This window comes from Ideonella sp., from assembly GCF_036277275.1.
Lineage (GTDB): Bacteria > Pseudomonadota > Gammaproteobacteria > Burkholderiales > Burkholderiaceae_C > Ideonella.
In genome coordinates this window covers 55,315-96,429 of record NZ_DASUNH010000136.1, presented here as the reverse complement: position 1 = coordinate 96,429, position 41,115 = coordinate 55,315, and the positions used below count along the sequence as shown (strand labels likewise).

The following is a 41,115-nucleotide window of genomic DNA, read 5'->3' as shown; positions in this document are numbered from 1 at the left end:
TGAGGGGTGGCGCGCTCGGGCGGGCGGTGCTGGCCAGCGGCGCCGCGGCGCGCACGGCCGCGTTGCAGGGCGCCGGCGTGGCCGCGCTCGACGCGCTGAACCAGGGCTATCAACTCGCGTTCCTGCTCGGTGCGGCGTTTGCCGCGCTGGCCGGTGGGCTGGGCTTCGTGTGCATGCGCGCTGGCCGGCTTGCCAACAACCCCTCGTCTTCCCAACCCGAAGGAGAACCCGCATGAGCATGTATGTCGATGGTTTCGTGTTGCCGGTGCCCGAGGCCAACCTCGCGGCCTACAAGAAGATGTCGACCAAGGCCGGCAAGATCTGGATGGAGCACGGTGCGCTGCAGTACATCGAGTGCGTGGCCGACGATGTGAAGCCGGGCAAGTCGACGTCGTTTCCGCAGGCGGTGAAGCTGAAGGAGGGCGAAGTGGTGGTGTTCTCGTGGATCGTCTACAAGAACCGCCGCGAGCGCGACCGCATCAACAAGCTGGTGATGGCCGACCCGCGGCTGGCCGACATGATGGACCCGAAGCTGATGCCGTTCGATGGCAAGCGCATGTTCTGGGGTGGCTTCAAGAGCATCGTCGAACTGTGACCACGCCGCTGGCCGCGGCGCTGCAACGCGCGCTCGGCGGCCCGTGGACGGTGCAGGCGCTGGGCGCCAGCGGCTTTTGCAGCACGTGGCGTGCGACGGGCAATGCGCAGCTGTTCGTCAAGACCTTGCCGGCTGCCGATGCCGCGCGGCTGGACGCCGAGGCCGATGGCCTGCGCGCTTTGGCCGCGCAGGGCGGCGTGGCCGTGCCGGCGGTCGCGCACTGTGGTGTCGACGACGGCACGGGCATGTCACTACTCGCCATGCAATGGCTGGATCTGCGCCCGCCGGACGGCGGCTTCGGCCAGCGTCTGGGCGAGGCATTGGGGGCCTTGCATGTGGCTCGGCCCAAAGGCGACGGGTGCTTCGGCTGGGCGCGCGACAACTATCTCGGCGGCACGCTGCAGCGCAACCGGTGGAGCACGCGCGGCGGCCTCAGCGGCTGGCTGGCGTTCTACCGCAGCGAGCGGCTCGAGGCGCTGGTGCCACGCCTGCAGTCGGCCGGTGCGCCGGCCGAGCTGCTGCATGCGGTCGGGGCGGTCGCAGCGGCTTTGCCGCGGTTCTTCGAGGATGGCCACGTGCCGCGCGCGAGCCTGATCCATGGCGATCTGTGGAGCGGCAACTGGGGCATGCGCAAGGATGGCAAGCCGGTGGTCTTCGACCCGGCGGTGTCGGTGTCGGACGCCGAGGCCGAGCTGGCGATGGTGGAGCTGTTCGGCACACCGCCGGTCGGCTTCTGGCCGGCGTGGCAGGCGGTGATGGGCGCGCACGCCGGTTATGCGCGGCGGCGCGGGCTGTACCAGCTGTACCACCTGCTGAACCACGCGCTGCTGTTCGGCGGGGCGTATTTCGGGCAGGCAACGATGCTGGCCCAGCGGCTCTTGCGTTGAGGCCGAAAGGAGATCAACGGTGGGGCTGCGCGCCGCACCGGCGTGATCAGGCGGTAGCCACCCGCAGCGGCACGCGGCGCCGGCCGAAACCCCGCGTGAAGCGGCTGAAGCGGCCGGCGATGGCGGTGCCGCAGTGCGGGCAGCGGCCACGTTCGTCGAGCTCGCAGCGCAATACCTCGTACCAGTCGCGCTCGATCAGCGGCGCCTGGCAGCCTGGGCAGAAGGTGGTGCCCCCGGCGCGGTCGTGCACGTTGCCGGTGTAGACATGGTGCAGCCCCTGCGCCAGGGCGATCTCGCGGGCGCGGGTCAGCGTGGCGGGTGGGGTCGGCGCCACGTCGGTCATCTTGTAGTCGGGGTGGAAGGCGGTGAAGTGCAGCGGCACGTCGGGGCCGAGGTGTTCGGCGATCCACCGGCTCATCGCTTCGAGCTCCTCGCTCGAATCGTTCAGGCCGGGGATCAGCAGCGTCGTGATCTCGAACCAGCAGTCGGTCTCGTGCTTCAGGTACTCGAGCGTCTCGAGCACCGGCGCGAGGTGGGCGCCGGTCTGCTGGAAGTAGAAGGCCTCGGTGAAGCCCTTCAGGTCGACGTTGGCGGCGTCCATGTGGGCGTAGAACTCGTGCCGCGGCTCGGCGTGGATGTAGCCGGCGGTCACGGCCACGGTGTACAGGCCATGCGCATGGCAGGCCTGCGCCACGTCGATCGCGTACTCGGCAAAGATGACCGGGTCGTTGTAGGTGAAGGCGACGCTCTTGCAGCCTGACTCGGCGGCGACCTCGGCAATGCGCTCGGGCGACGCGGCGTCCATCAGCCGGTCCATCTCGCGGCTTTTCGAGATGTCCCAGTTCTGGCAGAACTTGCAGGCCAGGTTGCAGCCGGCGGTGCCGAACGAGAACACGCTGGAGCCAGGGTGGAAGTGGTTCAGCGGCTTCTTCTCGATCGGGTCGATGCAGAAGCCCGAACTGCGGCCATAGGTCGTCAGCACCATCGCATCACCGACCCGTTGGCGTACGAAGCACAGGCCACGCTGGCCCTCGTGCAGCCGGCAATCGCGCGGGCAGAGGTCGCACTGCACGCGGCCGTCGTCGAGCGTGTGCCACCAGCGGCCGGGGTAGGCCTGGCCCTGGTCGGGCGATGGGCTCATGCGCGCTCCCTTGGGCCTGCGGCCCGTCCCTCCAGGAGGGAATGAGCCCTTTCGGGCGACCGGGCAGGGCTCATGCGCTGCCCCCGTAGTGGCGCACCTCGAAGCGCTCCAGGCGCACGTCGTCGTCCCAGAAATGGCTGCGCAAGCCGGCCTTGTGCTTCAGCGCGGCGAGGAACGCGCCGGGCGCCGGCAACTGCTCCCAGACCTGCGGCAGCAGCACGGCGCGCTGGTCGCGCCAGCTCAGCACCAGGCCGTCCTCGCCCGGGCGCATGGCGGCCAATGCCTCAGCCTCGTCGCAGGCGGGCAGCGGCTGCAAGGGCCCGAGCAGCGAGACCTCGATTTGCAGGCCCTGCCATTCATCGGCGGCCAGTGGCGGGAAACGGCTGTCGCGGAAGGCCGCGGCGCAGGCGTTGACGCGCAGCGCATCGCGCAGCAGGTGTTCGGGCTCGAGCCGGCCGACGCAGCCGCGCAGCTCGCCGTCGGCGCTGTGCAGGCTGACGAAGCAGGCCAGCGGCGTGTCGAGCACTGGGTGCGGCGGCTCGTCCATCACGTTCTCGCCCAGGGCCTCGGCAATGGCATTGCGGGCGATGGCGAAGGCGGCGGCGCCAAGGGCGCGCTCGGCCGCGGCGATCGCCTCATCACACGTCTGCGCGCGTTCTGGTTCTGGCTCGGGCGGCGCGTCGAAGGCCAGTGCGGCGTAGCCGACGACGCGGCGGTGGTCGCCGGCGGTGTCGCCCGAGTTGCGCAAGTCGAGCAGGCGTGGGCGCAGGCCGCGCTGCCGGGCCATGAGCAGGGCGCCGTTGAGGGCGCGGGCGCCACAGGCGTCGTCGGGCGCCAGCCCGCCGTCCAGCGCCAGCAGCCGCTCGATGGTGGCTTGGTCGCTGCGCCGGGCTTCGTCGTAGCGCAGGTAGTGCGACAAGTCGCTGCTGATCAGCACCAGCGTCTCGTCGCCTCCCCACAGACGCTCCAGCACTTGCGCCACTTCGCCAGGGCGGGCGTCGCCGACGACCAAGGGCACCAGCGTGAAGCCATCGCCCAGCACCTGCTGGAGGAACGGCAGCTGGACCTCGAGCGAATGTTCCAGCGCGTGCGCGAAGTCGCTGCGCTCGACCTGGGGGAGGTCGTCCAGGCTGGCGAGTGCTTCGGCATCCAGCGGCACTTCGCCCAGCGGGCTGGCAAAGGCATCAACCGTGGGGGCGGCCAGGCCCCGCACCGGCACGCGGTGGGCTGGGCCGAGCAGCACGACGCGGCTGACCTGCCCGTGCCGCGCCGCGGCGGCCAGGGTGGCGTAACCGCTGGCTGCGATGGGACCCGAGTAGATGGTGCCGGCATGCGGGACCACCAGCAGCTTGGGCAGGCGCCCACCCGGCTCCGGCGGCGCGGAGCGGGCCAGGGCAAAGCAGCGCGCTATGTCGTCGCGCAGGGCCTGCGGCTCGGCGGGGTAGAACGAGCCGGCCACGGCAGGGGGGCGGATCGTGGGCATGGCAACAGCAACTCCAACCGGTGAGTGTGGCGCCGGCGCCAGAAGTTCAATCGGCGGGCGCGACAAGGCATCACGCCGCAATGGGTGATCGGCGCCGGTGGTGTCGGCGGCGCACGGTTCGGCTGCGTTAGTCCGGTTCAGTGACCTTCCGTGATCTTCAGCAATGACTCGGCCGGGCCGGCCCCGGCTCATGGGCCGGCCGACGGACACGCGATACTGCCCCCCAATTGACCACGTGCCAACGACCTTCACCGTGCACCGATGCCTGCCCCGCCTGATCCTGCCTGCCGTGCTGCTGGGGGCGACGAGCGCTCACGCCGCGGCCACGGAGGCCGACACGGTGTTCTTCAAACGCGCGGCCTCATGCGTGGCGGTGCTGGAGCGCGATGCGGCGGAGATGGCCGGCCGCTACAAGGCTGGTGAGCGCAGCGTCAAGTCGGGCCTGGTGCGGCTGACGGAGCAGGGCTTTGCGTTCGTTGGCAAGGCTTATCTGCGCGGCCTGCGCAAGCCCGAGGCGGACCGCCTGGTCGACGAGGCGAAGGCGACGCAGAAGACGATGCCGGCCGAAGCGCTGTTGCAGTTGTCCACCGGCTGCCGGGCCGAGGGCGCCAAGCTGTATGCCGACGCCAACGGCTTCGAGCAGATGCTGGTGTCGAACCGCGCCAAGGCTCGGGTCGACAAGCTCCTCGCGCCGAAAAAGTCTTGAGGGCTGCGCCGGGCTTCGGCACGCTCAGCCCGAACGGATAGGTAAGCGGCGTAGCCGACGGCGACTGGGCCTCAGCCCGTCCCCGTTCGGGCTGGGCTTGGTGGAGCCCAGCCCGTTCGCACCGGTCAATTCACGACGAAGACCACCGCCGTACGCGCCGGGATGCTGACCGTGCCGCTGGCCGCATCGAACTGCGCCTCGGCCGCCCGCTTGTCCCCCGCATTCGGCGCGAGGTGCACCGGGTGCAGCTGGAACGCCTGGCCCTTCAAGGCATCGGCCGAGATGCTGTGCGCGACTTTGTCGACGTTGACGAAGTACGCGAGCTTCTGGAAGTTCGCGCCGGGGTAGCCCACGCCGTTCAGCAAGCCGGCGAGCACGGTGGCCTCCTGGCCGGAGCCGGTGTTGAGGAAGGTGAGGCGCGCCTTGATGTCGTCGGCGGTGCGCAGGCGTAGCAGCGTCGAGCTGGCGCGGATCTTCAGCAGGTCGCGGAAGACGTCGCGCGTCCAGCCAATGTCGGTGGCGGTCGGCTTGATCAGCGGGTTCGCGAGGCGCGGCTGGATCATTCCCCACTCGTTGCCGTTGTCGCGCTGCATCGGCAGGCCGACGCCGAAGTTGTTGTCGGTGAACGTCCAGTCGAGCTTGTTGAACCAGTCGCCCGAGTCGTAGCTGTTGCGGTCCATCGACTTGCTTCGCAGCGTGTCCGCACCGGCGTGGAAGTAGGCCACGCCCTGCGAGAAGCTGTTCAGCGCCGCACCCAGCATCTGCACGCGGGCCCGGTCTTCCTTGCTCGTCGCCAGCGGCAGCCGGTAGGCGTTGAGGTCGAAGAAGGTCTGGTTGTCGTGGTTCTCGAAGTAGTTCACCACCTCGGCCGGGTCGATCACCCAGCCGGCCGGGATGCCGCCGACACTGATCTGCTCCAGCGGCAGCGTGGCGTCCCAGTGGGTCGTCAGCGTGTAGCTGCGGATCGAGCCGGCCAGGCCCGCCTTGATCACGTCGCCGAGCCACATCAGGTCGTTCTTCGTCTTGCCGCCGCCCAGGTCGTTCGGGTCGTACCAGAGCCCGTTGACGTAACCCTGGTTGGCGATCAACGCGTTGCCCGAATCGCAGCAGCCGCCGCCACGCACCGCGTCGCGGATCAGCGGGTTGAAGCTGCCGATGCCCGAGCCGTTGAGCGACAGCATCTCGGCCTGCACGAAGCGCTGGCCGTTGGCGACTTCACCGAAGTTCCAGCCTTCGCCGAGCAACTGCACGTCGCGGCCGACGGCCGTCTTGACCTTGGCCTTCAGCTCTTCCATCACCGCACGCGGCTGGTGGCCCATGATGTCGAAGCGGAACGAGCTGACGTGGTAGTCGCGGGCCCAGGTGATGACCGAGTCGATCATCAGCTTGCCCATCATGCGGTTCTCGGTCGCGGTGTTCTCGCAGCAGGTCGAGCGCTCGATGCCGCCCGCTGCGTTGAGCCGGTGGTAGTAGCCGGGCACGACCTTGTCGAGGACGGAGTGGTCGTTCTGGCCCGAGGCGCTGGTGTGGTTGTAGACCACGTCCATGCCGACACGCAGGCCGGCGGCGTTGAGCGCCTTGACCATGCGGCGGAACTCGATGATGCGCGTCGCGCCATTGCCCACCGAGCTGGCGAACGAGCCGTCGGGTGCGGTGAAGTGGTAGGGGTCGTAGCCCCAGTTGAAGCAGTCCTCGCCGGCCGTGGCGGCGACGGTGGCTTGCTGGTCGGGCGAGTCCGGTGCGCCGCTCGGGCTGGGCGTGACGCAGCCCTTCTCGGGCACGCTGGCCAGGTCGAACGCGGGCAGCAGGTGCACGTCGGTCAGGCCGGCCGCGGCGAGCGCCTTCAGGTGCTTCATGCCGTTCGAGTGGCTGTCGGTGAACGCGAGGTACTTGCCGCGGTGGGCCTCGGGCACGGTCAGGTCGTTGGCCGAGAAGTCACGCACGTGCAGCTCGTAGATCGACATGTCCGGCGACACGCTGACCGTCTGCGGCGGCTGGCTCGCGTCCCAGCCGGCGGGCTTGAAGCGCTCGCTGTTCAGGTCGGCCACGTAGCTGCGGCGGCCGTTGCCGGAGAGGCTCAGCGAGTACGGGTCGGTGACGAGGTTGCGCACGACGCCGACACCGCGGGCGAACACGCGCACGCCGAAGCGGTAGTAGGCGCCGGAGAGGTCGCCCGGCTTCGTGAGGCTCCAGATGCCGGTGGCGGCGTCGAAGCTCATCGCTTCGGCGCTGACCGCCGGATCGGCGCCGTTCGGGTACAGGTACAGCGCCGCCTGTTGGGCGGTCGGCGCCCACAGCTTGAAGGTGGTCGTGCCGTTCGCGACCGTCGCGCCGAGATCGGGCACGTCGTAGGCCGCGGCATACAGGTCATCGAGCGCGCCGGCGAGCTGGCCGGTGGTCGCGTTCTGCACCTTGCCGTCGCCGTCTTCCTGCACCAGCACCAGCTGCTTGGTGTGCAGCGAGGGCAGCAGCGCGAGGTCCGCGTCACGAACGGCGAACACCGAGCCGTTGCCGACGTACTTGAAGCGCAGCGCGGCATCCGGCGGCACCTGGCCGGTGAAGGCATCGAGCGTGATGAAGCCATCGGCGCCGCCGACCGGCTGATCCTTCGCCGCCGTGATCTGGCCGGTGGTCGAGTGGTAGAGCTTGACGACGCCACTCGTGTTGACGCGCGGCCACTTGATCAGCTGCTTGGTCAGCCACACGGCGCGTGCATCGGCCGTCGACACCGAGCGCAGATCGGGTGGGGCGATGTAGATCGTCGCGTCCTGCTCGATCAACCAGATCTGGCCGACCTGGTTGGCGATGTTCAGCCCCGCGTAGTCGACGTGGATGTTGTTCGGCCGGCCGTCCTTGTCGTTCTGGTTCGGGGCCATGCCGTGGATGATGAATTCCAACGACGTCTTGCTGGAGTCGTTCTTCGGGTTGACCACCGGGATGTCGAAGACGACCTCGCCGGTGCCGAGCGCGTAGCCCGGCATGTCGCTGAACGCGACCGGTGCGTTCCAGTTCTCGATCGCGACGCCCGGCAGGCGCGCGCTATCGAGCCCGCTGCCGTTCCACAGGTGCAGGCCCCAGGCGGCGTAGTCGTTCGCGTAGCGCAGGTAGTGCACGCGCACGGTCGTGATGTCCGGCGGGCCGCTGTCGAACGGGTTCTTCAGGTAGGTGGTGCCGTCGCCCTCGATGCGCCAGATCTCGTTGGCCTGGCCTTGGACGAGCTGGTAGCTCTGGTCGGCGCCGCCGTGGTCCTTGGTATCGCCCTTGTGGAACAGGTAGCCGACGGTGCCCGTGTCGGCGACCAGCGGCACGTCGTAGATGGCGCCGAAGCTGTCGGTGCCGCTGGCGTTCCAGCCGTTGTTCCAGCCCGGGTCCTGGCCCGCGCCCCAGGTGTGGATCTGCCAGCCGTCGTAGTCGGCTGCTGAGCGGTGGTAGTGCACCTTCAGCGTCGTCGCAGCGGTCTGCGCCTGGGTGTTGCGGCGCGCTTCGGGCACCGCGATGAGCACGGCTTGTGCGTCTTCGCTGTTGGCGGCCGCGAGGCTGGCGTCTTCGGCCGGCGCCTCGCTGGAGGAGCCGCCGCAAGCAGCGACCAACGCGACCAGACCGGCCGCCAACCCGTGCCGCGCCTTGCGCAGCCAACCCCGCCACATCGCATCCATGCCGGTCTCCAAAGACGAACGACGACCGGCCTGTGACATCCAGGCCGGTCCGAGCAGGCGCGATGCTAATGAAGCAAAACTACATTGACGAGTTGGGGCTAACCCGGCGAATTGTGTGTAGTTTTGTTGTAGTTGCTGGTGATATCAGTTGGTCGATGTAGTCGTAATACATACATCAAGGTGCGGTCGAGGGTGCCTTGGGGCGACGCGACTCGACAGAGTAGAAGATCAGGTTGGCTAAGCCGAAGGCCACCGGGATCAACGCCCAGGTGGCGCTTTCGGGGCTCTTGTTGATCGCCAGCGCAATGGCGACGCCCAGGCCGACCAGCAGCCAGATCAGGCCGCGGCGCAGGTAGTCGGCCGTGCCCAGCGTGCGGGCCTCGCGCGAGTCGCCGCCGAAGAAGCCCTCGGGCAGCGGCGGCACTTCCATGCCGCGTTCGATCGCGAGCAGCCGCTCCTTGTGGTGCAGTTCGAAGATGTCGCGCTTCTTGCGGTAGTCGATCCACAGCGCGAGCATGCCGATGCCGACGCCCATGACAATCGCGACGATCGGGATCAGGAAGGGCAGGACATGGCGGAGTTCGGCAACGTCGTTCATGGTGGAGTCTCGAGGTGTGCGTGGTGACGATGCTGTTGATACCGCCGGCTGCCGCGATCGGTTTCAGGCGGCCGTCGAAAAAATCTTGGCGCCCGCCTGAAACCGAACCGTCGGTGCGCGGGTATCAAGCCGGATGCCCCTGGATGCGCTGCCCGCCTTGACGCCGCTACCGACCGATGCGGCGCGGCGCGACGACGACCTGATCGCGCTGCTGGCCAGTGGGCAGCCCGAGCTGGCGTTCGCCCGCCTGGCGCAGCGTTATGCGCCGAAGGTCCACCGCTTGTGTCTGGCGATGCTGCGTGATGCGGCGCGTGCCGAAGACGCCGCCCAGGACAGCTTGCTGCGCGCCTGGCGGTCGCTGGGTGGCTACCAGCCGCAGGCTGGGGCGTTGTCGACCTGGCTGTATGCGATCACGCGCAACCGCTGCCTGACGCTGATCGAGCGCATCGGGCCGGCCACCGCTTCGTTGAGCGACGAGGTGACCGTAGCCGAGGCGATGGCGCTGGCCGCGCCGGACGGCGAATACGACGGTGCGGACGGCCACGCGCTGCTGCGCAGTCTGGTCGAGGCGCTGCCCGAAGCGCAGCGGCTGGCGTTGACGCTTTACTACTACGAAGAGCGCGCGGTCGCCGAGGTGGCGGCGATGCTGGGCCTTCCCGAAGCGACGGTGAAGACGCACCTGCATCGCGGCCGGCAGGCGCTGCGCGGCCGGCTCGCCGAGCGCGGCCTGGCCGACCCGGGGCTGTGGCTGTGAAGGAATGATGTGATGAACGAGCTGCCCCATGACCGACCGGACCACGACCTGGACCGCGCCCTGGACCAGGCGCTCGCCCATTCGCTGCCGGCGCCCGAGTTGCCGGCAGGTTTTCACGCCCGGCTGCAGGCGGCGCTGGCCGACGAAGCGGCCCACGACCTGGCGCGCCAGCGCCGTGAACTGGAGGCCGAGCACGCGCGCCAGCTGGCGCTGCTGCAGCGCGGCTACGTGCGCGTGAAGCGCGACACGCTGGCGATGGTGCTCGCGGTGGCGTTCAGCGCCGGGGCGGTCGTGCACTGGGCGCTGCCGTGGCTGCACGAGACGGCGGGGATCGACCTGTCGGAGCTGGTGCCGCTGATCGCGGTGGTCATTGGCCTGGTGGCTGGCGCGAGTGTCTGGGTTGAGCGCTTCGGCGTGCCGAGCGCGCAGATGCGGGGGTTGATGCGAGGTCTGCTGCGGCGGCGCTGACGGCCGTCAGTCCATCGGCCACGGCAGCTCGCGCGGCAGCTTCAGCGTCGGTGTCGACGCCGTCGGCGCCGCGGCCCCTTCGTCGACCGCCCGCCACCACGACGTGACGCCCTCGACACGGCTCGGCTCGACCGGTTCGCCCAGCCGCGGCATCACCAGCGGTACCTGCAGTGCCGGCGCTTGTGCGAGCAGAGCTTCGGCCGGCTCGTCCCACGGGTGCAGCGCGAGCGCGAAGGTGCCCCAGTGGATCGGCAGGAACGGCCCGCCGCCGAGCAGCTGCCAGGCCTTCAGCGCGTTTGCAGGGCCGAGGTGGATGTCGCCCCACGACGGGTGGAACGCGCCGACCTCGAGCATGATCAGGTCGAAGGGGCCGAGGCGGTCGCGGATGACGTCGTACTCGGTCGTCAGCCCGGTGTCGCCACTGAAGAACACGCGGTGCTTCGCACTGCGGATCACCATCGACGACCACAGCGTCGCGTTGCGGTCTTTCAGGCCGCGGCCGGAGAAGTGCTGCGACGGCGCGGCGGTGACCTGCAGCTCGCCACCGGGCAGCGTGAAGCTCTGCCACCAATCCAGCTCATGGATGCGTTCGGCTGGCACGCCCCAGGCCTCGAGGTGCGCGCCGACGCCAAGCGACGTAATGATCGGCACGCGCGTGTGGCGAGCGAGCGCAACGACTGTCGGGTAGTCGAGGTGGTCGTAGTGGTCGTGCGAGATCACAACGACATCGGGCACCGGCAGCTGCTTCAGCTTGATCGGCATCGGCTGGAAACGCTTCGGGCCGGCAAAGCGCAGCGGTGATGCACGCGGGCCCCACACCGGGTCCGTCAGCACGGTGTAGCCGTCGATCTCGACCAGCACCGTCGAGTGGCCGAGCCAGGTGGCGCGCAGTCCCGTGTCGGCCGGCTGCTGCCACAGTGGCAGCGGGTTGACGCTGGGCAGGTGCTGGCTCGGGGCGCGGCGGTCGCCGCCGCAGAGGAAATCGCCGAGCGAAGGGCGCGGGCCGCGCGTGTCGCGCAGGCCCGGCAACATCGGGTGGATGTTGCGGAAGCCGCCGCCGCGTTCGCCTTCCTGCCACAGCGGTGAGGCGCGCATGCGTTCGAGGCGCAGGCCGCCGCTGCGGTCTGCCCGTTGGCCGAATGTCTTCATGGGTGGCACCGCGAGGCGGAACGCTGGCGGTCGTGAAGCCGGGACCGAGGGATTGTGCGTGAGCAGCCCGTCAAACGCCGGTGCCATCATCGACCGCATGAACGCACCCGACGCCGCGACGCTGAAGCGCTGGCACGTGCACCGCGAGGTGGCGCGCGCCGAAACGCTGGACAAGGCCTTCTACCTCGACCCCGCCGTGCAGGTGCAACAGCGCGAGAGGCTGTTCGCGCGCAGCTGGCAATGGCTCGGTGACCTGGCCGACGTGGCGGAGCCGGGCGCGCTGGTGCCGCGCGAGTTGCTGGCCGGCTGCCTGGACGAGCCGCTACTGCTGGCGCGTGATGCGCAGGGTGCGCTGCGATGCCTCAGCAACGTCTGCACGCACCGCGGCAACCTGCTGGTGCACGAGCCGAAGCAGGGCGCGAAGCAGATCCGCTGCGGCTACCACTCGCGCCGTTTCGAGCTCGACGGCCGGATGGTCTTCATGCCGGAATTCCAGCAGGCGCTCGACTTCCCGCGGCCCTGTGACCACCTGCCGCAGCTGCCGCTGCACGACTGGGGCGGTCAGGCGTTCGTCGCGCTCGGCGAACCGCTGGCTTCGTTCGACGAGGTGTTCGGCCCGCTGCGTGAGCGGCTCGCGTGGCTGCCGCTGCAGGACTTCCAGCCCGACCCGTCGGCCAGCCGCGACTACGAGTTCGACGCGCACTGGGCGTTGTACTGCGAGAACTACCTCGAAGGCCTTCACATCCCGTTCGTGCACCCGGGGCTGACGCAGACGCTGGACCTGGCGCAGTACCGCTACGAGCTGCTACCTTGGGCCAATCTGCAGCTGGCAGTCGCCCGCGAAGACGAACTGGCGTTCGAGCTGCCACCCGAATCACCCGACCACGGCCAGCGTATCGCGGCCTACTACTACTGGGTGTTCCCGAACCTGATGCTGAACTTCTACCCCTGGGGGCTGTCGGTCAACCAGGTGGTGCCGGTCGGCGATCACCGCACCCGCGTGCGCTTCCGCTCGTATGTCTGGAAGCCCGAGCTCCAGGGCGGCGGCGCCGGCGGTGCGCTGGACCAGGTCGAGATGGAAGACGAGGCGGTGGTGATGACGGTGCAGCGTGGGCTGCGCTCTCGTTTCTACCAACGGGGTCGCTATTCGCCGACGCGTGAGCAAGGCGTGCACCATTTTCATCAGCTGATTGCGAAGGCGATGGACCCCGCCTGACACGTTGGGGAAGAGCGGCGGCGAAAGTCTTTCTTCCAGGCCAGGAACTTTCCGGGGGTCTCGTGCCCATCAGGTGAAGCGATTCGCTCTCACCCATGTTGCCCTTCGTGCCCTGGACCATCCGCCCCCGCCCGGCCAAGCCGGAACGCAGCGCCTTGGCCTGGCTCGACCAGGCCTATCGGCAGGAGAGTGACGCGGTCTACCGCTACGCGCTGGCGCTGTGTGGCGACCCGGCGCTCGCGGCTGACGTGACGCACGAAGCATTCGTCGCGCTGGCGCACGAGCCCGAGGCCTTCGACCCGTCGCGTGGCAGCCTGGGCGCCTACCTGGCCGGCATCGCCCGCCATGCACTGCTGGCGGCGTGGCGGCTGCGCGACCGGCATGTGGTGCTGGACGACCCGGCGGACGACGACGATGGTGATGCCGCGTTCCCGTTCGAAACGGCCCCTGACCGCGAAGCGACGCTGATCGGCGAGCAGCGCCTCGATGCGCTGTGGACGGCGGTGCGTGCGCTGCCGTGGCCGTTTCGCGAGGCGCTGGTGCTGGTCGACCTGCAGGAGCGCCCGTACGCCGAAGCGGCCCAGATCGCCGGCATCGAACTGAACACCTTGCGCACGCGGGTCCACCGCGCGCGCCAGCGCCTGGCCCAGGCCCTGCGGCCGGCGACGAGGAGTGAAGCATGAACCCGAACCGCCCATCGCCTGACGCGCCTGATGCACGTGGGCGCGATGCCGCACCGCCCGAGCTGGCCGGCGCGATCGCCCGGTTGCGCATCGACCTGGCTGGTGAACACGCGCCGCCGGCCGTCTGGAACAAGGTCCGCGCGGCGGCGACAGCGCCTGTGGTGCCGTCGCAGAAGACCGCGACCCCGCTGCGGCCGGTGCTGGCCTGGCCGACCGTGACCGCCGGTGCCGCGGTGCTGCTCGGGCTGCTGCTGGTCTGGTGGGTCGGGCCGGGCCGTTCGTCGGCACCCCGCGCACCGACACCGACACCCGAGATCGGCGCCGGGCCGGTCGGCCGCGTGCCGCGCGCCAGCGGCTTCGTGCCGGTCGCGTCGCCCGAACGTTTTGCCGAGCTGTGGCAGGGCGGGGCGCAAGCGGCGCCGGCCTGGGTCGTGCGCACCGAGGTGCCGCGCGAACGCCTGGCCGCGCTCGGCTTGCCCTACGACCCCGCGCGTGCCGGTGAGCCGGTGCACGCCGAACTGTTGATGCACCCGTCCGGCGACGTGCTGGCGGTGCGCCTGACCCGTTGATGACACCCCGCTGAAGGAGAGCTCGATGAACACATTGCCACGCCGCCGCTCGTCGGTGCTCACCGCGGCCTGCCTGCTGGCGCTGGCCGGCGCACCGCTCGCCTCGCAGGCGGCGCAAGAGATGGACATCGACCGCATCGTGCAGACCGCCATGGCCGATGTCGGCGACGCGCTGGACCACGTCGATTTCGACGCCGCCAGCGTCGCGTTCGCCTCCGACGAGATGGGCAGCGAGCGGGTCGTCAAGGGTGCGCCGTACTGCGCCGATGCGGTGCACGAATCAGTGCAGACGCTGACCGATGGCAACCGCATCGTGCGCAAGCAGCAGACGCGGTTGTGCCGCGATGGCGAGGGCCGCACGCGGCAGGAGGTCGACCGCGGCGGCCGCAAGCTCGTCTGGTTGCGCGACCCAGTGGCCAAGCAGGGCTGGTTGCTGGACCCGGAGCGCAAGACGGCGCGCCGGCTCGGCCACTTTGGGCATGTCGGCCATGCCGGCCAGCCGATGTGGTTCAACGACGCGGCGGTGGGTGCCGAGCATGCCGAGCAGTGGCGAGCCTACGCCGACAAGGCGCGCGAACAGGCCAAGGTGATGGCCGAACAGGCGCGCCAGCAGGTGCAGGAGGCGAGGGCGACGCAGGAGCGCCTGCGGGCGGAAGCCAAGTCGTCGCGCACGCCGCAGCCGGCGCAGGTTGCGCAACCTGCGCAGGCGCCGCAACCCGTGCTGATCGCCCGGCCGGCCACCGCGGCCGAAGCCATGGTGACCCCTGGGCAGCCGATGGACATCCAGGTGATGCGGCTGAACAGCAGCGGCCCGTTGCTGGCGCCGGCCCAGCCGGGGGCGGTGATGAACCTGATGCCGCCGCCGCCCCCGCCCGTCGTCCGCTGGCAGGCGCAGCGCGTGGCGCCGCGTGGCCAGGGCGTGCAGAGCTCGCTCGGCAGCAAGGACATCGAAGGTGTGCGCGCGAATGGTGAACGCACGACCTGGACCATCGAGGCCGGCAAGATCGGCAACGAGAAGCCGATCCAGATCGTGCACGAGGTATGGACCTCGCCGGACCTGCTGCTGACGGTGCAGTCGCGCGATGCCGATCCGCGCAGCGCCGAGCGGATCTACCGCCTGACGAACCTGAAGCGCGGCGAGCCGGATGCGGCGCTGATGAAGGTGCCGGCTGACTACGCGGTCAGCAGCGCCATGCCGTCCACACCAGCGATGCCGGTCCCGCGCAAGCCGGGCGGGGCGGGCAGCGCGCCCCGAGGGTGAAGCAGGTGAACTGCCGCCGGGTTCGGCCAGCCAGGTGTTGAGCTTGGTGCCGGCGTTGCAGGGCGCGAGGCCCTCTTCGCGTCAGCGCGGGATGGGCCTCGCGCCGTACAACTGTTCGGCGCGGTTGAGCAAGATCCAGCTGGTCAGGATGTATTTGTCGCCCGAGATCGGCGTGCAGCCACGGTGGGTGTGGGTGAAGTACGCCGGCGCGATCACCATGCGGCCCGCCTTGGGCTGAATCGCGCGCTGCTGGTAGAAGAACTCGGTATGTCCGCCTTCTGCCACGTCGTTCAGGTAGAACATGAACAGCAGCGTGCGGTGCAGTGCTTCGTTGGCCGGGGCCTCGGGAAAGACCTCGCAGTGCCAATAGTTGTAGTTGCCACTGCCGCGGTCGTATTTCTGCGCCTGCACGCCGCCCAGGCGGTACAGCGCGCGCATCAGGTCCTGCGCCTGCGGCTCGGCGACCTTGGCGTAGTTGTCGTGCGTGACCGGCACCGGCTGGCCCGTTTCCGGATCCGCCAGCGTCAGCGCCATCGGGGCGATCAGCGCGAAGTGGTACTTGCGGAAGTACTGCTCGGCGTAGCGGGTCGTGACCTTCAGGATCTGGCCCAGGTCGTCCTTGAACTCGGGACGCTGGTTCAGGTAGAGATCGGTGCTGATCTTCTTCGTCGTGTCGACGCCGCCGCCGGTGCGGCCCGGCACCTTGTGGCGGCTGGCTTCGAAGCGCTCGACGAAGCCTTGGCAGAAGCCGGCATCGAGCGCGTCGTCGTAGACCTCGATGAAATCAGGGGTCATGGGCCTCGGGTCGGGCGGTGGACCGCCGGCAGGGGGCGCCGGTCAAGGCGCCACCGCTGCCGCGGCAACTGCCGCCGCTGCGTCGACCAGCCCGCCGCCGCACCCGCCCTGGCAGTCCATGCTCGGGATCGGGCGTGCGCTGCCCTTGAGCAGCGACTGGATGCGCTCGGGGCTCAAGTTCGGGTTGCGACCCAGCATCAGCGCGATCACGCCGCTGACATGCGGGGCGGCCATCGAGGTGCCTTGCATGTAGGCCAGCACGTCACCAGCCGGGCGCTTCGTGCCGGCATTCAGCAGTGACAGGATGCCGTTCTCGGCCACGTCCTGCATGTCGCCGCCGGGCGCGGCCACGGTGATGCGGCGGCCGTAGTTCGAGTAGTAGGCCTTCTTGCCTTCACGGTCGCTGGCCGCCACCGCCACCACGCCCTGGCAGCCGGCGGGGCTGACGCGGGCGACATCGATGTCGGAGTTGCCGGCTGCGGCCACCACCACCGCACCGGCCTCGCGCACTGCGGTGACCGCGGCCTGGAAGGCCTTGCTGCACGCCGTGACGCTGCCCAGCGACAGGTTGATGACCTTGGCCGGGTGCTGGTTCTTCGGCACCCCGTGCACCGGCAGGCCGGCGGCCCACAGCATGCCGTCGATGATGTCGGAGGTGTAGCCACCGCAGCGGCCGACCACGCGCACCGGCAGCACCCTGGCCTTGGGCGCGATGCCGGTGATGCCGGTGCTGTTGTTGGCGACCGCGGCGATCGTGCCGGCCACATGGGTGCCGTGCCACAGGCTGTCCTTGGCGCCGAGCTGGTCGGCGTGGCACTGGCCGGTGGTGTACCAGCTGCCTTCGTCCCAGGCGAACGGGTCGCGGCCATCGCCGTCGCGGGCGGTGGCGCGGTTGGACACGAAGTCGTAACCCGGCACCAGGTTGGGCATCAGGTCGATGTGCGGGCGCACGCCGCTGTCGACCACCGCCACCACGACGTCCTTGCCCTTGGACATGGCCCAGGCTTCAGGCAGGTTGATGCCGCCGGGGTATTCGGTCAGGTTCCACTGCGCCGAGACATGTTTGTCGTCGGACAGCCCCATCGGGACCATCACGACGTCGGGCTCGACGTAGTCGATCTGGTCGTCGAGCTTGGCGAGCTCGTCGGCCAGGCGCTGCAGCACCGCGGGCGGCAGCACCCGGTCGAGTGCGAGGACATCGCCGCCGCGCGCGAGCTTGCGCAGATGGTTCAGGTTCAGGCCGTACTTGGCCGCCATCGCCCGGGCCTTGGCGACCAGTGCGGGATCGATGTTGCCATCGTCACGAAGCTTGACGATCAGGCCGGCGCTGAAGGTCGGCATGATCTCTTTGCTGACCTTGCCGCTGCGCGTCGCGGCGCCCACCTGCATGGGCAGGGTGGCGCTCAGCAAGGCCAGCAGGCCCGCCAATGCCCACGTGCGGCGGAAAGATCGATTCATGACGAAGCTCCGAACTTTTGGCTGGATATGGCGTGGCGGCCCGAGGATGACGGGCCACTACGCGGTCCGAGCGGTCAAGCAGATCGTATGCCCGACACCCGCCCCAATCCTCAAGGATCTTCAACGGCCCTGAAGGGGGACGATGTCGCAATAATCTCGACACGACCGGAAGGCCCGGATTGTGCGGCCGACGGAATGACACGAATATGGCGTTTACGAGCGCATTTGGTGATTTTCACCACGCGCCATGCTGACCACAGGAGCGGAGTTTGGCCCTGATCTATTTGTTGGAAGACGATCCCGATTGCTCGGCGAGTGTGGAGCAGTGGCTCGCCCGTGCCGGTCATCAGGTCAAGATCTTTGCCCGCCCTCATGAGTTCTTCTACGAGGTAAGCAAGCAGGCACCACGCTGTGCGGTGGTCGACTGGCGCCTGCCCGAAATGGAAGGCATCGACGTCGTGGCGCGACTGCGGCAACTGCTGTCCACCGGCGTTGGCGTGGTCATGCTGACCGGCCTGGATACCGAAGAAAGCGTGGTCCGCGCGTTAAAGGCTGGTGCCGACGATTACATCGTGAAACCAGGTTCCGAGTCGATCGTCGTCGCCCGCATCGACGCGTTGTTGCGACGGATGACGCCGGCCGCGTCGACGCTGACGCAGATCGACCGGCCGCCCTACCTGCTGGACTTCGGCCGCCGCGAGGTGACTGTCGCCGGCCGGGGGGTCGAGCTGGCGCCGCGCGAGTTCGACCTGGCGTGGATCCTGTTCAGCGAACCGGCGCGATTGTTCACCCGGCAGGAGCTGTTGGCCGCCGTGTGGGGGCGCAACCACGAGGCCGGCGTGCACACGGTGGCCCAGCACGTGTACCTGATTCGTCGCAAGTTGGCGCTCACTGAGCACGGTTTTCGGCTGAACGCCGTCTACGGAACGGGCTATCGCCTGGAGCTGCCGTCGACCAAAGAGCCGGCCTGAATCTCGCCCGACCCGCCGAGCCGATCATGTCCGTCGAGGCTCCGCAGACTTACACCGTCAGCTACGACTGGCAGGACCAGCCGGTCGGGTCGGTGTTGCCGGCATTTGACGCGGCAGTGGCCGAAGCCCAGCAACAGGGCAACGCGCTGGCTTTGGCGCAGGCGCTGACCGCCCAAGGTGCGGCGCGCGGCGCATTGGGGCGTACCGACGCCGAAGAGGCGCTGCAACGCGCCGAGGCCGAAGCCCGGCGGTCCGGTGATGCGACCCTGATCTTCCAATGCATGTTGGCGCAGGCCCGCCACGACGCCGATTGCAGCCGGCACGCGCGGGCGCTGGCCGTTTGCCGGCAGTTGGCCGAGCAGGCGCGCGTGCAGGGACGCTCGGCGATGGTGCGCCAGGCCCTGTTCGCGACCGGCACCAGCCTGTGCCACCTGGGCGAGCATGACCGGGCGTTGGAATCGTTCGAAGAGGCTCGCATGCTGCTGCGCGCCCATCCGTCGTCGCTGGCCGAGGGCGACCACCGGGTGGCGATGGGCCGTTATGCCGCCGCCCAGGCCCAAGCCTGGCTGATGCGCGGTGGCCTGTTGCTGGAGGCCAGCGGCGGCGATGCCGCGGCGGAGGCCTTGCAGCGCGCCCGCCAGCTGGGCGAACAGGCCTGTGCCCTGTTGTTGGGCACGCCCCCGCGTTTCAGCCACGTGGCCATGTTCGGCCTGGTGCGTGCGTTGCTCGAGGCTGGCCGGGGCGACGAGGCGCGCGGCTGGGTCGAACGTGTCGAGTCGCACGATCCGTCGCCGGCGGCGGCCGGCACGCTGGCGCTGGCGCACAAACGCCTCAGCCAGGCCATGATCGAACTGCGCATGCCGCATGGTGATGCCCGCCGTGTGCTGGGCTGGCTGCGCGAGGTCGAGGCGATCCGCCATCCGCGCGTGGCCGGCGGCGACCTGCGCCTGTCGCTGCTGCGCTGCCTGTTCGAGGCCCATGAGCAGGCCGGCCAGTTCGCGCAGGCGCTGGACCACCAGCGCTTGTGGGCCCAGACCAAGGCACGCCTGCGGACCCAGCTGGCGCGCGAGCACGGCCGCTGGACCGACGAGACACTGGCGTCGATGCGCGCCGAGGCTGTCCATTTCGTCACCAATGAACTGCGCCAGCCGCTGGTGCAGGCGGTACAGCTGCTGCGCCCGCTGGCCGCGGACGATGAGGTGGACGAAGCGCGGGTCGGCATCCGACGCGCCGAGCACAGCGTGCGGCGGGCCATCGACATCGCGGACCAGTATTTGGGCGTGATGCGGGCCGAGCACCTGCGCCAGGAGGACCTGCAGGCTATCGACCTGGCCACCGTGGTGGACGACACCTGCGAGCAGATGGCGCCGCCGGCCAACTCGTGCGTCAGCCTGACGCGCGATGTCCAGCGCCCGATCGTCGCGCGCGGCGACAGGCTGCTGCTGATGCGCGCGCTGGGCAACCTGTTGAGCAACGCCTTCAAGCACGCACCGCCCGGCAGCGCAGTGCGGGTGCAGCTCGCGCGCCGGCCGTCTGGCGTCTGGCTGACGGTGGCCGACGCGGGCCCGGGCCTGCCGCTGGACATGCGCGTGCGGCTGTTCCAGCGCTTTGCGAGCGGCGCGGTGCGCAACGGCAACGGGCTGGGCCTGGCGATGGTGGCGCGCGCCGCGCGGGTGCACCAGGCGCGCATTCTGGTCGACAGCGAGCCGGGCCAAGGCACGGCGGTCAGCCTGGTGTTGGGAGCCCCAGACCTTGAGCCATGACCCGAGCCTGACCCCTGCGAACGAGATCGCCGGCGACAGCGACGCCAGCTCCGAGACCTTCTTCCAGCGCAACCAGGTGCTGCTGGCGACGCGTGCGGCCGACGCACTGAACGTCGGCCGTGAGGCCGAGGCCCGGGCGCGCGACGCAGGCGACGGCCTGGGCATTGTTCGCGCCTTGCTGCTGCAGGGCATGGCGCAGGACGCGCTGGGCCATGCCGAACGCGACGCGACGCTGGCGCTGGCACTGCAGCAGGCCGAGGCGATCGGCGAACCGGTGACGCTGATCCGCGCGGTCAACAGCCAGATCGTGGTCGATATTCACCGTGGCCGTTATGCCGATGCCCTGTGGCGTGGTCAGTCGATGCTGGGCATGGCGCACGCGCTGCGTCGCAACGACCTGCTGCTGCGACTGACGATGAACCTGGGCACCGCGCTGGGCCTGATCGGCGAGCATGAGCTGGCGATCTCGATGTTCAACGAGTGCCTGGGGCTGCTGGCCGGTGACGATGCCGGCGTGCGCCAGCAGCGGGTGCGCATCGTGAACAACATGGCCTGGGCGTGGCTGGGCGTGGCGCGAGCCGCGGCAGAAGAGCGGCCGGATGGCGCATTGGCGGCGCTGGCAAGCGCGAAACAGCTGGCCCAGCAGGCCTGCGACGGTGCGCTCGCCGAAGCCCATGGCGCCCTGCGCGCCGGCTCGCTCGACACGCTGGTCGGCGTGCTGCTCGAGATGGGCGAAGAGGCCGAGGCGCTGACGTGGGTCGAGAAGGTCGAGCGGCAAAGCGAGGCGATGCTGCAGCCGCACACGATTGCCTGGGGCACCAGCACGCTGGCGCGCTGTCGGGTCGAGGTGGCGCATGCCGATGTCGATTTGGCCGCTGTCGAGCGGCGGCTGCGCGAGATCGAGGCTTTGCCGGGCTCGCGCTTTCGCACTGGCGAACTGCACGCCAGCCTGTGCCTGTGCCTGTCCGAGGTCCTGTCGCGCCTGGGCCAGCACCAGGAGGCGCTGCGCTACCACCGGCAGTGGATGCAGTTCGAAGCGCGCACCCAAAGCCTGCTCGCGCGTGAGCACGCGATGGCGGTACACCGGACGATGGAGTCGCTGTGGGGCGAGACCGAAGAGTTCATCACCCACGACCTGCGCAACCCGCTGGGTGCGGCGCTGGTGCAGATCGACTCGATCACGCCGCGCATGCTGGACGAGCGCAGTCAGGCTCCGCTCGGCGACGCCCGGCGGCATGTGCGCCAAGCCTTCGAGACCGCCGACCACTACCTGGCCATCGTGCGGGCGCGCAACCTGCGCCGCGCGAGCCTGAGCATGGTCGATCTGGCCGAGCTGGTCGACGATGTCGGCGAGCGTCTGGCGCCGCCGGCCAGTGCTGCCGTCCGGCTGGAGCGTGACGTCGAATGGGGGTTGGAGATTCGCGGCGACCGCATCTCGCTGCTGATGGCGCTCGACCAGTTGCTGCGCATGGCGCTGAACGGCACACCACCGGGCGGCACGGTCAACTGGACGCTGAGGGCGGATCAGGCCTATGCGGTGCTGGCGGTCGAAGGCGGCGCGATGGCTTGGGCACCGCACGGGGCCTGGCGGGCCTTTGCCGCCACCGGATCGGGCGACCGGCGCGACATGGCTTCGGCGATGTTGACGCGGGTGGCGCAGCTGCACGACTCGCGCATCGAGCCGGTGAGCGGATTGGCGGATGGGGCGCGCATCGAGTGGCGTTTCCCGCTCGTGGAATAGGGCACCCGGCGCTGGGATACTGGCACCACCCACCGAGTGGGTGCGCCGCCGCTTCGCAGCGGCCGTGCGCTGGCCGCGCCCCGAGTTCGCCGTCGCAGCTCAGCTCACTGCACCACGCACAGCGATTCGAGCGGGACCGGCCGGCCGAAGAGGTAGCCCTGGTACAGGCCGCAGCCGAGGTCGCTCAGCATCTCGCGCTGCTCGGGGGTTTCGACGCCCTCGGCGACCAGCTCGAGGGCCAAGTCGCGCGCCAGGGCGATCACGGTGCGCACGAGCGCCGCTTCGCGCGGATCGGTCAGCATGTTGCGCACGAAGATCCGGTCGATCTTCAGCTGCGACAGCGGCAGGTGCTTCAGGTAGCTCAAGGACGAGTAGCCGATGCCGAAGTCGTCCAGGCTCAGGCGCACGCCCAGCTCGCGCAGCGCCTGCATGTGAGCCTGCACGCTGGGCATGTCGGAGATGATCACGTTCTCGGTGACCTCCAGCTTCAACAGGCTGGGTGACACGCCGGCGGTCTGCAGCGCCAGTCGCACGTCTTCGACGAAGGTCGGGTGCTGGAACTGGTGCGGGCTGACGTTGACCGACAGCGTCAGGTGCTTGGTCGCCGGGTCCTGCGACCACCAGGCCAGCACCGCGCAGGCGTCACGGATCACGGCGCGGCCGATCGGCACGATCAGCCCCGATTCCTCGGCCAGCGGGATGAAGCGCGACGGGTCGATCGTGCCCAGTTCGGGCGACTCCCAGCGCAGCAGCGCCTCGGCACCGACGACGCGGCCGGCGCGGTCGACTTGCGGCTGGTAATGCAGGCGGAACTCTTGCGCCGGCACCGCGCTGCGCAGGGCGGTCAGCAGGCGCGCCCGCTCGTCGTGTTCGGCTTTCATCGACGGCTCGAACACACGCACGCAGTCACGCCCCGCGCGCTTGGCGCGGCGCAGCGCCAGGTCGGCTTCGCGCAAGGCCTGCTCGATCGGCTTGTCGGCGGTCAGCCAAGTGGCGCCAGCGCTGGCGGTCAGGTGCAGTTCGCCGCCATGGCCGAAGAAGGGCCGGCGCAATCGGTGCAGCAGCGCCTCGCCCAGGCCCAGCAGCGCAGGGTCGTCGGCGCGCAGCGGTTGAGCCGGCGACAGCAGTGCGAACTCGTCATTGCCCAGGCGGGCGATCAGCGCCGGTGGGTCGAAGGCCTCGACCAGGCGGCTGCCGGCTTCGTGCAGCCAGAGGTCACCGATCTCGTGACCCAGGCTGTCATTCAAGGCCCGCAGCCGGTCCAGCCCGAGCAGCAGCAGCGCCTGCGGGGCGGCCGCGCTGCCACGGCGCTGTCGCTCGGCGTCTCTTTCTCGCTGCACGTCTGCCAGGAACTCGGCCCGGGTCGGCAGGCCGGTCACGCGGTCGAGCGTCGAAGCCCCGGCGTCTTTCAGCGCCGGGTGGCGGGACAAGGCCAACGGCCCGGCCAGGCCGCCGACGGCTGCGCCCAGCACCGCGCCGAGAACCGCGGCGCCCACCCCGACCGGCCCGCTGCCGCTGAGCATGGCCGCGTGAAGTGCCAGGCTGGCAGCGGCACCGACGCCCGCGCCCGCCGCACTGCCCAGGCCGGCGACGGCCCCGGAGCGCCAGAGGAACACGCGCTCACTCACAGGCGCCGCGGATGGTGTCGAGGAATCAACCAGGCCGGCCTCCTCGGGCGGCAAGGCGGCAGGGAACAGGGGATCAGGGGCAGCCAAGGGAGTGGTCGGGTTCACGGCGCAAGACGCGAATGCACGTCGAAAGACCGTCGACCGACAAAGGCGCCGAGCGCGCTCGGCAGGCTCCGTCCGTCACGGGCATTCAAGGCAGCGGCCACCCTCTCCAGGCTCGCATTTTCTTTTGGATACAAGTACATCATAGTTGGCGGCTGAGGGTGGCGCGAGGGGGTTATCTAGGGGTTGGCACAAGCGTGGGACACAATCGCGCCGCCGCTGGAGTGCCCTCGCTTCGGTGGCCTACCTTTCTGCCTTGATGGACACCCCGCCGATCCCCGCCGCCGATCCCACCCCGACTCGCCTGGTCGACAGCGATGCGCTGGCCGACTTGGCCCGGCGCGCCCGGTTCTTCGAGGCCTTGTCGGGCAGTCTGTCCCAGGGGCAATTCCGCCGCCTAGTGCTGGCCAAGCCGCGCAGCGGGGCCGGCGATCTGGTGCGTGTCAGTGCCCGGCCGATCGAGCTGCGCGGCGTGGCCTGCCTGCAACTGCTGCACCAGCACCGCACCCGCGATGTGACCGAGAACCTGCCGTTGGACCAAGCCCAGGCGCGGCTCGAGGGGTTGCTGGGCAGCGTGCTGGCGCATGGCCATCTGTTCACCGCCGACGAAGAGCTGCAGCTTCTGGTCAGCAAGAAGGGCCGCATCGCGTTGCGTCGCGCCCGCGTGGCATCGGCCGACGAGGCGCCTGCCGATGCGACGCCGGCGCGTGGCCATGAACGCGCGAAGCGGCGGCTGCTGGCACTCGACGCGCCGTTCCTGCAGGCGCTCGGGGTGGTCGACCGCGGCGGCGCGCTGGTGCCGGCGATGGCGCGCAAATGGAAGCAGATCAACAAGTTCGTCGAGGTACTGGACCATGCGCTGGACGAGGCTGGCCTGGCGCAGGGCACGCCGCCTTCCGATGCGGCGCCGTTGCAGGTGGTCGATTTTGGTGCCGGCAAGGGTTACCTGACTTTCGCCACCCATCACCGCCTGGCCGACGGGCGGGGCTGGCCGGTGCGCACGCTCGGCGTCGAGCTGCGGCAGGAACTGGTCGACCTGTGCAACGCCGCGGCCCGGCGCTGCGCGATGGCCGGTCTCGACTTCGAATGCGGCGACGTCAGCCGTGTGCTGCCGCCGCATGTCGACGTGATGATCGCGCTGCATGCCTGCGACATCGCGACCGACCATGCGTTGAACGCCGGCATCCGCGCCGGTGCGGCGGTGATCCTGAGCTCGCCTTGTTGTCACAAGCAGATCCGGCCGCAGCTGCAGCTGCCGGCGGTGCTGCGGCCGATGCTGCGCCACGGCATCCACCTCGGCCAGGAGGCCGAGATGGTGACCGACAGCCTGCGCGCGCTGCTGCTCGAGTCGCGCGGTTACGACGCGCAGGTGTTCGAATTCGTCTCGCTGGAGCACACAAGCAAGAACAAGATGATCCTGGCGGTCAAGCGGCGCCAGCCGCTGCCGGCCGCGCGGCTGGCGGCGCTGCTGGCGCAGATTGCCGAGATCAAGGCTTTCTATGGTCTCCAGGAACACTGCCTGGAGACGCTGCTGCAGGCCGAGCCGGCGTAGCGGCTGCCCGGACCGGTCACGCGGGGCAGGTCACGCGCGAGATCACGGCCGCCAGCCGGCCGAGGTCCAGCGGTTTGGCGACATGGTCGTTCATGCCGGCGGCCAGATAGGCGGCGCGCTCTTCGACCATCGCGTTGGCGGTCATCGCGATGATCGGGATGCGCGAGACGTCGCCGGGCAGCGAGCGGATCGCCCGCGTCGCGGCCTCGCCGTCCATGCCCGGCATCTGGATGTCCATCAGCACCAGGTCGTAGTCGGCCGCCTGGACCTGGCGCACCGCCTCGAAGCCGTCGGCCACGATGTCGCTGAAATGGCCCAGGTGGTCGAGCATCGCCTTGATGAGGATCTGGTTGACGCCGTTGTCCTCGGCCACCAGGATGCGCCGCGCCGCTTGCGGCGCAGGGGCCTCGGCTGCCGGCGCCGGGGACGGGTCCGGGCCGCCGCTGCTGAGGGCGGGCATCGGCTGCTGCACCACCTCCAGCGGCAGGCTGATGCTGAACGTGCTGCCTTGGCCCGGCGTGCTGTGCACGTCGATGTGGCCATTCATCAGCTCGACGATCTCCTGGCTGATCGCCAGCCCCAGGCCGCTGCCGCCGTGGCGCCGCGCGGTGCTCGAATCGCCCTGGCTGAAATGGCGGAACAGCCGCGGCAACGTGTCGGCGTCGATGCCGATGCCGGTGTCGCGTACCGAGATCATCAGCTCGACGCGCCGGCCCGGCAGTGGCCGGTGCGTCACGTCGACGTCGACGCGGCCGTCGGGGGTGAACTTCAGTGCATTGCCGATCAGGTTGAACAGCACCTGGCGCAGCCGGCTCGGGTCGCCGCGCAGCCGCGTCGGCAGGCCCGGCGACGACGTCATCGCCAACACGAGGCCCTTGGCCTCGGCACGCACCGCCAGCAGCGACACGACCTCGTTGACGGTGGCCAGCGGATCGAACTCGACGATCTCCAGCTCCATCCGGCCGGCCTCGACCATGGACAGGTCGAGGATGTCGTTGATCAGCGCCAGCAGCGTCTGGCCCGAGCTGCGGATCAGCTCGGCGTAGCGCCGTTGTTCAGGCGTCAGCGGCGTGTTGAGCATCAACCCGTTCATGCCCAGCACCGCGTTCAGCGGAGTGCGGATCTCATGGCTCATCGAGGCCAGGAAGCGTGACTTGGCCTTGTTGGCGGCTTCGGCGTCGGCCTTGGCCCGCTCGAGCGCGCGTTCGGCGGCGGTGACGTCGTGGTAGACGGTGATCACGCCGCCGTCCGGCGTGTGGCGCTCGACGGCGTGGATGACGCGACCATTGGGCAGGATCTGCTCGTGTTGGCCGTCCTCGGTGCGGTGGATCGCCAGCCGGCGCTGAACCCAGCCTTGCTGATCTTCCGGCGCGGCGTCCGGCATCATCGCGTTGACGCCGACCAGCGCCAGCCGCTCGAACGGCACGCCGGGCGCGACGACGTCGGCCAGCCAGGGGTAGATCTCGAGGAAGCGCGGGTTCCAGACCACCACGCGGTCGTTCGGGTCGCACAGCAGCATGCCGTCGGCCATCGAGGCCAGCGCCTCGTCGAGCATGTTCTTGCTGCGGTTCAGCGCGGCCCGCGCCTGGGCCAGCCGGCCAAGGTGCCAATGGGCGAAGGCGCCGGCACCCAGCACCATCATCAGGAACAGCCCGGTCGCGGCGAGTACGAAACGGCGCTGCTCGTGCGCATCGGCCAGCGCCGCCTCGATCGGGATCGACGCGGCCACCAGCAGCGGCCGGTACAGCACCGGCCGCACGGCCACCAGCGCCGGCGCACCGCCGATGCGCGCTGGCCCGGGCTCGGCGTGGCCAGTGGGCATGGCTTCGCCCAAGGGTTGCGGCAGGCGTTGGCCGACCAGCGTGTCGTGTGGCGGCACGCTGACCAGCAACTGGCCGTCGTCGCGCTCCAGCGTCGCGACCAGGCCGTCGATGTCGGCCGCCTGTGACAGCAGGCTGGCGATCAGCGACGCTGGCACTTCGGCCACCGCCAGCACCCGCACGCCGCCGCCCATGTCGACCGGGCGGGCGAAATAGATCATCCGCTCGGTGGTGACGAAATTGACCAGCGGCGGGCTGATCACCAGCTGCGGCGACGGCAGCGCCATCGCGTCGTTGACGAAGCCGGGCGGCAGCGGCAGCCCCAACCGCGCACTGTCGGGCTGGGCGGCCGCCAGCACGCTGCCGTCGGGCTGCAGCAGCACCAGATCGCGCACCAGCAGGTTCTGGCTGATCGTCGTGCGCAGCTGCGACTGGGTGCCTGTCACGTCATAGGTGCCGTTGGCCAGGCGGTGGGGGCGCAACAGCGCCTCGCTGCCGGCGAGCATCACGTCGACCCCCAGCAGCGTGCGGTTCAGCGACGCCTCGGCCCCGGCGATGAACCGCTCGGCGCGTTGGCGCGCCTCTTCCAGCGCGTCGCGTTCCTCGCTGTTGACCAGCGCCGTGGCGGCGGCCAGCACCGTGCCGACGAACACCGCCACGAAGCCGGCGATGGCCCACTGCACGCGAAGGGGTGGATTCATTGAGGACTGGCGCCCGACCTTGCCTCGACCCCGCTGATGGGCCCGATGGTCTGGTTCCAGGCCTCGGCGCACGGGGAGCCGCAACGCTGGATCCAGCGGGCGATCACGGTGCCGGCCAGCACATTGCGGCGACGCTGGTCGTCGGCCGGCGTTGGAGCCCGGGCCTGCAGGCGGCCGGGTTGGCCACCACAGGCGTGTTCGCCGGTCAGGCAGCGCACGCCGTCGCCGGTCTCACGCTCGGAATCGGCCCAGATCACCTGCTCGAGGCGCATCAGCTCTTGCTTCAGCGTCGAGCGCTGGTCGGCGGGCAGCGCGGCCCAGGCGCCGGTGTTGGCGCCGAAGACCGCCATGCCCCAACTGACCGGCATCGTGAACAGGTGGCGGGTGTGCTGTTGCAGGCCGATCGTGTAGCCCGACATGCTGCCGGTCAGCGCGCATTCGACATTGCCGCTGCGCAGGTTTTGCGTCAGCTCGGCGAACGCCGTGTTGACGGGGTGGGCGCCGAGCGCCTCGACCCAGTCGGCCTGGGTCGCGCTGGCGGTGCGCACGCGCCGGCCGGCCAGATCGGCCAGGCCCTTCAGCGGGCGCTGGCAGAACAGCATCTGGGCCGGGTAGACATAGATCGCCAGCAACTCGACGCCGTGCCGCTCGCGCAAGGTCTTTTCGAGAAACGGCCGGTAGGCCATGACGTGCCGGCGCAGACTGGCCATGTCGGGGTTCAGGCCAGCCAGGTCGGCGGCGCCCAGCAGCGGCTCGGTGGCGCTGGACAGCGACACCAGCGCGGTGCCGAACGGCACCACGCCCAGCTGCATCAGGCGCAGCATGTCTTGCCCGCGGATGCCTGCGCGGTCGAACGGAACGATCGTCGCGCGCAGCTTGCCGTTGGTCAGGCGCGGCAGCTCCTGGGTCCAGAAAGGCTCTTCATGGCGGGTGTACTGGTTGACATTGGCCAAGCCGCCGACGATGCGCAGCGGTGCAGCCGCCGCCGGGGCGGACGCTGTTTCGGCCGCGGTGGCCGTGGCCACCAATGTCGCGGTTAGGCAGGCGGCCGCGCAGGCGCTGAGCAGGTTGACGGCACGCGTAGGCGGTCGGCCTCGGTAGACGGGACTGTCGAGTGTCTGGGCTGCTGGCATGCCGATTCGTCGCGCGTTCGTCTGAGTCGAATCCTCCACTGGAAGCGCGAACGAGTATGGCAGGAAGCAGCGGCGCTGTCACAGCCGCGCCGGCGGTTCAGGTGCTGCGGGGATCACCCTGCAGGTACAGACCGAAGACGAGGCGGAAGGCGTCCGAACTGCGGGGCCCCAGCCGCCCGTCTTCGCGCAGGAAGATGCCGGGGAAATGGTTCAGGAAGTGTTGCAGCGCGATGCCGTCCGCTGCCACCGTGTCGGGGTCGTAGTGCAGCCGGGCGGTGGGGACCGCAGGGGCTGGCGTGGCCGCTGGCGTCAGGGTTGCCGGTCGGATGGCGGCCGTTCCGGCGACGGCGTCGCTCAGCGCGCCCTTTTCGGCCAGGCGCCTGAGCAGCGCCGCGGCACCGACCTGCTTGCTGACGGCGCTGGCCGAGAAGGTGCCGTCGGCCACGTACTTGCCGCGCAGGTAGTGGCTGGTGTAGCTCCACAGGTACGGGCTCTTGACCTCGGGGTGGGCATGGCGGTAGCCCCAGCCGTTGTAGCTCTCCCACTTGAACAGGATGCCCGGGACGCTCCAGTCGTCCCAGCGGTCGTAGCGGGCCAGCTGCAAAGCATCGGCGGCGCTGGCTTCCCAGCTGAACGGCGGCGCGCCGGTCAGTGGCCGGCCCGCCGGCACATGCACCGTGCGGGCGGACAGCGGATCGCCGTTGTGCAGATGGGTGTCGAAGCGCGCGCTGGCTTCCAGGCTGTGGATCACCGCCAGCACATACCAGGGCAGGCCCAGCGGCTGGGCAACGGATTCGTAGCGCAGCCGATGGCCGAGGGCCCGTTCGGCACACGCATCCACCTCGGCCTGGCGCTCGGGGCGGATCTGGCAGCTGTCGAACAACTGCTGGTATTCGGCGCGCAAGGCGCTGGTCAGGCTGGGCATATCGCAGTCTCCTGGCAGCCCGGGCTTCCCCGTGGAACTGCGAAGCCTGCGGCAAACGCCGCCGCGTGTCATCCCACAGCTGCGGGACGCCGGCCGTCGTTCATCCCCCCAAGCTTGCATATGCACGGCTGGCTTGCGCGTCTGGCCGCCGCGGCGCCGGGCCGCCACAATGCGCGCGTCGATCGACACGGGGGCGATGTGAGATGACCGCTTTGTTGCTGGGCCTGCTGCTTTTTCTCGGCGTGCATTCGGTGCGCATCGTGGCGCCTGCCTGGCGCGACGCCCAGATCGCACGATTCGGCCGCCACGCCTGGCGCGGCCTGTATTCGGTGGTCTCGCTGGTCGGCTTCGTGCTGTTGGTCTGGGGCTACGGTCAGGCGCGCCAGCAGCCGGTGGTGCTGTGGTCGGTGCCGGCGGGCCTGCGCCACCTGGCGGCGCCGCTGGTGCTGATCGCCTTCGTCCTGATCGCCGCGTCGCAGGTCGGCGGCAACGCCATCCAGGCCAGGCTGCAGCACCCGATGCTGCTGGGCACCAAGCTGTGGGCCTTCGCGCACCTGCTGGCCAACCAGACGCTGGCCGACCTGCTGCTGTTCGGCGCCTTCCTCTTCTGGGCGGTGCTGGCGTTTCGCAGCGCGCGCCGACGCGGGCCTGTCGAGGTGGTGGTGAAGCCCGGACGCACCGCGATCGCGGTCGTCGCGGGTGCAGCGCTGTGGGCCTTCTTTGCCTTCTGGGCGCACACGGCGTGGATCGGCGTCAGGCCGTTCGGCTGACGCTCGTCAAAACTCAGGCAGCTGGCCCTTCGCCGAAGAGGCGCTCGAACAGGCGGCTGCCGATCAGCTCGCGCACCTGCAGGCCGGTCAGCGATTCTTCGAACACCGAGCCGCGTTCGACGTCGAACAGCTCGGGTTCGGCGCCGGCGGCCAGCGGCTGGGTGTCCTGCCAGCTCGGGCTTTCGGGGGCTTTGTTGATGCCCAGCGGCGGCAGTGCGTCGAGCGGTGCCGGCCAGGTCAAGGGCGGCAGGTCGGGGCGGTAACGGGACTGGTAGGCGGGCTTCATGGTTCGCTCCAGGCAGGTCGAAGGACCCGTGACAGGATGTTCGTCAGGCTACGCGGGTTTCCACCATGAAAGCCCGGGAACAACGGGGTGAGCACCGCCCAGTTCTGTCATCACGCCGTCACGAACGGGTCTTGCCGGCGTCACGCTGCATGGCTAAGGTCGCAGGCCTTTCATCCAGGAGGCTTCGATGAACCAGACCAAGAACCCTGCGCGGCGCCACGGTGCGCGGATCGCCGGCATCACCCTGGCGGCCCTGGCCGCGCTGGGCAGCGTGCCGGCCCAGGCGGGGCTGCCGCAGCTGTCCGGCCCGCCGCTGGTGATCGGCCATCGCGGTGCGCCCGGCCACCTGCCGGACCACACGCTGGAAGGCTATGCGCTGGCGATCGAGCTGGGCGCCGACTTCGTCGAGCCCGACCTGGTGGCGACCAAGGACGGTGTGCTGATCGCGCGCCACGAGCCGAACCTGATCGCGACGACCAACGTCTCGAGCATGCCGAAGTTCGCTTCGCGCAAGCGCGTCGCGATCGTCGACGGCGTGGCCGAGGAAGGCTTCTTCGCCAGCGACTTCACGTTGGCCGAGATCAAGGAGCTGCGCGCGGTGCAGCCGATGGCGCAGCGCGACCATGGCTTCGACGGCCAGTACAAGATCCCGACGCTGCGCGAGGTGATCGCGCTGGTCAAGCGCAAGACGCTGGAGAAGGGACGCACGATCGGCATCTATCCCGAGACCAAGCACCCGACCTACCACAAGAGCCTCAACCTGCCGCTGGAAGACCGGCTGCTCGACGAGCTGACACTGGCCGGCTGGAACTACCGCAACGCGCCGGTGTTCATCCAGAGCTTCGAGACCGCCAACCTGCGCGAGCTGCGCGCCAAGACCAGGGTGCACCTGGTGCAGCTGGTCGACGCCGATGGCCTGAACGCCGACGGCTCGCTGAGCTTCGTGCCGCCGTACGACAAGCCGTACGACTGGGTCGTCTCGGGTCGGCAAGGCCTGTTCAGCGATCTGGTGACCCCGGCCGGCCTGGCCGAAGTCGCGACCTACGCCGACGGCATTGGGCCGTGGAAGTACTACCTGCAGTCGACGGCCTGCAAGGTGATCGTCAACGGCACCTGCCAGGACGCCAACGGCGACGGCGCGGTCAACGAGGCCGACCGCACGGTACTGCCGGCCACCGCGGTGGTGGCCAACGCGCATGCGAACGGGCTGGTGGTGCACCCGTACACCTTCCGCAGCGAAGACTCGCGGCTTCCGCTGGAAGACCTCGGCGCGCCGACCAACGAGTACCAGCGTTTCTTCGCGCTGGGCGTCGACGGGCTGTTCTCGGACTTCACCGAGAGCGCCGTGGCAGGCCGCTCGATGTTCCTGTTGAAGAACGCGCCGAACTATCGCAACTGCCTCGTGAAGGGCAACTGCAAACATTGACTCCGGCTCCTACGGAGCGCGCGAAGCGACGCTCCCTCCCGGTGGCGTGCGCGGATCCGGCTTGGCCGGTCCGCTGCGCGAGCCCCCTTGGGGGGCAGCCCCCGGAAGGGGGCGTGGGGGCCTCATGATCATGAACCGGTCGACCACCCGCCAGCCGGGGGGCAAGGGTTCCGCTGCCGAGCGGCGGCGGGGCACCTGGTCGATGCCGAGCAGGAAGACTTCGAGCCCGGCCGGCGTCAGCTTGAAGCGCAGGAAGCCCTTGTGGTCGGCGCAGGCGAGCGAGCCGAAGGCCTGGTTCGGCAATTGGTTGAACAACGCGTTGGCCAGCGCCAGGTAGGCGCCGAACAGCAGCCCGCCGACGAGCAGTCCGGTCGCGCCGACGGTGAACCAGGTGGTCAGTGCGAGCAGCGTGTCGCGCAACGGTGCCGGCAAGCCGGCCAGCGCCGGGAAGTGCGGCACCAGCGCGTGGCAGGCCAGCCAGTACAGCGCGAAGATCAACCAGGCGTGCAACAGGCCGTGGGCCAAGCCGGTGGCGATGCGCCATGGCTTCGGTGCCGGGCCCTCCCAGGCCGTCTGTACGCAGCCGGCCAGCATGAACACATTGACGAAGGCGGCGAATGGGCTGAACACCATCGCCTTCAGCCACAGCCAATGGGCGGCCACGAACCCGAGCTCCGCCATCGGTGCAAAGCCGTCCGGCCGGTAGCTGGCCGAGAACACGCCCGAGTTGACATAGGCATTGAAGCCGTAGAGCAGGCCCAGGCACATCGCGAAGCCAAGGTTGGACTGCCAGGCCTCGGCCAGCGTCGCCAGCCAGCCCAGCTCACGCGGCGAGCGCGAGAAGCGCACCCGCAGCAGCGCCAGCAGGTTGGCCCAGGCCAACCTGCGGGTGCGCGCCGGCGGCGGGAAGTCCATCGTCGCCGGGTCATGGTGGAAATGGGCGTAGGTCGTGCTGCCGGCCGCGTCGTCGTCGCGTTCGGCAAGGCCGACCCGCACCCGCAGACCGAGGTCGAGGCTGGCGACATTCGGCTCGGGGCTGCGGTCGAGCACCTTGGGCTGCTGCACGTCCTGGCTGTGCGTCGGGTGCAGGAAGGCGCCGCCAGTGCCACAGATCAGCAAGTGGCTGGACAACCCGGTCAGCGGGTCCACCTCCAGGGTCTGCCGGCTGTACAAGTGCAGATCGCCGGCGAGGCGGGCGCGGATGCGGGCACCGCGGGCTTCGATCAGCGCTTCGAGCCGCTGGTAGCGGCGCGGGTAGCCGGGCGCGGCGTGGTCGCCCAGCGGCCGGGTCCAGTAGGGCTCGGGGTAGACCAGCAGCACGTCGTCATCCGCCGCGATGCCGCCGGTGGCTTGTGCCGACAGCAGCGCGGCGAAGGCTTCGAACTGCAGCCGGTCGATGTCGCCGACCAGCGCGAAATCGAGCCCGAGCAGCCAGAAGCCTTGCGGTAGCCTCGTCGCGAAATAGGTCTGGCGCTGCGGCGTGCGGGCACCGATCACCGCACCCTGGTCGTAGTTGACGAAGTAGCGGCAGAAGGTCGACGCCGAATCGAACCAGTCGTGGTTCTGCGGGATCGCGACGATGAATTTGCGTGGCGCGGCCTGGCCCGGGCCGCCATGGTCGGTGGTGCTGAAGCGGCTGTCGGGCGACTGCGCGGCGGCCAGCATCTCGATGAAGCGGTACTGGTACTCGAGCGCGCTGGCGCCGGGGTAGGCGAGGTCGCCACCCAGCACCAACAACTGGCCTTCAGGCAGGCGGTGGCGCCGGCCGTCGGCATCGTCGAGTTCCAGCAGCGGCGCCAGCATCGCCTGCGCGACGGTGAAGGTGGCGTCGCCGCCATCGCCGGTATCGGACAAGAAATCGAACCAGAACGGCGCGGTCTCGCTCGCCGGCTGCGCACTCAGGTCCAGCGGCTCGATGCCGGGCACGAACATCTCGCGCCGGTCGAGGTTGCGCTGGAAGCTGGCCGATTGCAGCCACTCGCGCCCGGCCTGCCACAGCACGCCGGGCGCAAACCAGGCCGTGGGCCGGCGCTCGCAGGGTGGCACGGCAGAGCCGAGCTGGCGTTTCATGGCAGATGTCCTGTCTCAGAAGTCCGCTGCATCGGACGTGCCGCAACGGGGACCGTGAGTCGACGGGCCGGGCGGGTGGCAGGCCGTATCAGCCTGGCTTGGTGGCGCTGCGATGCTAGCGCTGGCTCGGGTGCGCCGATCGAACCGCCGCTGCCCTCGAATGCCCGGTTCGCATGGCTACGGGCCGGTCGACATCGGCGGCACGCCGGTCTCGACCGCGTCGTCGGCGGCCGAAGTCATCATCTGAGGGTGTTGGACTACCCGAAGAGGGACAGCAGGCGCTGCATCGAGTCCTGGTTTTGCCGGAACATCGAGATCGCGGCGTACTGCTGCACCTGGGCCTGGCGCCAGGCGCTGGCGGTCGAGGCCACGTCGGTGCTGACCAGCCGGTCGTAGGCACGGCTGGCGCTCTCGAAACGCAGGTCGGTGGTGTCGGCCACCGCTTCCAGCCGGTGTTCGGTGGCGCCGAGGCTGGCGCGGTGCTGGCCAACTGACTTCAGCGCCTGGTCGATCGAATCGATCGCGGTGCTGCTGCCGCTGGCGGTGGCGATGCTGCCGTTGGTCACGTCCGTCAGGTCGCTGTCGTTGCGCAGATCGGGCGTGGTCAGGTCGAGCGTGTCCTGCGAGCCGGGGCCGGTGTTGATCTGGCGTGTGCCGGCGTCGCTGGACAGGATCTTCTGGCCATTGAAGCTGGTGCCGCCGATCACGCGGTTCACTTCCTGGCCCAGTTGCTGGTACTCGGCGTTCAGGCTCGCCCGGTCACTGTCGTTGAGCGTGCCATTGCGCGACTGCAGGGCCAACTCACGCATGCGCTGCAGGTTGCTCGAGACCTGGCCCAGCGCGCCGTCGGCCGTTTCGGCCAGCGACAGGCCGTCCATCGCGCCCTGGTGCGCGATGCGCTCGCCATTCATCTGAGACAGGAAACGCTCGGAGATCGACAGCCCGGCGGCGTCGTCCGCCGCGCTGTTGATGCGCCGGAGGCTCGACAGGCGCTCGGTGGCCAGGTTGACACGCCAGCTGGCGGTGTCGATCCAACGGGACGAGCTGGACACCGGATTGAAGTTCCACATGGCGGCGGCAGAGGGCGGTTGTTGTTGCCCTGATCGTCCGCGGCGCCTTGACCGTGAGCGGTGGCACCTGGCAATGCGGAATTGCCCGTGACCTTTGCCACGAAATCTTGTCTATAGATCATCGGAAAAGGGGGGTCTCGACACCGGTTATCCTGTCGTCCTTTGGAGGCTCCCTCGGGGCCGGCGGCTTCACGACCGGTAACAGGGCGCAATATTCACGCAACACGGCCTGCCGACCATCCGAGGCCGTACCGAAGGGACCTGGACTGACCATGCGCATCACTAAACGCCATCTGCTCGGCTTTGCGGCCGCTTTGCCCCTGGCCTGGCTGACCGCCTGCGGCGGCAGCGGCGACGACGGCAACGACGCCCACGTGCGGCTGGTCAACGCCAGCCCAGGCTACGCGTCGCTCGACATGTACGTCGACGACGACAAGGAAGCCTCGGCGGTCACCTTCGGCGCCGGCAGCGACTACGCCGCCGTGGCCAACGGCGAGCCCGAAAGAACGCTGACGGCAGCCGGCTCGACCACCGAGTTGCTGTCCCAGACGAGCGCGCTCGACTCCGGCAAGAAGTACACCATCCTCGCCTACGGCTGGGAGGGCGCGCTGAAGTCGTACATCATGAACGACGACGAAGACGAGGCCGACACCGACAAGACCAAGGTCAGCGCCTTCAACCTGGCGGCCGACGCGGGTGACATCGATGTCTACCTGACCGGCGCCGATGACACGCTCGAAGCGTCCACCCCGATCGCCTCCAGCATCGATGCCGGGGCGCAGAGTCCCTTCAGCAGCGTCACCTCCGGCACCTACCGCCTGCGCGTGACGGCCGCCTCTTCCAAGACCGATGTCCGCCTGGACGTGCCGGCCGTCGTGCTGGGCAGCAAGCAAGTGCTGACGCTGGTGATGACCCCGGGTCGCAGCGGCACGCTGGTGCACGCCATTGGCGTGGTTCAAGACGGCAGCGTGACCCCGTATCTGAACACGATGGCACGTGTGCGTCTGGTGGCGGCCGTTGCCGACAGTGGCCTGGTGACCCAGAGCATTGGCAGCACCTCGCTGGGGGCCAATGTCCGCTCGTCGACGCGCCGCGACTATGTGCTGGTGAACTCGGGTGCGCAGACCCTGCACACCTCGGTCAATGGCACGGCGCTGGCCGATCGGGCGGTCACGCTGACGGCAGGGTCGGACACCACGGTGCTGGTCACCGGTACCAGCACGGCGACCGCGTTTGTGAACGTCATTGCCGACGACAACCGCCTGCCGACGGTCAGCACCGAGTACAAGCTGCGACTGATTCACGCCTCGCCGACGTTGGCCGCCGAGAACCTGTCGCTGACGATCAACGCCGGATCGGTGGTCAACGACCTGCCGTTCGGTGACGCTTCGGCCTTCGACACTCAGACCGCAGATACCGTGTCGCTGGAAATCTCGACGCCGCTGCAAGGCACGATCACCACGTTGAGCGACCTGGACATGGACGCCAAGGGTGTCTACACGGTGTTCATGTTCGACTATGTCGACGGCCCGCAGGCCATTCGGTTCAAGGAGCGCTGATCGTTCAGCGGTTCTCACAGCCAAGACGAACGGGGCCCGCGGGCCCCGTTTTTTCTTGGCGCCGGCGGAATCAGTAGATGCGGCGCCGCTCCGGATCGGCGCCGCGCCAGGCCGGCGAGTTGTCGGGCAGGCGCGGGCGCACGGACGACGCGCGGTCATGGGCGCCGCCGGTCAGCACGTGACGCCCGGGACCGAGCGTGATGCAGCGGCCCTTGTAGACCGAGTCGGTGCAGATGTCCCAAAGTCCGCTGTGCACGTCGACGGCCGACGTCTTGTCGCCGAAATCGAGGCGGCCGAGGTATTCGGTCGGTGCGGTGATCAGCAGGTTGCGGCCGCTGAAGTCGCTGTTTTCATACAGCGTCAGCCCACCGATTTCGGGCAACGGCTGGCGGCTGGGGCCGTACAACGGGCGGATCGACGAGGCTTCGTCGTGCATGCCGCCGCTCAGGTGGTGGCGGCCGGGTTCCAGCGTGGTGCAAGTCCCTTCGTAGTTCGAGTCCTCGCACAACTGCCAGACGCCGCGCCGCACCTCGACCGACGAGATGCGGTCGCCCATGCCGTGCTTGCCGAGTGAGGCGATCGGGCCGTTGACGGCCAGCGACTTGCCGCTGTAGTCACCGTCGTCGTAGAGCACCACCGCGGCGTTCGGATCGGTGCCGCCGCCGTTCGGCGTGGTGCTTCCTTCTTTCGGCCGGACCGAGCTCAGTGAGCGTTGCAGGCCGGGCGGCAGCGTGGCGTGCTGGCCCGGGCCCAGCACCAGGCAGCTGCCGCGAAACTGTGCGTCGGTGCACAGCTCCCAGCTGCCGCTGCGCACGACGATCGACAGCGCTTTGTTGTCGAAGCCGTAGTCGGCCAGGCTCGGGTTCGCGCGGTCCAGCCCCAGCGCCACGCCCTGGAACTGGGGCTGCTCGTAGAGCTCGATCGGCGCCGCCTGGGTGGCAGCCGGCCAGGCCAGCGCCGCGGCGGCGCTGGCGGACATCAACGAAAACAGGGGCTTGTGCAAGGCCATGGTCGCGGTCTCCTCCGGTGGGAGGCGGCTGCGCCGCTGGCCGGATCAGCCCAGGCGCCCGGCGCGGAAGTCTTCGACCGCCTCGATGATTTGGGCCTGCGAGTTCATCACGAAGGGCCCGTACTGCGCAATCGGCTCTCGCAGCGGTCGACCGGCGATCAGCAGTGCGCGGGTGGGTTCGGCGCCGGCCTGGACCATCACGCCGTCGGCAGCCGCGTCCTGCGCCAGCACGGCCATGCGTTGCGACGGCACGGTCGTCTCGCCGACCTGCGCTTCGCCACGGTAGACGTAGACGAAGCCGTGGTGGCCCGGCGGCAGTTGCTGCTCAAAGTGGGCGCCGGCGTCGAGGTGGATGTCGAGGTAGATCGGCTCGGTGTGCTCGCGCTGCACTGCACCGGCCACGACATTCGGCCTGCTGCCGGCCGCGCCGGCGATCACCGCCACGTCGACGCCGGGTGCGCGCCAGTGCGGGATGTCCGCCGCCGGGATGTCACGGTAGCCGGCCGGCACCATCTTGTCTTTCGCCGGCAGGTTCAGCCACAGCTGGAAGCCTTCCATCCGGCCTTCCTGCTGCTCGGGCAGTTCGCTGTGGATGATGCCGCGGCCGGCGGTCATCCACTGCACGCCACCGTTCTCGAGCAGGCCCTCGTGGCCGGCCGAGTCGCGATGGCGCAGGCGGCCGGCGACCATGTAGGTCACCGTTTCGAAGCCGCGGTGCGGGTGATCGGGGAAGCCGGCGATGTAATCGTCGGCGTTGTCGGTGCCGAAGGCGTCGAGCATCAGGAACGGGTCCAGCCGCAGTTGCAGGTCTTGCGTCAGCACGCGGGTCAGCTTGACGCCGGCACCGTCGCGGGTCGGGCGGCCGACGACCAGGCGCTCCACCCGGCGCGGCCGGGCCAGCGTGGCGAACGTCGATTCGGGCGTGGTCGTGGTCATGCGGGACTCTCCAGGTCGGGGGGCTTCAGTGTGACGGGGCAGGGCCGGGTGCACCCGGCCGGGGTGTTCAGGCCGTTGCTTCCTCTTCGCTGCGCGACAGCAGTGCAGCGATCTCGGCGCGGGCGCTGGCCAGCGCCTGGGCCTCGGCTGCCGGGCCCATCGCCAGGCCTTCCGCGTAGACGAAGTGCACGTCGGTCATGCCGAGGAAACCCAGCACCGCGCGCAGGTAGGGCACCTGGCTGTCGGTTGGCGTGTCGCGGTGGACGCCGCCGCGCGACAGCACCGCGTAGACGGTTTTGCCGGTGAGCAGGCCGACGGGGCCCTTCTCGGTGTACTGGAAGGTCACGCGGGCCCGGGCGATCGCATCGATCCAGTTCTTCAGCTGCGCGGTGACGCCGAAGTTGTACATCGGTACGCCCAGCACGACGACGTCGGCGGCCTGGATCTCGGCGATCAACGCATCGTCCAGCGCGACGCGGGCTGCCTGCTCGGGCGAACGGGCGTCGGCCGGCGTGAACAGCGCACCCAGCGCGGATTCGTCCAGCACCGGGTGCGGCTGGCGGGCCAGGTCACGCACGGTCAGCGTCGCACCGGGATGGTCGGCGAGCAGGCGGGCCGACAGCTCGTTGGCCAGGCGCGTGGAATGCGAGCCCTGGTCGTTCTCGAACACGCGGGCGCTGGAATTGACTTGCAGGACGTTCATGGCGGGACTTTCGGTGGGGTTGGCGAGCGGGGTGGCTCGATGACTTCACTGTATTGATCGCGTGGTGGCGGATAAATCCATCGAGATGGGTAGGTTTGTTCCGAAAGTGGAACAATGAGGCCTCCCGTCCTGAAAGCCGCCGATGTCGACCGCCGCCGCCGTGGATCCCAATGACCTGGCCTTGTTCGCCCATGTGGCCGACGCCGGCAGCTTCACCCGCGCGGCCGACAAGCTCGGCCTGCCGAAGTCGACGCTGTCGCGCCGCCTCTCCGGCCTGGAGTCGCTGCTGGGCGAGCGGCTGATCCTGCGCACGACGCGGCGCCTGACGGTGACCGAGTTCGGCGCCGCGGTGCTGGAGCATGCGCGCCAGGTGGTGGCCGAGGTCGACGGCACGCTGGCGCTGGCCCAGCACCGCCAGGTCCAGCCCAGCGGCCAGCTGCGGGTGTCGATGCCGGCTGATCTCGCGCTGCTGGCGCTCGGCGGGATGCTGCAGCGGTTCGTGCGCGACCACCCGGCGGTGACGCTGCAGCTGGACCTGTCGCCACGCCGCGTCGATCTGATCGCCGAGAACTACGACCTCGCGCTGCGCATGGGCGAGCTGCCCGACGACACGCACCTGTCGGCACGCCGGCTCGCCTGGTTCGGCGCCAGCCTCTTTGCCTCGCCCGACTGGGCCGCGGCGCATGGCCGGCCGGCCCATCCGGACGAGCTGATTGCGCCGGGGCACGACTGGCGTGCGCTGGCGCTCGTCGGGCAGGGGGGTGAGCCACTGCCATGGCGGCTCGAACGGCTGGTCGAAGGCGCCGGCACGGAGGCGCCAGTGCAGCGGTGGCAAGGCCTGCCGGCCATCCGCATGCTGGCCAATTCACCGGCGGTGCAGCTGCAGATGGCGCGGGCCGGGCTGGGCATCGCGCTGGTCGGTGATTTCTTCGCCGCGCCTTACGTGCACGCCGGTGAGCTCGTGCGGGTGCTGCCGGACTGGCGCTCGACACCCGCGCCGGCCTGGGCCGTGTTCCCGGAGCGCCGGCTGATGCCGGCCAAGACGCGGGCCTTCATCGACGCGCTGGCCGCCGCGCTGGCGCCCTGTCGCGAACTGGGCGCCGATGTCTGTACCGGCAGCTGCCCGGGGCCGGGGGGCGAGCTGATGCTGCCCCGGCCGGATCGCTGATCGCGTCTACTCGATGCCCGCGCCGGTGTGGTCCAGGTGCTCGCGCACCGCTTCGATCACATGCTGCTGGCTTTCGGTCTGCGACAACGTGTGGTCGGCACCGGCCACCATCAGCATGCGGAAGTTCGGCTGGCCGCTCATGTGGCGACCACGTGGGCCGATGTGGTACTCGAGGTAGTCGAGCCCGTCGTCTTCCTCGGCCACGATCAGCAGGATGTCGGTGCCGCGCTCGCTCAGCAGCCGCATGTTGGCCAGCACGTTCTCTTCGCCCGGGGCCTGGCCGAGCAGCCGCCGCGCGGCGCGGGCAGCGCGCACGCGCGTCAGCGTGGCCAGGCGCCCGGCGATGCCGCGCACGTCGATGTC

At 69.6% G+C, this 41,115-nt stretch carries 35 protein-coding genes and 1 pseudogene (1 of these 36 only partly in view); 18 read left to right on the top strand and 18 right to left on the bottom strand.

Going from position 1 to position 41,115, the window contains the following annotated elements; translation table 11 throughout:
• From VFY73_RS23470 to VFY73_RS23460, 3 genes and pseudogenes are all read left to right on the top strand, one after another.
• Positions 1 to 236, top strand: a pseudogene (locus VFY73_RS23470) (MFS transporter); the annotation flags it as partial.
• On the top strand, positions 233 to 595 hold the full coding sequence (locus tag VFY73_RS23465) for a DUF1428 domain-containing protein (RefSeq protein ID WP_329723362.1): 363 nt from the start codon (positions 233 to 235) through the stop codon (positions 593 to 595). The pseudogene VFY73_RS23470 and the gene VFY73_RS23465, both read left to right, overlap by 4 nt.
• Positions 592 to 1,482, top strand: a complete 891-nt coding sequence (locus VFY73_RS23460) for a fructosamine kinase family protein (protein WP_329723360.1) — start codon at positions 592 to 594, stop codon at positions 1,480 to 1,482. Before VFY73_RS23465 ends, VFY73_RS23460 begins: the two co-directional genes overlap by 4 nt.
• A gap of 46 nt (positions 1,483 to 1,528) precedes the next feature.
• Here VFY73_RS23460 and amrS read toward each other — a convergent pair whose 3' ends face one another.
• Together amrS and amrB are read right to left on the bottom strand one after the other, a co-directional pair.
• On the bottom strand, positions 1,529 to 2,623 hold the full coding sequence (gene amrS, locus VFY73_RS23455; RefSeq protein WP_329723358.1) for an AmmeMemoRadiSam system radical SAM enzyme: 1,095 nt from the start codon (positions 2,621 to 2,623) through the stop codon (positions 1,529 to 1,531).
• A gap of 70 nt (positions 2,624 to 2,693) precedes the next feature.
• Positions 2,694 to 4,106, bottom strand: a complete 1,413-nt coding sequence (amrB, locus tag VFY73_RS23450) for an AmmeMemoRadiSam system protein B (RefSeq protein ID WP_329723356.1) — start codon at positions 4,104 to 4,106, stop codon at positions 2,694 to 2,696.
• Positions 4,107 to 4,341: 235 nt separating this feature from the next.
• Here amrB and VFY73_RS23445 point away from each other — a divergent pair, with 235 nt between their 5' ends.
• Complete coding sequence (locus VFY73_RS23445; RefSeq protein WP_329723354.1) at positions 4,342 to 4,812, top strand: hypothetical protein; 471 nt, start codon at positions 4,342 to 4,344, stop codon at positions 4,810 to 4,812.
• Between the two features lie 125 nt (positions 4,813 to 4,937).
• Here the strand turns inward: VFY73_RS23445 and VFY73_RS23440 are convergent, their stop codons facing one another.
• Positions 4,938 to 8,468: an alpha-1,6-glucosidase domain-containing protein gene (locus VFY73_RS23440; RefSeq protein WP_329723352.1), complete on the bottom strand. Its 3,531-nt coding sequence runs from the start codon at positions 8,466 to 8,468 to the stop codon at positions 4,938 to 4,940.
• A 175-nt stretch (positions 8,469 to 8,643) separates the two neighbouring features.
• The gene (locus tag VFY73_RS23435; RefSeq protein WP_329723350.1) at positions 8,644 to 9,066 is read right to left on the bottom strand and encodes a DUF6249 domain-containing protein; all 423 of its coding nucleotides are present in this window, start codon (positions 9,064 to 9,066) and stop codon (positions 8,644 to 8,646) included.
• Positions 9,067 to 9,199: 133 nt separating this feature from the next.
• Between VFY73_RS23435 and VFY73_RS23430 the strand changes: the two genes are divergently transcribed.
• Both VFY73_RS23430 and VFY73_RS23425 read left to right on the top strand, forming a co-directional pair.
• Entirely contained in the window at positions 9,200 to 9,820 is a 621-nt protein-coding gene (locus VFY73_RS23430; protein WP_329723348.1) for an RNA polymerase sigma factor, read from the top strand.
• Between the two features lie 12 nt (positions 9,821 to 9,832).
• Entirely contained in the window at positions 9,833 to 10,288 is a 456-nt protein-coding gene (locus VFY73_RS23425) for a hypothetical protein (protein ID WP_329723347.1), read from the top strand.
• Positions 10,289 to 10,294: 6 nt separating this feature from the next.
• On the opposite strand, the gene VFY73_RS23420 is transcribed toward VFY73_RS23425, so the two are convergent.
• Positions 10,295 to 11,437 carry an MBL fold metallo-hydrolase gene (locus tag VFY73_RS23420; protein ID WP_329723345.1) on the bottom strand — a complete coding sequence of 381 codons (1,143 nt, stop codon included), beginning with the start codon at positions 11,435 to 11,437 and terminating at the stop codon, positions 10,295 to 10,297.
• A 58-nt stretch (positions 11,438 to 11,495) separates the two neighbouring features.
• Between VFY73_RS23420 and VFY73_RS23415 the strand changes: the two genes are divergently transcribed.
• From VFY73_RS23415 to VFY73_RS23400, 4 genes are all read left to right on the top strand, one after another.
• A complete protein-coding gene (locus VFY73_RS23415; protein ID WP_329723343.1) occupies positions 11,496 to 12,653 on the top strand; it encodes an aromatic ring-hydroxylating dioxygenase subunit alpha in 1,158 nt (385 codons plus the stop codon).
• A 95-nt stretch (positions 12,654 to 12,748) separates the two neighbouring features.
• Positions 12,749 to 13,336, top strand: coding sequence for an RNA polymerase sigma factor (locus VFY73_RS23410; protein WP_329723341.1), 588 nt, complete (start codon positions 12,749 to 12,751; stop codon positions 13,334 to 13,336).
• Entirely contained in the window at positions 13,333 to 13,905 is a 573-nt protein-coding gene (locus VFY73_RS23405; protein ID WP_329723339.1) for a hypothetical protein, read from the top strand. The genes VFY73_RS23410 and VFY73_RS23405 overlap by 4 nt, the downstream gene beginning before the upstream one ends.
• 25 nt (positions 13,906 to 13,930) lie before the next feature.
• Positions 13,931 to 15,166 carry a hypothetical protein gene (locus VFY73_RS23400; RefSeq protein ID WP_329723337.1) on the top strand — a complete coding sequence of 412 codons (1,236 nt, stop codon included), beginning with the start codon at positions 13,931 to 13,933 and terminating at the stop codon, positions 15,164 to 15,166.
• Between the two features lie 81 nt (positions 15,167 to 15,247).
• Here VFY73_RS23400 and VFY73_RS23395 read toward each other — a convergent pair whose 3' ends face one another.
• Complete coding sequence (locus tag VFY73_RS23395; RefSeq protein WP_329723335.1) at positions 15,248 to 15,961, bottom strand: 2OG-Fe(II) oxygenase; 714 nt, start codon at positions 15,959 to 15,961, stop codon at positions 15,248 to 15,250.
• A gap of 42 nt (positions 15,962 to 16,003) precedes the next feature.
• On the bottom strand, positions 16,004 to 17,419 hold the full coding sequence (locus tag VFY73_RS23390; RefSeq protein ID WP_329723333.1) for a S8 family peptidase: 1,416 nt from the start codon (positions 17,417 to 17,419) through the stop codon (positions 16,004 to 16,006).
• 269 nt (positions 17,420 to 17,688) lie between these two features.
• Here VFY73_RS23390 and VFY73_RS23385 point away from each other — a divergent pair, with 269 nt between their 5' ends.
• From VFY73_RS23385 to VFY73_RS23375, 3 genes are read left to right on the top strand one after another with little or no spacing between them, the layout of a single operon-like run.
• Positions 17,689 to 18,390, top strand: a complete 702-nt coding sequence (locus tag VFY73_RS23385; RefSeq protein ID WP_329723331.1) for a response regulator transcription factor — start codon at positions 17,689 to 17,691, stop codon at positions 18,388 to 18,390.
• A 26-nt stretch (positions 18,391 to 18,416) separates the two neighbouring features.
• Entirely contained in the window at positions 18,417 to 20,153 is a 1,737-nt protein-coding gene (locus VFY73_RS23380) for a HAMP domain-containing sensor histidine kinase (protein ID WP_329723329.1), read from the top strand.
• Positions 20,143 to 21,894: a hypothetical protein gene (locus VFY73_RS23375; protein WP_329723327.1), complete on the top strand. Its 1,752-nt coding sequence runs from the start codon at positions 20,143 to 20,145 to the stop codon at positions 21,892 to 21,894. Before VFY73_RS23380 ends, VFY73_RS23375 begins: the two co-directional genes overlap by 11 nt.
• A 104-nt stretch (positions 21,895 to 21,998) precedes the next feature.
• Here VFY73_RS23375 and VFY73_RS23370 read toward each other — a convergent pair whose 3' ends face one another.
• Positions 21,999 to 23,609, bottom strand: coding sequence for a bifunctional diguanylate cyclase/phosphodiesterase (locus VFY73_RS23370; RefSeq protein ID WP_329723325.1), 1,611 nt, complete (start codon positions 23,607 to 23,609; stop codon positions 21,999 to 22,001).
• 253 nt (positions 23,610 to 23,862) lie between these two features.
• Here VFY73_RS23370 and VFY73_RS23365 point away from each other — a divergent pair, with 253 nt between their 5' ends.
• The gene (locus tag VFY73_RS23365) at positions 23,863 to 25,176 is read left to right on the top strand and encodes an SAM-dependent methyltransferase (RefSeq protein WP_329723323.1); all 1,314 of its coding nucleotides are present in this window, start codon (positions 23,863 to 23,865) and stop codon (positions 25,174 to 25,176) included.
• 16 nt (positions 25,177 to 25,192) lie between these two features.
• Here VFY73_RS23365 and VFY73_RS23360 read toward each other — a convergent pair whose 3' ends face one another.
• The 3 genes from VFY73_RS23360 to VFY73_RS23350 all read right to left on the bottom strand — a co-directional run bounded on the left by VFY73_RS23360 (position 25,193) and on the right by VFY73_RS23350 (position 29,755).
• The gene (locus VFY73_RS23360; RefSeq protein ID WP_329723321.1) at positions 25,193 to 27,697 is read right to left on the bottom strand and encodes an ATP-binding protein; all 2,505 of its coding nucleotides are present in this window, start codon (positions 27,695 to 27,697) and stop codon (positions 25,193 to 25,195) included.
• Positions 27,694 to 28,722, bottom strand: a complete 1,029-nt coding sequence (locus VFY73_RS23355) for a TRAP transporter substrate-binding protein (RefSeq protein WP_329723319.1) — start codon at positions 28,720 to 28,722, stop codon at positions 27,694 to 27,696. The genes VFY73_RS23360 and VFY73_RS23355 overlap by 4 nt, the downstream gene beginning before the upstream one ends.
• 205 nt (positions 28,723 to 28,927) lie before the next feature.
• On the bottom strand, positions 28,928 to 29,755 hold the full coding sequence (locus VFY73_RS23350; RefSeq protein WP_329723317.1) for a hypothetical protein: 828 nt from the start codon (positions 29,753 to 29,755) through the stop codon (positions 28,928 to 28,930).
• Positions 29,756 to 29,958: 203 nt separating this feature from the next.
• Here VFY73_RS23350 and VFY73_RS23345 point away from each other — a divergent pair, with 203 nt between their 5' ends.
• Positions 29,959 to 30,525, top strand: coding sequence for an NnrU family protein (locus VFY73_RS23345; RefSeq protein WP_329723315.1), 567 nt, complete (start codon positions 29,959 to 29,961; stop codon positions 30,523 to 30,525).
• A gap of 13 nt (positions 30,526 to 30,538) precedes the next feature.
• Here the strand turns inward: VFY73_RS23345 and VFY73_RS23340 are convergent, their stop codons facing one another.
• Positions 30,539 to 30,811, bottom strand: coding sequence for a hypothetical protein (locus VFY73_RS23340; protein ID WP_329723313.1), 273 nt, complete (start codon positions 30,809 to 30,811; stop codon positions 30,539 to 30,541).
• A 187-nt stretch (positions 30,812 to 30,998) separates the two neighbouring features.
• Here VFY73_RS23340 and VFY73_RS23335 point away from each other — a divergent pair, with 187 nt between their 5' ends.
• Positions 30,999 to 32,237 (top strand): glycerophosphodiester phosphodiesterase, encoded by a 1,239-nt coding sequence (locus tag VFY73_RS23335; RefSeq protein WP_329723311.1) that lies wholly within the window; start codon positions 30,999 to 31,001, stop codon positions 32,235 to 32,237.
• Positions 32,238 to 32,246: 9 nt separating this feature from the next.
• Here the strand turns inward: VFY73_RS23335 and VFY73_RS23330 are convergent, their stop codons facing one another.
• A complete protein-coding gene (locus tag VFY73_RS23330) occupies positions 32,247 to 34,307 on the bottom strand; it encodes a hypothetical protein (protein ID WP_329723309.1) in 2,061 nt (686 codons plus the stop codon).
• Between the two features lie 257 nt (positions 34,308 to 34,564).
• Positions 34,565 to 35,377, bottom strand: coding sequence for a flagellin (locus tag VFY73_RS23325; protein ID WP_329723307.1), 813 nt, complete (start codon positions 35,375 to 35,377; stop codon positions 34,565 to 34,567).
• Between the two features lie 272 nt (positions 35,378 to 35,649).
• On the opposite strand from VFY73_RS23325, the gene VFY73_RS23320 reads away from it, so the two are divergent.
• Positions 35,650 to 36,936 carry a DUF4397 domain-containing protein gene (locus VFY73_RS23320; protein ID WP_329723305.1) on the top strand — a complete coding sequence of 429 codons (1,287 nt, stop codon included), beginning with the start codon at positions 35,650 to 35,652 and terminating at the stop codon, positions 36,934 to 36,936.
• Between the two features lie 70 nt (positions 36,937 to 37,006).
• Here the strand turns inward: VFY73_RS23320 and VFY73_RS23315 are convergent, their stop codons facing one another.
• From VFY73_RS23315 to VFY73_RS23305, 3 genes are all read right to left on the bottom strand, one after another.
• The gene (locus VFY73_RS23315; RefSeq protein ID WP_329723303.1) at positions 37,007 to 37,945 is read right to left on the bottom strand and encodes a beta/gamma crystallin-related protein; all 939 of its coding nucleotides are present in this window, start codon (positions 37,943 to 37,945) and stop codon (positions 37,007 to 37,009) included.
• A gap of 45 nt (positions 37,946 to 37,990) precedes the next feature.
• The gene (locus VFY73_RS23310) at positions 37,991 to 38,881 is read right to left on the bottom strand and encodes a pirin family protein (protein ID WP_329723301.1); all 891 of its coding nucleotides are present in this window, start codon (positions 38,879 to 38,881) and stop codon (positions 37,991 to 37,993) included.
• A 67-nt stretch (positions 38,882 to 38,948) separates the two neighbouring features.
• Complete coding sequence (locus VFY73_RS23305; RefSeq protein ID WP_329723299.1) at positions 38,949 to 39,584, bottom strand: FMN-dependent NADH-azoreductase; 636 nt, start codon at positions 39,582 to 39,584, stop codon at positions 38,949 to 38,951.
• Between the two features lie 142 nt (positions 39,585 to 39,726).
• On the opposite strand from VFY73_RS23305, the gene VFY73_RS23300 reads away from it, so the two are divergent.
• Positions 39,727 to 40,752: a LysR family transcriptional regulator gene (locus tag VFY73_RS23300; protein WP_329723297.1), complete on the top strand. Its 1,026-nt coding sequence runs from the start codon at positions 39,727 to 39,729 to the stop codon at positions 40,750 to 40,752.
• A gap of 6 nt (positions 40,753 to 40,758) precedes the next feature.
• Here the strand turns inward: VFY73_RS23300 and VFY73_RS23295 are convergent, their stop codons facing one another.
• Positions 40,759 to 41,115, bottom strand: partial view of an alpha/beta fold hydrolase gene (locus VFY73_RS23295; protein WP_329723295.1) — the 3' portion only. The gene runs 1,434 nt beyond the window's last position; 357 of the gene's 1,791 nt are visible here — the last part of the coding sequence; its start codon lies beyond the right edge, outside the window; the stop codon is at positions 40,759 to 40,761.

What these genes read in the sequence shown, in the direction of transcription:
- VFY73_RS23465 (WP_329723362.1), top strand. Translation starts at nt 233, where the DNA reads ATGAGCATGTATGTCGATGGTTTCGTGTTGCCGGTGCCCGAGGCCAAC.
- amrS (WP_329723358.1), bottom strand. Translation starts at nt 2,623, where the DNA reads ATGAGCCCATCGCCCGACCAGGGCCAGGCCTACCCCGGCCGCTGGTGG.
- amrB (WP_329723356.1), bottom strand. Translation starts at nt 4,106, where the DNA reads ATGCCCACGATCCGCCCCCCTGCCGTGGCCGGCTCGTTCTACCCCGCC.
- VFY73_RS23440 (WP_329723352.1), bottom strand. Translation starts at nt 8,468, where the DNA reads ATGGATGCGATGTGGCGGGGTTGGCTGCGCAAGGCGCGGCACGGGTTG.
- VFY73_RS23435 (WP_329723350.1), bottom strand. Translation starts at nt 9,066, where the DNA reads ATGAACGACGTTGCCGAACTCCGCCATGTCCTGCCCTTCCTGATCCCG.
- VFY73_RS23430 (WP_329723348.1), top strand. Translation starts at nt 9,200, where the DNA reads ATGCCCCTGGATGCGCTGCCCGCCTTGACGCCGCTACCGACCGATGCG.
- VFY73_RS23425 (WP_329723347.1), top strand. Translation starts at nt 9,833, where the DNA reads ATGAACGAGCTGCCCCATGACCGACCGGACCACGACCTGGACCGCGCC.
- VFY73_RS23420 (WP_329723345.1), bottom strand. Translation starts at nt 11,437, where the DNA reads ATGAAGACATTCGGCCAACGGGCAGACCGCAGCGGCGGCCTGCGCCTC.
- VFY73_RS23410 (WP_329723341.1), top strand. Translation starts at nt 12,749, where the DNA reads ATGTTGCCCTTCGTGCCCTGGACCATCCGCCCCCGCCCGGCCAAGCCG.
- VFY73_RS23405 (WP_329723339.1), top strand. Translation starts at nt 13,333, where the DNA reads ATGAACCCGAACCGCCCATCGCCTGACGCGCCTGATGCACGTGGGCGC.
- VFY73_RS23400 (WP_329723337.1), top strand. Translation starts at nt 13,931, where the DNA reads ATGAACACATTGCCACGCCGCCGCTCGTCGGTGCTCACCGCGGCCTGC.
- VFY73_RS23395 (WP_329723335.1), bottom strand. Translation starts at nt 15,961, where the DNA reads ATGACCCCTGATTTCATCGAGGTCTACGACGACGCGCTCGATGCCGGC.
- VFY73_RS23390 (WP_329723333.1), bottom strand. Translation starts at nt 17,419, where the DNA reads ATGAATCGATCTTTCCGCCGCACGTGGGCATTGGCGGGCCTGCTGGCC.
- VFY73_RS23380 (WP_329723329.1), top strand. Translation starts at nt 18,417, where the DNA reads ATGTCCGTCGAGGCTCCGCAGACTTACACCGTCAGCTACGACTGGCAG.
- VFY73_RS23360 (WP_329723321.1), bottom strand. Translation starts at nt 27,697, where the DNA reads ATGAATCCACCCCTTCGCGTGCAGTGGGCCATCGCCGGCTTCGTGGCG.
- VFY73_RS23350 (WP_329723317.1), bottom strand. Translation starts at nt 29,755, where the DNA reads ATGCCCAGCCTGACCAGCGCCTTGCGCGCCGAATACCAGCAGTTGTTC.
- VFY73_RS23345 (WP_329723315.1), top strand. Translation starts at nt 29,959, where the DNA reads ATGACCGCTTTGTTGCTGGGCCTGCTGCTTTTTCTCGGCGTGCATTCG.
- VFY73_RS23340 (WP_329723313.1), bottom strand. Translation starts at nt 30,811, where the DNA reads ATGAAGCCCGCCTACCAGTCCCGTTACCGCCCCGACCTGCCGCCCTTG.
- VFY73_RS23335 (WP_329723311.1), top strand. Translation starts at nt 30,999, where the DNA reads ATGAACCAGACCAAGAACCCTGCGCGGCGCCACGGTGCGCGGATCGCC.
- VFY73_RS23330 (WP_329723309.1), bottom strand. Translation starts at nt 34,307, where the DNA reads ATGAAACGCCAGCTCGGCTCTGCCGTGCCACCCTGCGAGCGCCGGCCC.
- VFY73_RS23325 (WP_329723307.1), bottom strand. Translation starts at nt 35,377, where the DNA reads ATGTGGAACTTCAATCCGGTGTCCAGCTCGTCCCGTTGGATCGACACC.
- VFY73_RS23320 (WP_329723305.1), top strand. Translation starts at nt 35,650, where the DNA reads ATGCGCATCACTAAACGCCATCTGCTCGGCTTTGCGGCCGCTTTGCCC.
- VFY73_RS23315 (WP_329723303.1), bottom strand. Translation starts at nt 37,945, where the DNA reads ATGGCCTTGCACAAGCCCCTGTTTTCGTTGATGTCCGCCAGCGCCGCC.
- VFY73_RS23310 (WP_329723301.1), bottom strand. Translation starts at nt 38,881, where the DNA reads ATGACCACGACCACGCCCGAATCGACGTTCGCCACGCTGGCCCGGCCG.
- VFY73_RS23305 (WP_329723299.1), bottom strand. Translation starts at nt 39,584, where the DNA reads ATGAACGTCCTGCAAGTCAATTCCAGCGCCCGCGTGTTCGAGAACGAC.
- VFY73_RS23300 (WP_329723297.1), top strand. Translation starts at nt 39,727, where the DNA reads ATGTCGACCGCCGCCGCCGTGGATCCCAATGACCTGGCCTTGTTCGCC.